The organism is Candidatus Pelagibacter sp. HIMB1746 (genome assembly GCF_052047555.1).
Classification (GTDB): domain Bacteria; phylum Pseudomonadota; class Alphaproteobacteria; order Pelagibacterales; family Pelagibacteraceae; genus Pelagibacter.
On sequence record NZ_JBNAJZ010000002.1, the window covers coordinates 172234 to 229662 of the forward strand.

At 28.1% G+C, this 57429-nt stretch carries 60 protein-coding genes (2 of these 60 cut by a window edge); 29 read left to right on the forward strand and 31 right to left on the reverse strand.

The features are described 5' to 3' along the window. Positions 1 to 541, reverse strand: the 5' portion of a protein-coding gene (locus ACTTBM_RS03600; protein WP_440634752.1) for a recombinase family protein. Its footprint begins 143 nt before the window's first position; only the first 541 of its 684 coding nucleotides appear in the window; its start codon is at positions 539 to 541; its stop codon lies beyond the left edge, outside the window. A gap of 103 nt (positions 542 to 644) precedes the next feature. Between ACTTBM_RS03600 and ACTTBM_RS03605 the strand changes: the two genes are divergently transcribed. From ACTTBM_RS03605 to ACTTBM_RS03630, 6 genes are all read left to right on the forward strand, one after another. Continuing rightward, positions 645 to 1322, forward strand: coding sequence for a hypothetical protein (locus ACTTBM_RS03605; protein ID WP_440634753.1), 678 nt, complete (start codon positions 645 to 647; stop codon positions 1320 to 1322). Positions 1323 to 1431: 109 nt separating this feature from the next. Next, positions 1432 to 1680, forward strand: a complete 249-nt coding sequence (locus ACTTBM_RS03610) for a hypothetical protein (RefSeq protein ID WP_440634754.1) — start codon at positions 1432 to 1434, stop codon at positions 1678 to 1680. A gap of 58 nt (positions 1681 to 1738) precedes the next feature. Next, a complete protein-coding gene (locus tag ACTTBM_RS03615; RefSeq protein ID WP_440634755.1) occupies positions 1739 to 2947 on the forward strand; it encodes a phage integrase SAM-like domain-containing protein in 1209 nt (402 codons plus the stop codon). A gap of 29 nt (positions 2948 to 2976) precedes the next feature. Next, the gene (locus ACTTBM_RS03620) at positions 2977 to 3966 is read left to right on the forward strand and encodes an HIT domain-containing protein (protein ID WP_440634756.1); all 990 of its coding nucleotides are present in this window, start codon (positions 2977 to 2979) and stop codon (positions 3964 to 3966) included. 110 nt (positions 3967 to 4076) lie between these two features. Next, the gene (locus ACTTBM_RS03625; protein WP_440634757.1) at positions 4077 to 5126 is read left to right on the forward strand and encodes a hypothetical protein; all 1050 of its coding nucleotides are present in this window, start codon (positions 4077 to 4079) and stop codon (positions 5124 to 5126) included. Between the two features lie 7 nt (positions 5127 to 5133). Beyond that, positions 5134 to 5556 carry a hypothetical protein gene (locus tag ACTTBM_RS03630; protein ID WP_440634758.1) on the forward strand — a complete coding sequence of 141 codons (423 nt, stop codon included), beginning with the start codon at positions 5134 to 5136 and terminating at the stop codon, positions 5554 to 5556. Between the two features lie 16 nt (positions 5557 to 5572). Here the strand turns inward: ACTTBM_RS03630 and ACTTBM_RS03635 are convergent, their stop codons facing one another. After that, positions 5573 to 6022, reverse strand: a complete 450-nt coding sequence (locus tag ACTTBM_RS03635; RefSeq protein WP_440634759.1) for a hypothetical protein — start codon at positions 6020 to 6022, stop codon at positions 5573 to 5575. A 438-nt stretch (positions 6023 to 6460) separates the two neighbouring features. Between ACTTBM_RS03635 and typA the strand changes: the two genes are divergently transcribed. After that, positions 6461 to 8287, forward strand: coding sequence for a translational GTPase TypA (gene typA / locus ACTTBM_RS03640; RefSeq protein WP_440634760.1), 1827 nt, complete (start codon positions 6461 to 6463; stop codon positions 8285 to 8287). On the opposite strand, the gene yczE is transcribed toward typA, so the two are convergent. Next, entirely contained in the window at positions 8284 to 8931 is a 648-nt protein-coding gene (gene yczE / locus ACTTBM_RS03645; RefSeq protein ID WP_440618987.1) for a membrane protein YczE, read from the reverse strand. The genes typA and yczE overlap by 4 nt on opposite strands. 44 nt (positions 8932 to 8975) lie before the next feature. Between yczE and ACTTBM_RS03650 the strand changes: the two genes are divergently transcribed. Then, entirely contained in the window at positions 8976 to 9656 is a 681-nt protein-coding gene (locus tag ACTTBM_RS03650) for a DUF6134 family protein (protein WP_440634761.1), read from the forward strand. A 2-nt stretch (positions 9657 to 9658) separates the two neighbouring features. On the opposite strand, the gene ACTTBM_RS03655 is transcribed toward ACTTBM_RS03650, so the two are convergent. From ACTTBM_RS03655 to ACTTBM_RS03665, 3 genes are read right to left on the reverse strand one after another with little or no spacing between them, the layout of a single operon-like run. After that, positions 9659 to 10630 carry an NAD(P)-binding protein gene (locus ACTTBM_RS03655; RefSeq protein WP_440634762.1) on the reverse strand — a complete coding sequence of 324 codons (972 nt, stop codon included), beginning with the start codon at positions 10628 to 10630 and terminating at the stop codon, positions 9659 to 9661. Beyond that, a complete protein-coding gene (locus tag ACTTBM_RS03660) occupies positions 10627 to 11943 on the reverse strand; it encodes a TldD/PmbA family protein (protein WP_440634763.1) in 1317 nt (438 codons plus the stop codon). Before ACTTBM_RS03660 ends, ACTTBM_RS03655 begins: the two co-directional genes overlap by 4 nt. 3 nt (positions 11944 to 11946) lie before the next feature. Beyond that, complete coding sequence (locus ACTTBM_RS03665; RefSeq protein WP_440634764.1) at positions 11947 to 13359, reverse strand: TldD/PmbA family protein; 1413 nt, start codon at positions 13357 to 13359, stop codon at positions 11947 to 11949. Positions 13360 to 13445: 86 nt separating this feature from the next. Here ACTTBM_RS03665 and ACTTBM_RS03670 point away from each other — a divergent pair, with 86 nt between their 5' ends. Then, positions 13446 to 13793 carry a DCC1-like thiol-disulfide oxidoreductase family protein gene (locus ACTTBM_RS03670; protein WP_440634765.1) on the forward strand — a complete coding sequence of 116 codons (348 nt, stop codon included), beginning with the start codon at positions 13446 to 13448 and terminating at the stop codon, positions 13791 to 13793. Here the strand turns inward: ACTTBM_RS03670 and ACTTBM_RS03675 are convergent. From ACTTBM_RS03675 to ACTTBM_RS03690, 4 genes are read right to left on the reverse strand one after another with little or no spacing between them, the layout of a single operon-like run. Next, entirely contained in the window at positions 13790 to 14083 is a 294-nt protein-coding gene (locus ACTTBM_RS03675) for a hypothetical protein (RefSeq protein ID WP_440634766.1), read from the reverse strand. The two genes, ACTTBM_RS03670 and ACTTBM_RS03675, sit on opposite strands and share 4 nt — an antisense overlap. 30 nt (positions 14084 to 14113) lie before the next feature. Next, entirely contained in the window at positions 14114 to 15310 is a 1197-nt protein-coding gene (locus ACTTBM_RS03680) for a hypothetical protein (protein WP_440634767.1), read from the reverse strand. A gap of 28 nt (positions 15311 to 15338) precedes the next feature. Next, on the reverse strand, positions 15339 to 16529 hold the full coding sequence (locus ACTTBM_RS03685; RefSeq protein ID WP_440634768.1) for a class I SAM-dependent methyltransferase: 1191 nt from the start codon (positions 16527 to 16529) through the stop codon (positions 15339 to 15341). A 1-nt stretch (position 16530) separates the two neighbouring features. After that, positions 16531 to 17415 (reverse strand): dihydrodipicolinate synthase family protein, encoded by an 885-nt coding sequence (locus tag ACTTBM_RS03690; protein ID WP_440634769.1) that lies wholly within the window; start codon positions 17413 to 17415, stop codon positions 16531 to 16533. 50 nt (positions 17416 to 17465) lie between these two features. Here ACTTBM_RS03690 and ACTTBM_RS03695 point away from each other — a divergent pair, with 50 nt between their 5' ends. Next, the gene (locus tag ACTTBM_RS03695) at positions 17466 to 18434 is read left to right on the forward strand and encodes a glycosyltransferase family 9 protein (protein ID WP_440634770.1); all 969 of its coding nucleotides are present in this window, start codon (positions 17466 to 17468) and stop codon (positions 18432 to 18434) included. Here the strand turns inward: ACTTBM_RS03695 and ACTTBM_RS03700 are convergent. Next, a complete protein-coding gene (locus tag ACTTBM_RS03700; protein ID WP_440634771.1) occupies positions 18427 to 18927 on the reverse strand; it encodes a J domain-containing protein in 501 nt (166 codons plus the stop codon). The genes ACTTBM_RS03695 and ACTTBM_RS03700 overlap by 8 nt on opposite strands. A 16-nt stretch (positions 18928 to 18943) precedes the next feature. Between ACTTBM_RS03700 and ACTTBM_RS03705 the strand changes: the two genes are divergently transcribed. Both ACTTBM_RS03705 and ACTTBM_RS03710 read left to right on the forward strand, forming a co-directional pair. Further along, positions 18944 to 21019 carry a S9 family peptidase gene (locus ACTTBM_RS03705; protein WP_440634772.1) on the forward strand — a complete coding sequence of 692 codons (2076 nt, stop codon included), beginning with the start codon at positions 18944 to 18946 and terminating at the stop codon, positions 21017 to 21019. Positions 21020 to 21120: 101 nt separating this feature from the next. Beyond that, a complete protein-coding gene (locus tag ACTTBM_RS03710; RefSeq protein ID WP_075506460.1) occupies positions 21121 to 21567 on the forward strand; it encodes an Hsp20 family protein in 447 nt (148 codons plus the stop codon). Positions 21568 to 21608: 41 nt separating this feature from the next. On the opposite strand, the gene ACTTBM_RS03715 is transcribed toward ACTTBM_RS03710, so the two are convergent. Further along, the gene (locus ACTTBM_RS03715; protein WP_440634773.1) at positions 21609 to 21914 is read right to left on the reverse strand and encodes a hypothetical protein; all 306 of its coding nucleotides are present in this window, start codon (positions 21912 to 21914) and stop codon (positions 21609 to 21611) included. 126 nt (positions 21915 to 22040) lie between these two features. Between ACTTBM_RS03715 and ACTTBM_RS03720 the strand changes: the two genes are divergently transcribed. Further along, complete coding sequence (locus ACTTBM_RS03720; protein WP_075506462.1) at positions 22041 to 23351, forward strand: NCS2 family permease; 1311 nt, start codon at positions 22041 to 22043, stop codon at positions 23349 to 23351. Between the two features lie 38 nt (positions 23352 to 23389). On the opposite strand, the gene ACTTBM_RS03725 is transcribed toward ACTTBM_RS03720, so the two are convergent. Continuing rightward, complete coding sequence (locus tag ACTTBM_RS03725) at positions 23390 to 23923, reverse strand: phosphoribosyltransferase (RefSeq protein WP_440634774.1); 534 nt, start codon at positions 23921 to 23923, stop codon at positions 23390 to 23392. A 28-nt stretch (positions 23924 to 23951) separates the two neighbouring features. Between ACTTBM_RS03725 and ACTTBM_RS03730 the strand changes: the two genes are divergently transcribed. Beyond that, on the forward strand, positions 23952 to 24248 hold the full coding sequence (locus tag ACTTBM_RS03730; protein ID WP_075506464.1) for a DUF1330 domain-containing protein: 297 nt from the start codon (positions 23952 to 23954) through the stop codon (positions 24246 to 24248). Here ACTTBM_RS03730 and ACTTBM_RS03735 read toward each other — a convergent pair. Beyond that, positions 24235 to 24870: a DNA-3-methyladenine glycosylase family protein gene (locus ACTTBM_RS03735; protein ID WP_440634775.1), complete on the reverse strand. Its 636-nt coding sequence runs from the start codon at positions 24868 to 24870 to the stop codon at positions 24235 to 24237. The two genes, ACTTBM_RS03730 and ACTTBM_RS03735, sit on opposite strands and share 14 nt — an antisense overlap. Positions 24871 to 24874: 4 nt before the next feature. Continuing rightward, a complete protein-coding gene (locus ACTTBM_RS03740) occupies positions 24875 to 25744 on the reverse strand; it encodes a DMT family transporter (protein ID WP_440634776.1) in 870 nt (289 codons plus the stop codon). Positions 25745 to 25777: 33 nt separating this feature from the next. Between ACTTBM_RS03740 and msrA the strand changes: the two genes are divergently transcribed. Genes msrA through ACTTBM_RS03760 form a run of 4 tightly spaced genes read left to right on the forward strand, consistent with a single transcriptional unit; the run spans position 25778 to position 31161 of the window. Beyond that, positions 25778 to 26221: a peptide-methionine (S)-S-oxide reductase MsrA gene (msrA, locus tag ACTTBM_RS03745; protein WP_440634777.1), complete on the forward strand. Its 444-nt coding sequence runs from the start codon at positions 25778 to 25780 to the stop codon at positions 26219 to 26221. Between the two features lies 1 nt (position 26222). Then, positions 26223 to 27035 carry a rhodanese-like domain-containing protein gene (locus ACTTBM_RS03750; protein WP_440634778.1) on the forward strand — a complete coding sequence of 271 codons (813 nt, stop codon included), beginning with the start codon at positions 26223 to 26225 and terminating at the stop codon, positions 27033 to 27035. A 3-nt stretch (positions 27036 to 27038) separates the two neighbouring features. Then, positions 27039 to 28034, forward strand: coding sequence for an efflux RND transporter periplasmic adaptor subunit (locus ACTTBM_RS03755; protein WP_440634779.1), 996 nt, complete (start codon positions 27039 to 27041; stop codon positions 28032 to 28034). A 4-nt stretch (positions 28035 to 28038) separates the two neighbouring features. Further along, entirely contained in the window at positions 28039 to 31161 is a 3123-nt protein-coding gene (locus ACTTBM_RS03760) for an efflux RND transporter permease subunit (protein ID WP_440634780.1), read from the forward strand. Here the strand turns inward: ACTTBM_RS03760 and ACTTBM_RS03765 are convergent. Together ACTTBM_RS03765 and ACTTBM_RS03770 are read right to left on the reverse strand one after the other, a co-directional pair. Continuing rightward, positions 31158 to 31757: a transglycosylase SLT domain-containing protein gene (locus ACTTBM_RS03765; RefSeq protein ID WP_440634781.1), complete on the reverse strand. Its 600-nt coding sequence runs from the start codon at positions 31755 to 31757 to the stop codon at positions 31158 to 31160. The two genes, ACTTBM_RS03760 and ACTTBM_RS03765, sit on opposite strands and share 4 nt — an antisense overlap. After that, positions 31744 to 32133: a hypothetical protein gene (locus ACTTBM_RS03770; RefSeq protein WP_440634782.1), complete on the reverse strand. Its 390-nt coding sequence runs from the start codon at positions 32131 to 32133 to the stop codon at positions 31744 to 31746. The genes ACTTBM_RS03765 and ACTTBM_RS03770 overlap by 14 nt, the downstream gene beginning before the upstream one ends. Positions 32134 to 32177: 44 nt before the next feature. Between ACTTBM_RS03770 and ACTTBM_RS03775 the strand changes: the two genes are divergently transcribed. Then, entirely contained in the window at positions 32178 to 32888 is a 711-nt protein-coding gene (locus ACTTBM_RS03775) for a 2,3-bisphosphoglycerate-dependent phosphoglycerate mutase (RefSeq protein ID WP_440634783.1), read from the forward strand. On the opposite strand, the gene ACTTBM_RS03780 is transcribed toward ACTTBM_RS03775, so the two are convergent. Genes ACTTBM_RS03780 through polA form a run of 7 tightly spaced genes read right to left on the reverse strand, consistent with a single transcriptional unit; the run spans position 32866 to position 41357 of the window. Then, positions 32866 to 33555: a sugar phosphate nucleotidyltransferase gene (locus ACTTBM_RS03780; protein WP_440634784.1), complete on the reverse strand. Its 690-nt coding sequence runs from the start codon at positions 33553 to 33555 to the stop codon at positions 32866 to 32868. The genes ACTTBM_RS03775 and ACTTBM_RS03780 overlap by 23 nt on opposite strands. Positions 33556 to 33558: 3 nt before the next feature. Further along, positions 33559 to 34500, reverse strand: coding sequence for a phosphotransferase (locus ACTTBM_RS03785; RefSeq protein ID WP_440634785.1), 942 nt, complete (start codon positions 34498 to 34500; stop codon positions 33559 to 33561). Positions 34501 to 34512: 12 nt separating this feature from the next. Further along, entirely contained in the window at positions 34513 to 34965 is a 453-nt protein-coding gene (tsaE, locus tag ACTTBM_RS03790; RefSeq protein ID WP_440634786.1) for a tRNA (adenosine(37)-N6)-threonylcarbamoyltransferase complex ATPase subunit type 1 TsaE, read from the reverse strand. Next, positions 34949 to 36235, reverse strand: a complete 1287-nt coding sequence (ahcY, locus tag ACTTBM_RS03795; protein ID WP_440634787.1) for an adenosylhomocysteinase — start codon at positions 36233 to 36235, stop codon at positions 34949 to 34951. The genes tsaE and ahcY overlap by 17 nt, the downstream gene beginning before the upstream one ends. 42 nt (positions 36236 to 36277) lie before the next feature. Then, positions 36278 to 37819, reverse strand: coding sequence for a sensor histidine kinase (locus tag ACTTBM_RS03800; protein WP_440634788.1), 1542 nt, complete (start codon positions 37817 to 37819; stop codon positions 36278 to 36280). Beyond that, entirely contained in the window at positions 37819 to 38526 is a 708-nt protein-coding gene (locus ACTTBM_RS03805) for a response regulator transcription factor (RefSeq protein ID WP_075506477.1), read from the reverse strand. Before ACTTBM_RS03805 ends, ACTTBM_RS03800 begins: the two co-directional genes overlap by 1 nt. A 56-nt stretch (positions 38527 to 38582) precedes the next feature. Beyond that, positions 38583 to 41357: a DNA polymerase I gene (polA, locus tag ACTTBM_RS03810; RefSeq protein ID WP_440634789.1), complete on the reverse strand. Its 2775-nt coding sequence runs from the start codon at positions 41355 to 41357 to the stop codon at positions 38583 to 38585. 111 nt (positions 41358 to 41468) lie between these two features. Here polA and ACTTBM_RS03815 point away from each other — a divergent pair, with 111 nt between their 5' ends. Next, positions 41469 to 42020 (forward strand): biotin transporter BioY, encoded by a 552-nt coding sequence (locus tag ACTTBM_RS03815; RefSeq protein WP_440634790.1) that lies wholly within the window; start codon positions 41469 to 41471, stop codon positions 42018 to 42020. On the opposite strand, the gene ACTTBM_RS03820 is transcribed toward ACTTBM_RS03815, so the two are convergent. Next, positions 42013 to 42576, reverse strand: a complete 564-nt coding sequence (locus ACTTBM_RS03820) for an ActR/PrrA/RegA family redox response regulator transcription factor (RefSeq protein ID WP_440634791.1) — start codon at positions 42574 to 42576, stop codon at positions 42013 to 42015. The genes ACTTBM_RS03815 and ACTTBM_RS03820 overlap by 8 nt on opposite strands. Before the next feature lie 165 nt (positions 42577 to 42741). On the opposite strand from ACTTBM_RS03820, the gene ACTTBM_RS03825 reads away from it, so the two are divergent. Genes ACTTBM_RS03825 through speB form a run of 3 tightly spaced genes read left to right on the forward strand, consistent with a single transcriptional unit; the run spans position 42742 to position 45847 of the window. Then, positions 42742 to 43926 (forward strand): type III PLP-dependent enzyme, encoded by a 1185-nt coding sequence (locus ACTTBM_RS03825; protein WP_440634792.1) that lies wholly within the window; start codon positions 42742 to 42744, stop codon positions 43924 to 43926. Next, complete coding sequence (locus ACTTBM_RS03830) at positions 43926 to 44969, forward strand: 1,9-bis(guanidino)-5-aza-nonane synthase (protein WP_440634793.1); 1044 nt, start codon at positions 43926 to 43928, stop codon at positions 44967 to 44969. Before ACTTBM_RS03825 ends, ACTTBM_RS03830 begins: the two co-directional genes overlap by 1 nt. A 2-nt stretch (positions 44970 to 44971) precedes the next feature. Continuing rightward, positions 44972 to 45847, forward strand: coding sequence for an agmatinase (gene speB, locus ACTTBM_RS03835; RefSeq protein ID WP_440634794.1), 876 nt, complete (start codon positions 44972 to 44974; stop codon positions 45845 to 45847). Here the strand turns inward: speB and ACTTBM_RS03840 are convergent. Genes ACTTBM_RS03840 through ACTTBM_RS03855 form a run of 4 tightly spaced genes read right to left on the reverse strand, consistent with a single transcriptional unit; the run spans position 45844 to position 49376 of the window. Beyond that, the gene (locus ACTTBM_RS03840; RefSeq protein WP_262589863.1) at positions 45844 to 46398 is read right to left on the reverse strand and encodes a queuosine precursor transporter; all 555 of its coding nucleotides are present in this window, start codon (positions 46396 to 46398) and stop codon (positions 45844 to 45846) included. The two genes, speB and ACTTBM_RS03840, sit on opposite strands and share 4 nt — an antisense overlap. Continuing rightward, positions 46398 to 46709 carry a 50S ribosomal protein L28 gene (gene rpmB, locus ACTTBM_RS03845; protein WP_075506505.1) on the reverse strand — a complete coding sequence of 104 codons (312 nt, stop codon included), beginning with the start codon at positions 46707 to 46709 and terminating at the stop codon, positions 46398 to 46400. Before rpmB ends, ACTTBM_RS03840 begins: the two co-directional genes overlap by 1 nt. Positions 46710 to 46761: 52 nt before the next feature. Continuing rightward, positions 46762 to 47814 carry a quinone-dependent dihydroorotate dehydrogenase gene (locus ACTTBM_RS03850; RefSeq protein ID WP_440634795.1) on the reverse strand — a complete coding sequence of 351 codons (1053 nt, stop codon included), beginning with the start codon at positions 47812 to 47814 and terminating at the stop codon, positions 46762 to 46764. Beyond that, positions 47814 to 49376: a lysine--tRNA ligase gene (locus ACTTBM_RS03855; RefSeq protein WP_440634796.1), complete on the reverse strand. Its 1563-nt coding sequence runs from the start codon at positions 49374 to 49376 to the stop codon at positions 47814 to 47816. The genes ACTTBM_RS03850 and ACTTBM_RS03855 overlap by 1 nt, the downstream gene beginning before the upstream one ends. A gap of 87 nt (positions 49377 to 49463) precedes the next feature. On the opposite strand from ACTTBM_RS03855, the gene ACTTBM_RS03860 reads away from it, so the two are divergent. From ACTTBM_RS03860 to ACTTBM_RS03870, 3 genes are read left to right on the forward strand one after another with little or no spacing between them, the layout of a single operon-like run. After that, positions 49464 to 50903: a TrkH family potassium uptake protein gene (locus tag ACTTBM_RS03860; RefSeq protein ID WP_440634797.1), complete on the forward strand. Its 1440-nt coding sequence runs from the start codon at positions 49464 to 49466 to the stop codon at positions 50901 to 50903. Positions 50904 to 50905: 2 nt separating this feature from the next. Next, on the forward strand, positions 50906 to 52282 hold the full coding sequence (locus tag ACTTBM_RS03865; RefSeq protein ID WP_440634798.1) for an AmpG family muropeptide MFS transporter: 1377 nt from the start codon (positions 50906 to 50908) through the stop codon (positions 52280 to 52282). Next, positions 52272 to 53015, forward strand: a complete 744-nt coding sequence (locus ACTTBM_RS03870) for a C40 family peptidase (RefSeq protein ID WP_440634799.1) — start codon at positions 52272 to 52274, stop codon at positions 53013 to 53015. Before ACTTBM_RS03865 ends, ACTTBM_RS03870 begins: the two co-directional genes overlap by 11 nt. Here the strand turns inward: ACTTBM_RS03870 and ACTTBM_RS03875 are convergent. Further along, a complete protein-coding gene (locus ACTTBM_RS03875) occupies positions 53012 to 53908 on the reverse strand; it encodes a prephenate dehydrogenase (protein WP_440634800.1) in 897 nt (298 codons plus the stop codon). The two genes, ACTTBM_RS03870 and ACTTBM_RS03875, sit on opposite strands and share 4 nt — an antisense overlap. After that, positions 53909 to 54991 (reverse strand): histidinol-phosphate transaminase, encoded by a 1083-nt coding sequence (gene hisC, locus ACTTBM_RS03880; RefSeq protein WP_440634801.1) that lies wholly within the window; start codon positions 54989 to 54991, stop codon positions 53909 to 53911. It lies immediately after the preceding gene. A gap of 192 nt (positions 54992 to 55183) precedes the next feature. Here hisC and metX point away from each other — a divergent pair, with 192 nt between their 5' ends. The 3 genes in view from metX to gloB are tightly spaced (each overlapping or abutting the next) and all read left to right on the forward strand, a layout consistent with a single transcriptional unit that may run on beyond the window. Continuing rightward, positions 55184 to 56314 (forward strand): homoserine O-acetyltransferase MetX, encoded by a 1131-nt coding sequence (gene metX, locus ACTTBM_RS03885; RefSeq protein ID WP_440634802.1) that lies wholly within the window; start codon positions 55184 to 55186, stop codon positions 56312 to 56314. Next, the gene (metW, locus tag ACTTBM_RS03890; RefSeq protein ID WP_440619042.1) at positions 56304 to 56900 is read left to right on the forward strand and encodes a methionine biosynthesis protein MetW; all 597 of its coding nucleotides are present in this window, start codon (positions 56304 to 56306) and stop codon (positions 56898 to 56900) included. Before metX ends, metW begins: the two co-directional genes overlap by 11 nt. Continuing rightward, positions 56901 to 57429: the 5' portion of a hydroxyacylglutathione hydrolase gene (gene gloB, locus ACTTBM_RS03895; RefSeq protein ID WP_440634803.1), read on the forward strand. The gene runs 191 nt beyond the window's last position; the window shows 529 of its 720 coding nt (coding positions 1–529); its start codon is at positions 56901 to 56903; the stop codon falls past the right edge of the window. It begins immediately after the preceding gene.

The window sequence follows — 57429 nt, forward strand, 5'->3', positions numbered from 1 at the left end:
GAATAATTGATTGTTCTTTTTCACAAGGAATTAGATAGCCATTATCATCAACATCATAACCAAACTTAGGTCTAAAACCTCCAGTGTACTTGTTTTCTTTGATCATTCTTTGTTTAGTCGCTTTAGATTTTTCACTTTGTTGTTTTGAATAAAACTCCGCAAATACAGATAACATTTTAATAAAAACAGAAGAGATAGAGTCAGATCCTGTAACCTCTCCTCCTACATCTACAAAATGTAATTTAATTTTCTTTCGTTTAAACTCTTCAACTAAAGTTAATAAATCTAAAGTATTTCGACTAAAACGATCTAAGTGAGAACAAATGATTTGATCATTATTCTTTAAAGATTTCCATAATTCATAACCTTGTGGTCTTCTTTTAAAAGGAACTGTTCCTGATATTTGTTCTGTGATCTCAATATCAACTTTAAGATTTTTGATATTACAATAAGATTTAACTTTAGATAATTGAGTGTCTATTGAACTTCCTTTTTCATAACTCTCAACATCACTATTTCTTCCATAAAAATATGTTGTCATATTTCCTCCTATTCGTTGTTAATTAACGCTAACAGGAAGTGGAAATACCTCAATATTTTCCATTAACATTTGAACAAAGTATTACAAATGTTAATATTCTTTAATGAAACAAGGAGAAGTTCAACCTTATAGAGTATGGTTTGATTATCTTAAGACATGCCTTTTAGATAAAAATTTAAATCAAAAGATAGATAAAAATTTATATAAATCTTGGGATCTCAAACAAATAAAAAATCTAACTTTTAATAATTGGTTTAAAACACATTCGCATCTATTTGAGTCTAAAGGTAATATTAAAGTAATTAATAAAATATCTAATTCTCAATCTATAACTCTTGAAATTCCATTAAACTTTAAAATCAAAGAAATTCAAAAAGAAATACCAAAAGTTCTTAAAGGAAAAGTTAACAAACCAACTTCAAGATTCATACTAACTCATGAACGAAAACACATTAAAACACCAGCATTAGACAGTTTTTTAATCACTTGGAAGATAAAACAAAAATTTAAAATGTATTCTAATGAAGAAATATGGGATCTGACTGATGAAGAAATTGAAAAAAGACAACAAAAAGTTTCTAAATTAGTAAAAGAAGGAAAATTAAGAAAAAGAAAACTACAAGGTGTTGGTTGGGGTAAAAGTAACTCTAAATTAAATACTAAATCAACAACTACAATAAACAATAAGTCTATTATTATTTCTCGTAACATTAATAAAGCATCAAAAATTTTGTTAAATGTTTGTAAGGGAAAATTTCCAGGCGAATATTCTGATAATTAATTACCTTTGATAAGTCACAATCAGGGGTAAATGAAGTAAACTTCTATTATGATATTATGTATTCATAGTTAAACTTAACAAAGAAAGGTAAAAAACTATGAAACACAAAATGAATAAAAGAAAATCACTAATAGAAATACTTGAATACAATATGAAAGATATTCTTCTGGCGAAAAACATTAATATTTTTGATTTTAGGGATTATCAATTTAAGGAAGATGTAGAATGGGTAGTTGACTACAAACAGGCAGAAAAAATGTTGAATAATATTAGGAATACGCAAAACCTTTTAGAAAACATGAATTCAAAATTAAAAGACAAATTTTATTTGTTATTAAAGAAAGAGGTATCCATTTGATTAACTCAAAAGTCCATTTAAGATTATCTAAATAATATGAAATGATGAAAGTATATTAATGGCCAAAATAGTTAAACAATCAGTTAAGAAGTTCCCACATAGTAGTTCTCTCAAAATATTTAAATTTGAGACAAGTAAATACTATTACTACTCTTTCTATGTGGGAACACACATCACTAAAAGTGGAAATAAAGAAGGAAGTCTAAGAACTTCAAATGTTAAAATCGCTATGAAAAAAGCGAAAGAAATTTTTAATGATTGGTTCATCAATCATCAAACAGAAACTAAAAGAGATAAGTTTGAAACATTCACTTCAAAGATCGCAGAACCTTATTTCAAATATAGAATAAGACGATACGCAGATCCTAATAAAAAAGAAAATCAAGGCGAAAGAGATAAACAAAAATACTATAATTATATGATCAAGTTCTTTGATCATCTCGATTATCGAAATAATGATTTAATGACAACTGCGGTTGAAGATTTAGTTGAAAATCTAAGACAAGATCAAAAGACAGAAAATACAATATCGAAATACTTAAATGTAGTCTCAAATATGTTTAATTATGCGATCAAGAACAATGTTGTTAAATCAAAACCAGATTTTCCAAGATTAAGAATAGTTAATCAATTAAGACCTTCTTATTTTAATAATGAACTCAATCAAATCTCTAAGAAACTTTATGATGAATACAAAAGAACCGAAGATCAATTCTATCTAGAGACTAAAGATTATATCAACTTAATTAGAAGCGCTGGTTTTAGACCGGGAATTGAACCTTTAAGAATAAAGAGATTTCAATATCGATTTATAAGTGACAAGAAACTTTCTAAAGAAAAGATATTAGTATTTTCAATTTTTAATACAAAAACTAAACCAAAACACCAGTTAGCGTGTCATCCTTATTTTACTAAAAATATCTTTCCTGAAATTGAAAATAGACATCCTAATTTAAGTTCAGAAGATTACTTGTTATTCCCTTTTCAAAAGAATAGAGAAAAACTTTATAATAAGATCGCAAAGACATTTACAAGAATATCTAAAGAACTAGGTCTTTATTACAGAAATGGCTCATCAAGACCCATCTATAGTATTAGACACACTTTTATTAAAAATAGATACGCAGAAAATCCTCAATCTTTAGAAGTGATCGCAAGACAATCTAATACTTCAACTAAGATGATACATAGAAATTACTTAGATGAAGATGATGTAATGATGATTGAAGAGTATCAAAAAATGTATTCAAAAAATAGTTTTAAATAATTAAATTAAAAGTTAAATTTATAATCTTTATGTCCAAGAAATACCTAAAATTAAAAAATTATATTTCTAAAAAAATGAGCATGTCTCATATCTATCAACCTATTATGTTAATCGAGATTTTGAAGGGTAATGGAAAAGCCAATGGTAGAGATATAGCAAAATCATTTCTAAGTTATGATGAACCTCAAATTGATTATTATAAAAAAATTACTACCCAAATGCCATTTAAGTATTTGTCTAAACATTTAAATGAAATCAAAAGAGATAAACAAAATTATTATTTCGAAGATTTTGATTTAGATGAAGATCAAACTAAAGACCTAATTAAACTTTGCTTCTCAAAGTTAAAAAAATACATTGAAAAAAGAGGTATAGAAAAAATATTTAAACATCGAAAACTAGCAAGTGGAGTAATTTCAGGAAGTATTAGATACAAGGTATTATTAAGAGCAAAGAGTAAATGTGAAAGTTGTGGAATTTCTAATAAAGAAAAAGCTCTCGAAGTTGACCACATCATTCCAAGAAGCAAAGGTGGAAAAGATGTGTTAAGTAATTTTCAAGCACTTTGTTACACCTGTAATGCCCAAAAAAGTAATAAAGATGATACAGATTTTAGAAAAATTCAAGAAAGTTACAATTATAGAAAAAAGGATTGTATATTTTGTGACATAACAAAACGAAAAATAATAAAATCAAATGAATTAGCAGTAGCAATTAAAGATAATTTTCCAGTTACTAAACACCATTGTTTAATAATTCCCAAAAGACATTGTTCAAATTATTTTGATCTTTATCAGCCAGAAATTAATGCGATCTCACAACTTATTCATCAAATAAAAGACGATCTAATAAAAAAAGATAAATCAATTGAAGGTTTCAATATTGGTAATAATTCTGGAGCAGTTGCGGGACAAACTATCTTTCATTGCCATATTCACCTAATTCCAAGAAGAAAAAATGATACAGACAACCCTAGAGGTGGAGTAAGAGGTGTGATAAAAGGTAAACAAAGTTATTAGTATGTTTTTTATTTGGCAGTTTCTTTCTGGAGCAATCTTGTTTGTAATACTATGTTTTGGATTGTTTTATATAGCAAAACTATTTTTTGGATTTTAAAAAAAATTATTTAATGGATGCTAAATCACTAAGAACACTCAACAAATATCAAAATGCTTTAAAAAAAAGATTTGCGGTAACAAAACAATCTATTGAAATAAGTTTAGATACTTTAGATATAGTTAACAACTTATACGAAGAAGAATACAAAGATTTAGAAAAAAGAAAAATATTTCGTTTTTTTTTTCCTCTAGATATGTTGGTTGATGTTGCTGAAAATATTGAGGCAAAAAGTAAAGTATTAAAATCTAATTATCTTGAAGCCTTAGAAAAAAATGATTTTATTACATCAGCTATTTTAATTAGATCTGATCTGGAGTTAACTTACTTCTATTTTTATCTAGTATCTAAATCATTAGATTATCTTGAAAAAAAAAATTGGAAAGATTTTATCAAATTACTTTTCAGATTAGATATGGGTAAGATTAAAAATTCTAGTTTAGATAATAGTCTAATTGATATGCTTAAAACAACCTATCCTGAGGAATTTGAAAATATAGATAAAAAAATTCATGTAAACGATGTTCTAAAATATTTAGAAAGTAAAGAACCAAACAAGTTTAAAGAAAAAGTTTTAAAGATTTTACAAGAGGGATCTTTAATTTTTCAGCAAGACGAAATCATGTCAAAACATAAATCTAAAGTTATGAATAAAGGGCATGTTCTCGAGGATATTGATTGGAAAGACTCAATCAAACATTATGGATCTATTAGTGAGATTGTTCATCCAACAGCATTTTTTTTAATTGATAAACTTTCTAGTTTTGATCTTTCAATTAATGATAATCCTAAATTTACTGAGTTAAATAAATTTCATTTTGACGGTGACTTAGCAGAAAAGATAGATGCGATAGCATCAAGCATGGGTCCACTCAATAACCTCACAACTCTAAAAGAAATTACTATAAATATTTATTTATTTTACTTGGAAAACTTTAATCAAAATAAAAAAGTGATTCATAATGCTTTGGGATTAAAATTGATTAAAGAAACAAATGATTTGATAGAAGTTGAGAATATAAAGACAAAAGATGTTTTAAGATTAGGTAAAATTAGGAAATAATTTTCTTATGGCAAATTTTATTGAAGAAATAATAGACAAAGCGATAATTAATAAATGGTGTATTATGCCTGATTGTACGACATGTGGCGCAAGTAAATTTAAAGCAAATTTAGTTATAGCTTCATCCAAAAAAACTGACTTGAATTTTAAAGAGAAAACTAAAATAGATTTTGAAGATAAAGAATATATAGCACCTGCTTTCCATCATCTAAAAAAAGATGAATTACAAAAAATTGTAGAAATTATTATTAATGAATTAACTAATTTAAATAAAACAGCTTTGAAAAGACACTTTTCAGTATCTGAAGGGCCATACGAAATAATAATTGATCAAATAAAAATGTCTGGAAAAGAAAATTTTGAAAAACTTAAATATTATTCTGTAGGAACACCATTTAGTCAATTTATTAATTTAGCAAATAATCCATAACTAAAAGTAATAAAGATTACTCATTCTCTTCTTTAAATGTATCTAAAACAATGTTTATGAAATCATTTTTAGCTTTTTCAATATTTTTGATTGAATAAATTTCTGTCTCTGTAGTACAAACTATTTCTGTTGATCTTCCATATAAACGCAGTTCCATAGTTAATCTAACATTATTGATATAAACAAGAACTATACTTTTAACTCGTTCTTTCATGGATATATCTTCCTGTAACATCCAATAATATCGATTATTTTTCGGATTAATTTTTTTAAATCGTGAGATTATTTTATCTAAATCAGTTTTAAACTCTTTGTTCTTTGCTATCTTATCATTCCAAATTTTGATAAATTTTTGATGAATTGAAGAATCTCTTTTATCAATTCTCTCTCTTCTTTGTTTCTTTTGAAGTCGATTTTCTACTATTTCATCTTCTAAATTTTTTAATTTTTTGTCTAAATTTTTCATTAATAAAGGAAATTTTAAGTTTAAATTTTAGTACAGATTTTAAAATTTTTAAGAACAACTTCCAAGGTATTTCCAATTTATACACATTTCTCAACGAAGTTTTCAACGAAGGTAATCTAAAAGATAAGTAATTACTTAATAATTTGAAAAAAGTAGAAGAATGTAATCCCACTGCTCTAAAACTAGAATTTAAAAGGCCATCACATGATGGCCTTTTTTTTATGCAGATTTAAATTATGTCAAAAAGATACAGTGGAAAGTCATTTAAGGATTCGAGTGTAAAAAAGAAACCCAAATTAAGTTTTAAAGAAAAAAGGAAACTTAAAAAAGATAAACAAAAAAAGCCTAATTAATCACAAGTTATTTAAATTAATCAAGCCAGTCATGAGTTTTTTTAAGTTTTAATATCAAATTAAATATGTATAAGAGCCACAATTTATGAGCAACAATATAAGAAACATCACAATTATAGCCCATGTCGACCATGGTAAAACTACTTTGATTGATAATTTAATGAAACAAAGTGGATCATTTAGAGAAAATGAAGTTGTTGATGAAAGATTAATGGACTCTGGGGAACTAGAAAAAGAAAGAGGAATTACAATTCTTGCAAAACCTGCATCTATTAACTGGAATAATTCAAGAATAAATATTATTGATACGCCTGGCCACAGAGATTTTGCAGCAGAAGTTGAAAGAGTTTTGAGCATGGCTGATGGAGCTCTTTTATTAATTGACTCTGCAGAAGGAGTGATGCCTCAAACAAAATTTGTTTTATCGAAAGCATTAAAACAAGGTTTAAAACCAATTGTAGTTATTAATAAATTGGATAAAGCAGATCAAAGAGCTAATGAGGTCTTAGATGAAACTTTTGATTTATTTGTAAGTTTAGATGCAAATGAAGAACAATTAGATTTTCCTGTTTTATATGCAAGTGGAAGATCTGGATGGGCTGATCATGAAGTAGATGGGCCAAGAGAAAATTTAAATCCTTTATTAGACTTAATTGTGGAGCACGTTAAACCGGCCAAATTAGATAAAACCAAACCTTTTGCAATGTTATCAACATTGCTTTATTCAGACAGTTTTTTAGGTAGAAGTCTAGTAGGTAGAATCACACAAGGGACAGCAAAAGCAAACCAACCAATCAAAGCTATTAATTTAAATGGTGAAAAAGTTGATGAAGGAAAATTAACAAAGATTTTTAGATATGAAGGAACTAAAAAAGTTCCAATTGATGTTGGAGAAGCAGGAGATATTGTCGTTGTAGCAGGATTAGAAAAAGCAAATGTAGCTGATACAATTTGTAATTTGGAAGTTAATGATCCTATACCAGCAACTCCGATTGATCCTCCAACAATGTCGATTACAATAACTGTTAATACTTCTCCATTAGCAGGTACAGAAGGTAAAAAACTTACAAGTACTCAAATTAGAGAAAGATTAGTTCAAGAAGCACAGAACAATGTAGGAATTACTTTTTCAGAAAATGATGGAAAAGATTCATTCGTTGTAAGTGGACGAGGTGAATTGATGCTGGAAATACTTCTTACTCAAATGAGAAGAGAAGGTTTTGAAATGACGGTAAGTCCACCAAAAGTTTTATATAAAACTGATAATCAAGGAAACAAACTTGAACCAATTGAAGAAATTACTATGGATTTAGATGAAGAACACTCTTCAAAAGTAATCGACTCAATGAATAGAAGAAAAGGTAAATTAATTGAACTAAAAGATACCGGTACAAATAAGAAAAGATTGATATTTCATGCACCTACGAGAGGTTTGATGGGATACACAAGTAGATTTCTAACTCTTACTAAAGGGGAAGGTGTAATTAATAGAATTTTCCATGACTACGGTCCTTTTGAAGGTGAAATGGAAGGTAGAAGAAATGGTGCATTAATTGCAATGGAACAAGGAAAAGCAGTAGCTTTTGCAATCTTCAATCTTCAAGCAAGAGGAGAAATGTTTGTTACCCATAATGATCCTGTTTATCCAGGTATGATTGTTGGATTATCACCAAAACCAGGTGATATGATTATAAATGTCATGAAAGGAAAAAAATTAACAAATATGAGAACACAAGGAACAGATGAAAACGTCGTTCTTACTCCTGTTAGAAAAATGTCAATAGCTGAACAACTAAGTATGCTTAACAGTGATGAAGCATTAGAAATTACACCTGATTCTTGTAGATTGAGAAAAGCAATTCTTGATCCTCATGAAAGAAAAAGAAGTGAGAAAACTAGCGCAGCAGCTTAGTTAAATATTTTTCCAACTAAAAATAATCCTAAAGCTACACAAGGTCCAATTCCAAAAGCAAATATAAGCGTTCCTATTCCAACGGTCCCACCTAAATACCAACCAACAATTACAACTGTAATTTCCAAAAAGGCTCTTACCAATGCTATAGGTAAATTTGTTATTTTTGTTAATCCTGTCATTAAACCATCTCGTGGACCTGGACCAAGATTAGCTACTAAATAAATACCACTACCAAGTCCTACTAAAATTACTGAAAGAACTGCTAATAAGTATTTTGTAAAAAGAGATGAAGGTGGCTGAAAATAATTTAGAGTGAAATCAATCATGGCAGCAATCACGATAATATTAAATATTGTTCCAAGACCTGGTTTTTGTTTTAAAAAAATCCATAAAAAAAGTACTCCTACACTTACAAAAAAAGTTGCTGCACCAATGGATAAACTAGAATTGAGTGAAATTCCTTCAGCTAATACTGACCAGGGTGAGTTTCCAGTTGTTGATAAAATTAACAAACCCTCTCCCAAACCAAAAATTGTTAAACCAAAAATTAAAAAAAATGATGTTGAAAATTTTGGCTTGAAGTTCAAACTTTCGTTTGAGCTCCAATTTACTTTTGGAATATTTTTTATAGATAGGAACATTAATTATTGATACTTTTAGATTAATTTTTATTTATATTATTATCATGAAAAAATTTTACACTATTATTATATTTTTTTTATTTACTTTTAACTCAAACGCACATGTTGGTCATTATAATAACTTCAAAAAAATTGAACTTGAAATCTTAAGAAATAATGAAGTTATAGGATACAATAATTATTCTTTTTCCAGGAAAGACAATGAAACAACTGTAAATAATAAATATAAATTTACAGTAAAACTACTTGGAGCAACTATTTTTGAAGTAGAAGGTTTTGGAGAAGAAAAATATTTAGGAGATAATTTAATTTCCTTTAAATCTAAAACACGTCAGAATAAAAAAGAAAAATTCGTAAATTTAATATTAAATAATCAAACTAATAAATTTGATATTCAAGGATCTTCTTTTTCTGGTGAAGCTTCTTTGAAAAATACAATTGGAAATTGGTGGAGCCATAAATTGTTACAGGCAGAGAGCCAAATTAGCCCTATTTCAGGAAGTATAAAAGAACAACTGGTTACGTTTATCGCTAAAGAAAAAATCACAATCAATGGGAAGGAATTTGATACTGATCATTTTAAACTCACTTCTAAAGATATGACTCTCCCAGAAGACAAAAGATTAAATTTTGATATATGGCTTGATAAAAAAACTTCGGTAATAGTTAAAGTTACCTATGAGAGAATGGGAAGTTGGGAGTATAGGATTAAAAATATTGAGTAATTTTATCTGCTTATTTTCTTAAAAAGATCATTAGCACTTATCCATCCTGCTTCTAATCTAGGTCCAACAAACCAATCGGCACAAACTCCTAAATTAATTTTTGAGTTCCAATAACTTTTAATTTTTAAAGGTTTTGAATTTGATGAATACATCCATCCATGATTTAAAGAAAAAAGGATTTTACTTTTTTTAATACCAGTAAGATCAAAAAATTTATTAATTAATATTTTTGAATTCAAATCTTTATTTTCTTTATTTTTCAAAATTTTTTTATTTGCCCACATTGCCGTACTTTGGAGTGTCCAAAATTCATAAATACTTTTAAATCTTAACTTACTATTTTCTCTAGCAGCCCAACCTAAAATTTGATTATCAAACAAAAAACTACTTATATTTTTTTTTGTTTTTTTCATTTTTATCATGACTGTAATATTTGCATCCATTTTTAATTTTTTTTTAATAAATGAATGATTAATAAATTTTTTTGCTAATTTAAGTAATTGAGGATGTGGGCACGTTAAAATAAGATTATCATAAAATTTATTGTCACCATCAGCAAAGGTAAGTTTCCATTTGTTTTTATTATAATCAATTTTTTTTAATTCTTTATGAAAATTACAATTAATTTTTTTTAATAAATACTTACTAATATCGTTATTACCTTGTCTACCAATTATTTTTTGATGATTTTTATTTTCTTTTATTTTTTTATTTTGAAAAATATGCTGACCCTTCCAATTTTTTAATATTTTTTTTGCTATGAGTTTTGTTGTAAATTTTTTAAACTCAGTACTCTTAGGGGAAATATATTGAACACCATGATCAAAGCCCACTTTTTTATCTAACCTTTTAAATGATGATCTCCCACCAGGACCTCTTGCTTTATCATAGAGATCTACAGAATGTTTTTTATTTAATAAATTTGAAATTGTAGCACCAGATATTCCTGATCCAATTACACAGTAAGTGCTCATTTACCTGCAACTGTCATTCCCTCTATCATCATAGTTGGTGAGTTGATAGAATATTCAAAATCTAAATCACTAGCTAAAGTTATATTTTTGAACATATCTTTAAAATTTCCTGCAATTGTTATTTCATTTACTGGAAATATAAATTCGCCATTTTCAATTAAGAAACCTGTTGCACCTACTGAATAATCTCCTGTAACCAAATTACTTCCATGGCCAATTGTTTCTGTTACATAAATGTGTTTTGAATTACTTTTTAATAAATCTTCGAAACTAATGTTCCCATTATCAAAATATAAATTTGTTGTACCACCAGATCTTCCATTTGATTTTAAGTTAAGTTTTTTCCCATTGTACGTATCGACTAGGTAATTTTTTAAGATGCCGTTTTGTACAAGATTTAAAGTATCTGATTTTACTCCCTCTGAATCAAAAATTTGAGATCCAACACCTTTATTTATATCTGGTTTATCAATAACGTTTATTGTTTCTGTAAATATTTGCTCATTAATTTTATCTTTAAGAAAAGATGTTCCTCTAGAAATCGCAGATGATGATATGGCTCCAGCAAAAGCTCCTAGCATTCCTTTAGCTATCCTTTTGTCAAATATGATGCTTATTTTTTCACTTCCAATTTTATTTGGGCTTAATTTTTTTATGGTTTGTTCAGAAGCTTTTTGACCAAGTTCTTTTGCACCCTTAATGTCTGATAAATGACGTTTGCTTGTAAATTCATAGTCTCTTTCCATGCTATTTTCATCTTTAGCAACAGTAACACAAGATGCACTAAATGAAGATGATTTGTATCCTTCACAAAATCCATCACTATTTGCTAAAATAAAGTTAGATTTATTTTCAGTAAAACTAGATTCTGTATTTATGATTTTTTCTTCTGAAGATGCAACGCTCTCAAGCTCTTTCAAATATTCAATTTTTTTTTCATTATCAAAGTGTGTTTCATCATATAAATTTAAATTTTTAATTTCCTTAGCTAAAAGATCTTTATCTGGTAAAGAATTAAATTCATCTTCAGGAGTATTTTTGGTTGTTTCAAAACATTTTTTTATTAATGTTTTAATATTATCATCTAATAAGTTTGACGAAGAAATTGATGACCTTTTTTTTCCCAAATAAGTCTCAATGCTTATTGCTAATCCATCAGATCTATTAGACTCGTCTAAAGTATTATTTCTAAAATTTACAGTTTCAGAAATTGAATGACCTACTGTTACGCTTGATCCAGTTGCACCTAACTTTTTAGCTAAATCTAAGCAATATGATGCTTTTGATCTTAAATATTCTTGATCCTTAACCATAATTTAAAGTTTTGTCCCACCAACTGTCATTTTGTCAATTAAGATTGAAGGTTGGGCAACTCCAACAGGAACACCTTGTCCAGCTTTACCACAAGTTCCTATACCAGGATCTAACATCATATCGTTTCCAACCATAGAAACCTCTTTTAAAATTGAAGGACCATCTCCTATTAATGTGGCTCCCTTTATCGGTGAACCAATCTTTCCGTTATTAATTTCATATGCCTCAGTACAATTAAATACAAATTTTCCAGATGTAATATCAACTTGTCCTCCTCCAAAACTTACTGCAAAAATTCCTTTGTTTACTGATTTGATCATTTCTTCTTGAGTTTGATTTCCACTCAACATCATTGTATTTCTCATTCTTGGCAAAACAACGTGTCTATAATTTTCTCTTCTTCCTGAGCCAGTCGATTTGGTTTTCATCAATCTAGCATTTAATCTATCTTGCATAAAATTCTTTAATATCCCATTTTCAATCAATACTGTTTTTTCTGTTGGTGTACCTTCATCATCAATAGTTAAGCTACCTCTTCTATTGTCAATTGTTCCATCATCAACAATCGTAACTCCCTCACTGGCAACTTTTTGGCCCATAAGATCATGAAATGCAGAAGTTTTTTTTCTATTAAAGTCTCCCTCTAAACCATGTCCAATAGCTTCATGTATTAAAATTGCTGGCCATCCAGGTCCTAAAACAACTTTCATTTCTCCTGCTGGAGCAGGTTTACTTTCTAAATTTACTGACGCAATTCTAAATGCTTCCTCACATACAGTTTTCCAATTGTCATTTTTTAGATATTCATCATAAGACTGTCTTCCACCTATTCCATAAACGCCAGTTTCTTTTCTTCCATTTTTTTCTAACATCACAGATACATTAAATCTAATTAATGGTCGGACATCAGTTAATACTTCACCACCTGATCTTATAATCTCGATAGATTTTTGTTCACCTGCAAAACTCGTGGTAACTTGTTTTACAGATTGATCTTTTTTTCTTAGATACTCATTTACTTTATTTAATACTTCTAATTTCGAATTTAATGTTTTTTGCTCTATGGGATTAATATCCTGATAAAATTTTTTATTAGATCTTGAAATATCTTGATTATAAGTACCTTTCATAGACTTCAGTGTAGATTTTAAATTTTCAGAAGATTTTTTTAATGAATCTTTTGATATTTCATTAGAGTGAGAATATGCAACAACCTCTCCCGTAATTGCTCTAAATCCAAAACCTAAATCTGAACTATAGTTTGAGCTTTTAATTTTATTATCATCTAATAAAATAGATTCAGATTTAGTATCCTCCAAATATAGCTCACCATCATCACAATTTTGTAATGTATCAGATACTATTGCATCGGCATCTTTTCTTGTTAAATCAGATTTGTCAAAAAAATTACTCACTCAGTTTAGATAGTGCTTTATTATTAATTTTCAACTAATCATTTGGCGCATTTACATGCTTAATTTTAAAGTTAATATAATTTTCCATGAAAGTTTATTTTAATAACTCTTGCAAAATTTGCAGATCAGAAATCAACATGTATAAAAAAGAAAATATTGAAGATATTGATTGGATAGATATTACGAATAACAAAGACGCAGAAAAAGAAACTTCCAAAAATGACAAAGAACTTTTAAGAAGATTGCACATTAAAGAAAACGATCAAGTAATTGAAGGTGCAGAAGCTTTCCTTTATGTTTGGAAGAGAATACCAAAATATAAATTTTTATATAGTTTTTTCAAACTTCCTATCATCTTTACAATTTTTAAATATGGATATGAAATAGTTGCGTATTTTTTGTATTTGAAAAATAAAAAACAATTAAAAAATTAATTAAGAAAAAATATCAAAATTTGACTCAATAAAGACATTGAGAGGATAAACATAATTAAAACTACTGAATACATAAGAGTAATAGTTTTATTTCTTTTTCTTCTTAATCTTACAAAATTTTTGTCATCCAAATCTGATATGTCTCTTTCTCCATCAACTTCATAATCATAACTCCATCTCCAAGTTGATTGTCCTAACCTTTCGTCTTGACTATTAAAATATCTGATCCAAGCAAGTATATAGCTTAACAGAACATACAAAATCACCATTGCAATTATTCCAAAAAACATAACTAATAATACTTAAATTAAATGTAATTATTAATTGTTATTTTTATCTCTTTTTCTTGCAATTAATTGGGTTAAAGAGTCCACCATCGTGTCCGAAGCTTTAAATATTTCATTATTTTTAAATTCGTGAGAGATATTTTTTTCAGGATTAGTTTTATCTTCAATAACTATACCTTCATCAGGAGAATTATTTTTAATATAGATTAATAATAACCATTCCTCATCAGGAGCCTCATCCCACTTAACAAATATTTCACCTGTTTCAAATCTTCTATCTATACATCGAAAAATAGACATGTGTCTTGTGATGTGTCTTTTATTCAATTGGAAAACTAAACTACTCGCACTTCTGTAAAAACTTTCAAGAGCAAACTCAATTTTTTGCCTTGCTAAAGTGTATTCTTTTTCTTTCTTTAGTAATGTTTCCCTATCTTCATCACCTTGAATTTTAACTCCTAAAGCCTCTACCCTCTCTCTTATTTTTTGATCCCTGATTATTCGATATTTTTCTTTTAACTTCTCAATTCTCTGTTGAAGTCCTGCGTAATCTTCTCTTTTTTCTTTTAATGATATTTTTTCTAATTTTTCTAATTCTTTAACTTCCCTTACTCTAAATTTTTCAATTTGTTTTTCTAATTTTAATTGTTGTAAAAATTTCTTTTGCTTTTCAGCTTGCTCAATTCTTAATAAAGCCTGCTCTTTTCGTAGGAATAATTTAATTTCTTTTGTTCTTTGTTTCTCTAACCTAATTTCTTCTTTTAATACTTGTTCATTTAGTTTTAGCTTTAATTCTTGTTCTTTTTGCTTCTCTTGCTGTAAGGCTAATTTTTCCTGTCTTTCTTGTTCCTGTTTTTCAAGTTTAATTCTTCTTTGCTCGTCTTTTTTAAGAACTTTATAATTATTAATTGTTTCAGATATTTTATCAAAAAATGCCTGAATATATTTTTCTATATTAATATTTATTCTGAATTTAAATTCAGGTTTAAGTGAATTTTGAAAATTAATTATTTTTAAAAGGAAACTTTTTTCTTTGGGCTTTTTGATAATTTTTTTTTTTGTTCTAACTTTTAAATTATTTTTTTTTTTAGTTTTAATTTTATTGCTTTTATTAATCTTAGGTTTTGTATTATTAGCTCTAGAAATTTTTTTAGATTTTTTTGATTTTAGATTGGGTTTTTTTTTACTTTTTTTAATAGATTTTTTTTTTCTTTTTTTTATTTTTTTCATTTAAAGGAATTTATTATTTATCAATAAATTATTGATAAATATAGTCTCTTGTAACAGGTGTTGAAGTATAGTTTTTAGTAAGTTGAAACTGATATACAACTTGATCTCCCCATTTAAAAGCCATTTCACAACCTGCTAAATAAAATTCCCACATTCTAAAAAAACGCTCATCAAACATATTAATAATTTTATCTTTGTTCTTTAGGCAATTTTCTTTCCAATTTCTTAATGTGTGAGAATAATGCATTCTTAATACCTCAATATCAGCAACGATTAAGCCAGCTTTTTCAATTGGAGTAGTTACTTCACTTAAACTGGGTGTATAACCACCTGGAAATATATATTTTGTTATCCACGGATGGGGGTCTCTTGGGGGATTTACTGATCCAATAGTATGAATTAATGAAACTCCATCATCTTTAAGAAGTTTTTCAACTTGTGAGAAAAACTTTTTGTAAAATTTTCTTCCAACATGTTCAAACATTCCAACACTTACAATTCTATCAAATTTTTCATCCAGCTCCCTATAATCCATCAATTTAAATGTTAATTGATTTTCTAAATTCAGTTCTTTAGCTTTTTGTTTACAATATTTAAATTGATTCTCAGATAATGTGATGCCAGTTACTTCACAATTAGCTGACTTTGCAATATCGACTGCTAAAGATCCCCACCCACATCCGATATCAAGGACTTTTTGATTTGGCTTTATATTTAATTTCTTAATTATGTGTTGAATTTTATTATTTTGAGCAGTCTCTAAAGTGTCGTTTTCATTTTTGAAATAAGCACATGAATATTGTCTTTTAGGATCTAAAAATAAATCATAAAGGTCGTCTTTGATATCATAGTGATGTGAAACATTCATTTTAGATTTTTTAATAAAATTAAAATTTGTTAGATATCTATACGATCCTCTCAATCTATTAATTAAGTAACTAAAAAAATTTAAATCTCCTCTACCAAAGTTCATTAAAGATAAATCTAAAAAATCTGTGAGACTTCCATTTTCAATTACTATTTCTCCATCTGTATAAGCTTCTCCAAAATAAAGATCTGGATGAAGTAAAAGTTTATAATGAAGTTTTTTATTTAATATTTTAACTTTTATAGGATTTTCATTTTCTGGATTTCCAATAATATAACTTTTAGAATTTGCATCGACTAAGATAAAGCCGTCTTTCTTAAAAACACTATTTAAGAACCTTGCTAATTGCATATTAAGCTGCCATTGATGATTTTAACGAAAAATCTAATTTCTCTAAATTATTAAAAAGATCAATTTCTTCTTTTTTATTAAGAATTCTTAGAGGAGGAAGTAAATTTTCATAAATACTGTCTTTATTCTTAAAAAAAGTATGCAAACCAGAAATTAAATTATATTTTTCAAACGTGCCTCTTACATCGCAAAGTTTAGAATTTATTTCTTGTTCTTTCCCATTTTTAAAATCATCATATACTTTTCTTGCCATTTGAGATGTTGCGTTGCATGTAGCAGTAATTATTCCTGAACAACCTAACTCAAGTCCCTTCAATAATTTAGATTCAGAACCTGGCATAACTGAAAAATTATCTAATTTTAAATTTTCAAAAAGATTATACGAACTATCTTTAACCCCAACTATTTGTTCAGGAAAATTTTTAACAAGCTTTTCTACACACTCAACAGAGAATCTATATCCAGAAAGTTTTTCAAAATTATATAAAATAATTTGAGCTTTTGGAACGGACTCTACTATTTTTGAATAAAACTTAAATACATCCTCGTCACTATATTTATAAAATGCTGGTGGCATAATAAGAAATTTTTCAAAATTTAGTGATATGGCAACTTTCATTAAATTTATTATTTCACCTAAAGAGTTCAATCCAGTTCCAATAATGCATTTATCTTTATATTTTTTTGTTGATAGTTTATTTAGAAAATTGATCTTTTCTGCAACAGAAATTAATTGAGCTTGCCCAGTACTTCCAAATATTGCAGCTCCATGACAGCCATTATTAATAGTAAATTCTACATGTGCTATAGTTTTATCAACATTAAGAGTAAGATCCTCATTCAACAATGACAAGGTAGCAGCATAAACTCCATTTATTTTACTCATGTTAAAAATTTATATAAAAAATATAATTAGTAAAGTTTATAAATAAAAATATGAAAATATTAGCAGTTCAGAACAGAATGGGAATTGGTGATAGTATAATGTTTTTGCCTTTTATAGAGGCAATTTCTAAAAAATTTAATACTCCAGTAAGCTTACTTGTACAGGAAAATTCAAAATGTAGAGAGTATTTAAATCAAACGAACTACATAGATGAAATTATTATCCTAAAGAAAAATAATAATATTAAAAATTTAAAACATAATGGATTTTTTGGAAGCCTAAGGCTAGTGAATGAATTAAAAAAATATAATTTTAATAAGGCTTTTATTTTTAACTCATCATTAAGATTTGCTTTAATAGCAAAATTATCTGGTATTAACGAAATTCATCAATTTCCTTTATTTCAGAAAAAAGAACAAAATATGATAAAGGCCTCGAACAAATTAATTTTTGATACAATTGGTATCCAAGTAAAAAATAATCCAAATATTCATCTTTATGAATCAAGTCTTTTAGAAGCTGAAAAAAAATATAATTTTTCTAAAAATGATCTTAATATACTTTTAGGTGTAGGTGGATCAGGACCAACGAAAAGAATTCCAGCCAAAACTTTTTTAAAAGTAATGAAAGAAATTTCTAAGCAAAAAAAATGTAAATTTTTTTTAGCCACGGGTAAAAATGACGAAGAACAAAAAATTTTAAATGAAATTAAAATTTCAGATCTCAAAAATTATTGCCAGTCTTTAGATAATTTATCTATTAACGAATGTTTGCCGATTATTAAAAATTGTGATCTATCAATATGTAATGACTCAAGCTTCAGTCATCTTTCTTCAGCGCTTGGTGTAGAAACGATAACTTTAATGGCAGACACTCCAATAATTTATGGAAATTATAGTTCTAAAATGCATCCAATATTACCTGATGGAGTTAATGAAGTAACTCACGGAACTTTAGGAAAAGATAAAATTAATCCTCAAAAAATACTTGATAAATTAAATTCAATCATAGTTAAGTAATATCATTTAATACTATTTCTTTAGCTTCATTTACTAAAGTAGATAACCTAGAAGTCTCAGGTGAAATATCTGGATGAATTTTTTTTTGTATTTTAATGTAGGCTTTATTTACATCCTCTTTAGTTAAACTTTTTGAAGGATTTAAATTAAGTATACGATACGCTTCTTCAGTAGACATTGTATTTAAATTTGATGCAGTGTTATTAAATGAAAATCTCCCTGAATTTCTTAAAGTTTGTATTAATCTGTACAACGAAATTAACTGAAAAATTGACATTCCTTTCAATTTTAAAAGAGCAAGACTCGCGAGAGTAAATGGTAAAGTAAGTAAAAATTTACCTCCGATTGCAAACAAAACTGCAAAGATGATTAAAACTATGAATAAGAATACTCTTAAACCTTTTGATATTTTTTTTGACGCAACTTGAGTAAAAAGCCTTAATAAAAAATATAAACCAACTACAATTAATAATGTATAAATTATAAAATTCATATATTTCCAGTTAAAAATGAAAGTACCATATCTAAAAAAAAAACCAGAGCTAAAATCTTGTCACAATATAGAGTGGGAAGATAACTATAGCTGGATACATCAAGAAAATATTTTAGAAGTCTTGCAAGACAAAACTAAACTTCTTCCAGAGGTGAAAGAATATTTAGAAGATGAAAATAGGTATACTGAGTATCATCTAAAAAATACGAAAAATACTCAAAGAATATTATTCGATGAAATTAAAGGTAGAATAAAATTAGATGATGAAAGCTTACCATTTAAAGATCATTCATATGAATATTGGACAAAAACTACCACCAAAGGAAATTACTCTATAAAATTAAGAAAAAAAATTGGTTCGTCAGAAATTGAAGAAATTTGGAATGGAGATAAAGAAAAAGAAAAATTAAATGTTGAATATTTTGGTGTTGGAGATTTAGAGGTTAGTAACAATGATCAATATCTTGGATACTCACTAGATACCAAAGGTTCTGAGTATTATACAATTTATGTAAGAAATATTAAAAATAATAAAATAATTTCAAAAAAAATCAAAGAAACATCAGGAAGTATAATTTTTAGCTTAGATGATAAGTATCTTTTTTATTCAAAGTTAGATGAAAATCATAGAGCTAGAAAAATTTATAGACATAAAATTGGAGATTTTGAAAGTGAAGATGAACTAATCTTTGAGGAAAAAAGTGAAGCTTTCACTGTTAGTATTGGATTAAGTTCTGATGAAAAATATTATTTTATAAACACTTCAGATCACAATACTTCGGAGCAATATTACTTTAATGTAAATGAAGCAAAACCAAATCCAAAATTAATAATTAAACGCGAAAAAGGAATTCTTTACTCTGTAAATTCATGGAATGGAAAATTTTATAATCATACAAATAAAAATGCAGAGGACTTTAAAATAGATATTTCAGAAACTTTAGAAAATCAGAATTGGGAGACATTTATTCCTGCAAAAAAAGAAGTGTTAATTGGTGGACTTTCATTTTTAAATAACTGGATAATTAGATCCGAAACGTCAGATGCTTTGGACAAATTGTTTGTTATTGATACTTCAACAAATAATGAAGAAGAACTAATTTTTTCTGACGAAAAAGTGTGTGTTCCTGGTGTTTCATTAACTCAAAGAAATAGAGACACAGATGAGGTTTATGTTTCATATTCTTCACCCAAAACACCTTCGAGAGTTTACAAATACAATTTAAAAACTAAATCTAAAATACTTGTAAAAGAACAAGAAATACCATCAGGCCATAATATAGATGATTATATAGTTGAGAGAATAGAGTTTAAATCCCATGATGGAAGGATGGTTCCACTAACGATTACAAGACACAAAAATACAAAAATAGACGGGACAGCAAATTTGTTACTATACGGATACGGATCGTATGGTAGTTCCATGAGTCCAGGTTTTTCCTCAACAAGACTAAGCTTAATAAATAGAAATATTATTTGGGCCACTGCACACATTAGAGGTGGAATGGAAAAAGGAATGAAATGGTGGAAAGAAGGAAAGTTAACTAATAAAAAAAATACGTTTGAAGATTATATTTATGCTGCAAAATATTTGATAGAAAACAACTACACCTCAAAAGGAAAAATAATCGGAATGGGTGGATCTGCTGGTGGTTTATTAATGGGAGCTGTTGTTAATCAAGCTCCTGAATTATTTTTAGGTATAATTATGGCTGTTCCTTTTGTTGATTCATTAACTACAAATCTCGATCATTCTTTACCTCTCACAGTTGGTGAATTTGATGAATTTGGTAATGCTAAAGAAAACAAAGAGCACTTTGATTATATATTTTCATATGCTCCATATAATAATATAAAAAAAATGGATTATCCTCATATGCTAATAACAACTAGTTTAAGTGATAACAGAGTTTTGTTTGATGAGCCTGCAAAATTTACAGCTAAACTTAGAGACTATAAAACTGATAATAATTTATTACTTCTCAAAACAGAAATGAATGCAGGTCATGGAGGTAAATCTGGTAGAGATGGAGCGATAGAAGAAATTGCACTCGACTACGCATTTGCATTAAAAATTTCGGAAAAAATTTAATTTTTCAGATATTGAAATATTTTTAATCGTACCTAAATGTATTCTGTAAGTCGCCTGATGGGGCTTACGTAAAATAAACTTGCTTAAAAAAGGAGGATATTATGACGAGTAAGGATCTATCTATATTTAACTCACTAAGACCTTTTTCAATTGGCTTTGACGATATGTTTGAGCAATTCGAAAGCATGTTGGGCAATGGAGGTTTGACAATGCAATCAAACTATCCCCCATACAATATCAGAAAAACTGGTAAGGATAATTATGCAATTGAAGTTGCATTAGCTGGTTTTAATAAAAATGATGTTGAGGTTGAGTTTGAAGATAATTTATTAACGGTAAGAACAAAACAAGTTAATAAATCTGAAAACAATGAAGTTAATGGAGAAATAATTCATAAAGGTATTTCTCAAAGACAATTTGCAAGATCATTCACTATTGCTGATGATGTTAAAGTTAATGGTGCTGAACTTAAAGATGGTCTTTTAACAATATCTTGTGAAAGAATTATCCCAGAACACAAAAAGAAAAAACTTATAGAAATTAAATAAGTTTACCCTTACTTGCGAGGATTTATCCTCGCAGGTAAAATCTAAAAACATCCATTAGAAGCAAATCCAATTACTATCTTATCTGGATTAATCTCAAATCTTCTCTCACATGGAAAGCCATACTTCTTGGTATTATAAATAAAAATGAAATTACCTTTTTCATTTTCAAAATCTTCATCAGGTTTTCCAAGTTCCATTTGTAATTTACTTGCTGATTGACCAATAAATTCACTCAACTTTTTATTTTCTTTTTCTATAACAGCATCAGTTTTTTGCTTTACTGTTTGACACCCTGAAACAAATATAAAGATAAAAAACGTAATAAATAAAATTCGCAAATTTTTCATATAACAACACTATCATTACAAATATGGCATAAATATAAACTTGTGGGTTGAATTTTGTGAATAAAATGGACTTATTCAAAGTATTATTCAATAGAATCAAATAATTATCAGACATTAGGAGGACAAATGCTTGATAATTATTTTAATTATAAAAAACACAAAACAGATTTTAAAACAGAAGTCATAGCGGGAACAACAACGTTCTTAACAATGGCTTATATAATGTTTTTAAATCCATTTATCTTATCGGGAGAATTCGCCGGACCCGAAAAAGGTTTCTTTGATTTTGGCGCAGTATATACAGCTACTATTTTAGCAACAGCTTTAGCATGTTTTATTATGGCTTTTTATGGAAAAACTTGGCCAATAGGACTTGCACCCGGAATGGGTATTAACGCATTCGTTGCATTCGGTGTATGTGCGGGAATGGGGTACACACCTCAAGAAGCACTTGGTGCTGTATTGGTAGCAGGTGTGTTATTCTTAATAATATCTTTAACGCCCATAAGAGCATGGCTAATTAATTCTATTCCAAAAAGTTTAAAATTAGGAATTGGTGCAGGTATAGGGTTATTTTTAGCGATTATCGGATTACAAATTATGGAAGTAGTTGTAGATGATCCTGTTACTTTAGTTAAGTTAGGTAATCTTGGAGATCCATTAGTTCTTTTAGGATGTGCAACTTTTATAGCAATCATTGTTTTAGAAAAAATGAATGTAAAAGGTAACATCATCATAGGGATATTGGTATTTAGTATCATTGCTTGGGCTGCTGGACTTGCTAAATTTAATGGTTTAGCTAGCTCACCTCCTCCAATGACATATCTTTTTGATTTTGATCTGTCTGCCGCAATGACTGCTAGTATGTCTACAGTAATCTTTACTTTATTGTTTATCGACTTCTTTGATACGGCTGGAACTTTAACTTCTGTTGCAAACGTTGCGGGTAAAGTTGGTAAAGATGGAAAAGTTCAAGATATCAATAAAGCAATGTTATCTGACAGTGTTGGAACAGTTGCAGGTGCAATGATGGGGACTACTACTGTAACAAGTTATGTTGAGTCTGGTGCCGGTGTAAAAGCAGGCGGTAAAACAGGAATGACATCTCTTGTAATAGGTATTTTGTTTTTAGCATGTATCTTTTTTGCTCCTTTAGCAACTAGTTTACCTAAACAAATTGATGGTGCAGCTCTACTTTTTGTGTCTGTTCTTTTTGTAAGAAATATTACAGATATTGAGTGGAACGACATTTCTGAGTCTGCTCCTGCAATACTTGCAATGATAGCAATGCCGTTAACATACAGTATTAGTAATGGAATTGCCCTAGCATTTGTTTCTTACGCATTAATTAAAATATTTACTGGAAAGTTTTCAAGCACTTCTCCAGCAATATGGGTAGTTGCAATACTTAGTGTTGTAAGTTTTGCTGTAAGTTAAATAAGATGTTAACAGGGCTAGTTTACTAGCCCTGTTAACTAATTTCTTTTAATTAATTCTTCGATAGATAATTCCTCGTAATGTTCAGTTGGCTGAACAATCCATGGGTCAGAATCTAGTCTTACTGGACAGAAATCTGGTTCGAAAGTTGATGATTTCTTTTTCCAAAGACAAGCAGTTTTAACTTCTTTTATAAAATCTTTTGTTTGAGGATAATTTTTTAACCACTCAATACTCTTATTTAAAGTTAAACCAGTATCAGAAAGATCATCTATCAATAAAACCTTACTAAAATCCTCGTTATTAGCTAATGAGCTTATTTCTCTAGCAAACATAAGTTCACCTTGCTTATCTTCCATTCCTTCGCCTGAATAACTTTGAATAACAATGTAGGCTATTGGCAATTTTAAAATCCTCGATAAGATATCAAGGATCGGTGCAGCACCTCTCATAATACCAATTAAAACCGTGGGTTTGTATTCCTTGTGAATTTGTATTGCCAGTTTCTCAACAATTTTTATATATTCATCAAAAGAGATTATGAGTTTGTCGGCCATGAAGTTTAGTATCATAAGTAAAAAAATTTAAAAAGGAGAAATGATGAAGGTTTACTGGATTGCTTTGTATAAAAAGATAGATAGCCAAGAAAATATTAAAAAATATGGAGCTAAAGTTACAGATATAATCAAAAGTTATGGGGGTGTACCATTAGTAAGAGGAGGAAAATTTAATACTTTAGAGGGAGAAACTTACCCAAGAACAGTAATTTGGGAATTTCCTAGTTATGAAAAAGCTATGGAGTGTCATGACTCTAAAGAATATCAAGAAGGTTGGGCGCTCGCAAAAGATACTACCGAAAGAAACTTACAGATAGTCGAGGCTTTTAATATTGAATAGGTTCAGGATCTATACTTCTCCAAAGATACCATGTAGCTACAGAACAATATGGGGAAAATCTTTTTTGCAACAAGTTTACATAGCTTTCTGGTGGAAGATATTTTTTATTATAATTTTTTGAAATAGCTCTTAGAAGTCCTATATCTTGCAAAGGCCATATATTAGGACGATTATAAGTAAATAATAAAATCATTTCAGCAGACCATCTACCTATTTGTCTTAGTTTAGATAAATAAATAATTGCCTCTTCATCAGACATACTTGGAATAACTTTAGGATTAAATGTTTTGTTTAATACTTGTTCTGCTAAACTTTTTATACCCTTTACTTTTTGTCTGCTTAATCCACAGCTCTTTAATTGAGAGCTTGATAATTTATTCACTGTTTTTGCATTAATTTTGTTTTTACACTTTTTTTTAAACTTTAAAAAAACTGAGTTAGCGGCAGCTACACTAATTTGTTGACCAATTATACTTTTACAAAGAGAAAAGAAAACATCTCGCCTTGATGTAAGAACAGTTTCTGATGGTGACTTATATTTTTTAATCAAAGAAGACATAGTTTTATCTTTTTTTGATAAATACTTTTTTGCTTTATTCCAATATGATGGGGTTTTACTCATGACGTTAAACAGATAGTTTTTTTTTCAAATACATTTCTCTTCTAAATATAATTATAGATGAAACAATAACCAATAAAGCACCTAACAAAGTTTTAGAAGTTGGTATTTCATTCCAAATAAAATATCCAAATATAATTGCGAAAACTAATCCAAGATATTTTAAGGGAGAAACCAAACTAACTTCTGAATATTTATAAGATTGTGATAGCCATAAATTTGCAAGACCACCTAATATACCAACCATTGATAGCAAAAATAAATCAAGTAAACTTGGCAAGATCCATCCCTGATAAAACGATAAAAAACTTAGAAGCATTATCGAGAATGAAAAGAAAAAACTAATCAACCAAGCAGGTTCGGTTGATGATAATTTTCTTATAGCAATTGCTACATAGGAAAGACCTAAACAAAAGATAATTGGATACATATAATACACATTTAAAGCACTAAAACCTGGCTCAGTAATAAATATTATTCCTAAAAATCCAACTAACACTGCCATCCATCTATATAATCCAACTTTTTCATTTAATAAAAAAATTGAAAAAATTGTAATAAAAATCGGTGCGGCAAAGGAAATACTTACAACGGTTGCCAAAGGTAAATTTCTAAGTGCAACAAATATAGAAACTAAAGCTATAAGTCCCGCTAAGCATCTTTTAAAATGAAGCACAGGTCGCGTTGTTTTATAGAAATCAAAATAACGATCTTTAGGGATAAGGAATAAAATTGGGATTATTCCACAAAAGCCTCTAAAAAACAAAACTTGCCCAACTGGATAATCATCAGACCATTTAACAATTAAATCCATTAGCGAGAAAGCGCATACAGATATAAACATATAAAAAAAGCCCAATTGATTTTTTGATAACATGTGATTAACTTAGATTAATTAAGGTATTTATCAATGGAAATAGCAATTTTAGGTTTAGGATGTTTTTGGGGACCAGAAATAAAGTTCAGCAAACTTGATGGTGTTGCAAAGACAGAAGTGGGATATTGTGGAGGTAACTCTGACAAAACAAATTATAAAGAAGTTTGTTCTGGTGCAACCAATCATGCTGAAGTAGTTAAATTAGAATTTGATCCAAATATAATTTCTTATGAAAATATTCTTGAACATTTTTTTAAATTTCATGACCCCACTACCTTAAATTCTCAAGGGCCTGACTTTGGTACTCAGTATAGAAGTGAAATTTTTTATACAAACGATGATCAAAAAAATATTGCTGAAAAGATGGTAAAAAAAGAAAATATTAAACTATCTGGCAAAGTAGTAACAAAAATTTCATTAACTAAAAACTATTGTGTTGCAGAAGAGTATCACCAAAAGTATCTAGAAAAAAGATAGTATGTCATTAGTTGATACAGATTGGCTAGAGAAAAATCTCAACAAAGTTAAGATAGTTGATTGTTCTTGGCATATGCCTGCTGAAAATAGAAATGCTCAGGATGAATTTAATAAAGAACATATTCCAAATGCTATTTTTTTTGATTTAGATAAAAACTCAAAACAAGACACTGACCTTCCCCATATGCTTCCAAGCTTAGTTGCTTGGAATGAAATAATTTCAGACTTAGGAATTTCAAATGATGATCAAATAGTAATTTATGATAATTCAAATGTCATAAGTTCATGCAGAGGTTGGTATAATTTCATTTATTTTGGTCATGATCCAAAATTGGTTAATGTTCTCGATGGTGGTTTTAAAAAATGGAAAAGCGAAAATAAAGAAACATCAAATATTTCAGCAAATATAAATAAATCTAATTATGAGGGTAATGAATTAACTAAACTTGTAAAAAATAAAGTCTTAATTGATAAAAATATTTCTAGAAAAGAATTCAAAGTAGTAGATGCACGGAGTAAAGAAAGATTTGAAGGTAAAGCTCCAGATCCAAGAAAAAATGTAAGAAGTGGTTCTATTCCAAATTCGGTATGTTTACCTTTTGTAGAGGTAATAAATGAAAATAAGACTTTTAAAAATAAAGAGGATTTAAATAAATTATTTCAAGAACTATCAAAAAATTTTGAGGAAAATTTAGTTTTTTCTTGTGGATCCGGTGTGACTGCTTGTATTTTAGCGCTTGCATATTCTTTAGTTAATACTAAATATCTCCCAACCATTTATGATGGATCTTGGTCAGAATATGGAAAAATTTAAATTATGAAAACATCAACTAAAATCACGAGTATAGTCGTCATCTTCTTTTTAATTATTGCCATAGTGATTATTGGTAGAACAATGATTGGAAATCATTTTAAGAAAAAATTTAGTAAAAGACCTCCTCCTGGAATAATAGTAACCACAACACAAGAGAGAACTTTTGAAAATGTTATAAGTACATACGGAACAGCTGCACCAGTTAAAACTCAGTCATTTAAGGTTGAAAAGTATGAGATATTAAAGCCAATAGATTTTAATAGAAAAGTTAAAAAAGGCGAAGTTGTTGCTAATCTTAAGAATAGAAAAATTATTGCTCAATTTGATGGGGTTATTGGGAAAAGAGAATTCTCTGAAGATTTAGAGGTATCAAAATCTTCTCTATTAATTAATTTAGAAGATGCTAGCTCACTATATTGTGATGTGGATATACCAGAAATTTTTGTTCCATTTATAAAAGTTGGTTTACCTGTTGATATAAAGTTTTCAGGATACAAAAATAAAATTTACAAAGGTGAGGTTGACTCTTTTGCAAGCAGAATAAGTCAAGACACCAGATCATTAGCCACAAGAATAAAAATGGATAATAAATCTGGAGAAATTTTACCAGGTTCATTTTTGGAAATTTCAATTAAATACAATGTTAGAGATGGTTTAAGTGCACCCGATACAAGCACAATAGTCGAAGGTGAAAATATATTTATTTATAAAGTGGATGAGAAAAATAAAGTAATGAAAACAAATGTTACTGTAGGTGATAGATATTTAGGATTTGTAGAGATTTTAGATGGATTAAATAAAGGAGATAAAATTGTTGCTGAGGGTACAAAAAAAGTTAGACCAAATTTAACGATTAGACCTATAGAAAAAGGTGCAAAGAAAAAACAAGGAAATTCTGGTTGGGGTAAAAAAAAGGGATCCAAAAAAGCTGAAGAAAAAAAAGGTAAATTTGATTGGTTAAAAAATATTTTTAAAAAATCTGAAAAAGAAAAAAAATAATTAAATGTATATAACCGAAGTTAGTATTAAACGACCAGTTGTTGCTTGGGTAATGTCTTTAATTCTAATTATTTTTGGAATATTTGTTTTTGCGGAGCTACCAGTTCGAGAACTTCCAGATGGAATACAGCCTCCAGTAGTCCAAGTTCAAACAGATTATAAGTCAGCATCAGCAGAAATTGTTGATGAAGAAATAACTCAAAAACTTGAAGACGTAATAGGTGGTGCAGAAGGTATTAAAAACATAGACTCTAGTTCTTTGAATGGACGAAGCAGAATTAATATACAATTTAATACAGATATTGATTTAGACGATGCAGCGAATGATATTAGAGAAAGAGTTGCTCGTGTTGTTGACAATTTACCTAGCGAGTCTAATCCACCCCAAATTCTAAAACAAGCAGCAGGTTTCACAACTACAATGTGGGTAGCACTAACATCTCCTACATGGGATGATCTTGATCTTGGAGATTATGCCGAAAGATATCTGATAGATGCTTTTTCAAGTGTTCCAAATGTTGGAAGGATCTTAGTTGGTGGACTAAGAGAGCTTAGTGTAAGAGTTTGGATAGATCCTATCAAATTAGCAGCCAATAACCTTACAATTCAAGAGGTTGAAAGAGCTTTAAGAAATGAAAATCTTAATATTCCTGCTGGTACATTAGAGGCAAATAATAAAGATTTAACTTTAAATATAGATAAGTCTTATTCAAACATAGATACTATAAAGCAACTTCCTCTAAGAAAAAATAAAGACAAAGTAGTAATACTTTCTGATGTTGCAAATATAGAATTTGGACCTGTTTCAGAGAAAACTTTATTCAAAGCACAAAGTAAAAATGCACTCAACCTAAAAACTGTAGGAATTGGCATATACGCTAAAAGTGGTGCTTCAACAGTAGAGTTATCAAACCAAATTAAAGCCAAAATAAAAGAACTGAATAAATCACTTCCGGATGGACTAAGTTTGGAGATAGCATTTAATAGAGCAACATATATTGGTGCTGCAATCGAAGAAGTATATAAAAGTTTGATTATTGCTTTTATTTTAGTAGTTTTAATTATTTATCTTTTTCTTGGAAATCTTAAAGCAGTAATTGTACCAGCTGTAGCTCTTCCTGTTAGTTTAATTGGTTCATTTCTTGGATTATATATTTTTGATCTCTCAATAAATATTTTTGTATTATTAAGTTTTATTTTAGCAATAGGAATAATTACTGATGATTCTGTGATTATGACAGATGCTATTTATACTAGAATAGAAAACGGTGAAACACCGCTAGTTGCTGCTTATAAAGGTTCTAAGCAAATTACTTTTGCTATTATTGCAACTACTTTGATTTTAATTGCGGTATTCTTACCACTAATTTTTATAAAAGGAATATCTGGAACATTGTTTAAAGAAACTGCAATAGCATTATCTTTTTCAATTGTAGTATCATCCTTTGTTGCATTAACTCTGTCACCAATGCTTGGAAGTAAGTTTTTAAATAAAAAAGAAAAAGTTAATTTCCTAGTTAAAAAATTTAATAATAAATTTAAATCTTTTACTGAATTTTATGTTAATTCACTTAAGTACTGGATAAATAGACAAAAAACTATTTCGATATTTATAATTTTTATCATTGCAGCTTCTGCTTATCTTTTTAATTTTTCAAAAAAAGAATTGTTGCCTATGGAGGATAGAGGTTCTTATTTAATAATAGGTTCAACAGATGAAGGTAGTTCATTTGAATATACCCAAGAAAAGGCTCAGATAATTGAAGGAAGAATATTAAGATTATTACAAGCAGAAGATAGCCCATATGAAAGACTAATTATGAGAGTTCCTGGATTTGGAAGATCCGCAACGTCTTACAACACTTTTATAATAATTGCTTTACTTGATGAATGGAAAAATAGAGAAAAAAATAGTCAAACTGTATTAAGAGAAGCTATTGGACAAGTGGTTTCGGTTCCAGAAACTTTTGCATTTCCAATATCTCCCCAAGGAATAAGAGTTTCAAACTACAACAAACCAGTACAGATGGTTATTTATGGGACAAGCTATGAAGAATTAGAAGATATTCAAAATAGTGTTTTAAGAGAATTAAGAAAAAATAGAAATATGTTCAGAATTGAGAGTGATTACACAAAAAACAAACCTGAAGTTAAATTAATCACAAACAAAAATCGAGCTAATGACCTAGGTGTATCTACGGAAAATATAGGTAGAACTCTTGAAACACTATATGGAGGCAAGAGAGTTACTTCTTTCAGCAAAGAAGGAAGAGAATACCCAATAATCTTACAACAATATTTAGCAGATAGACGTGATCAAGACGGATTATCGAAAATATTTGTAAGATCTGAAACAACTGGAAAATTAGTTTCAATAGCTAGTCTTGTGGAATTTGAGGAAAAAGGAACTGCAGAGGCATTGCCAAGATATAATCGACAAAGAGCTGTTACAATTTCAGCTGCACTATCAGATAATTACACACTAACTGAAGCTGTTAAATATCTAGAAGATGTAATGATAAAAGTTGCGCCTCAAAACCAAATTACTTGGAAAGGAAAATCAGAAGAATTGAAAGAAACTACAAATGAAATTTATTTAATTTTTGCTTTAGCTTTGTTAACTGCTTATTTAGTAATGGCAGCAACATTTAACTCTTTTGTACACCCTTTCATAATTATTTTGACAGTTCCTTTGGCTGTGTTTGGTGGTTTAGTATTTATTCTATTTTTAAATAGTTCAGTAAATATATTCTCACAAATTGCCCTGATTATTCTTATTGGTATTTCTACGAAGAATAGTATTTTAATTGTTGATTACGCAAACCAAATAAGAACAACAGGTGTTAAAATTCAAGAAGCAGTGTTGAAAGCCTGTAAGCTAAGAATTAGACCTATTATAATGACATCACTAAGTACTATGATTGCTATGATACCTTTGGTTATCGGAAATATAGGTCCTGGTGCTGGAGAAGGATCAAGATTGGCAGTTGGGGCAACTATTTTAGGTGGAATGATTATATCAACATTCTTTACTCTATATGTAACTCCTACAATGTATTTAGCATTAGCAAAAAATACTAAGCGTATTGATGCAGTAGATATAGAGCTAAAAAAACAATTAAATTAAAAAATAATATACTTACTTGTAGTTAATTTATTTTTACAATCTGATAATTGTTTTTTATAAATATCAGACTGTTTCTCAACTCTTTTAGCTAATTTGATAACCTTGTTATTTTTTTTATAATTTTTGTAATTCCCCCACCCCTCATGGTATGCAACATATTGTCTAAAAGCATCTTTCTTTGAAACTTTTAAAATTTTCTCAGTTTTGTTTGTATACCAACCAATAAAATCTACACTGTCTTTAAATCTTGTTCTTGTTGCAAATTTATTTCCTGTTTCTTCTTTATATTGTTTCCAAGTACCTTTGACTGCTTGCGAATATCCAAAAGAACTGGAAGGTCTTTTGTAAGGGATAACTTTAAATATTTTTTGTCTTGGAGGTTTTGCCAACCAATCAAAGCTAGATTCCATCTTAATTATAGCTAGTTGTAAATACACTGGTGTACCCCACTTTGCTTCTGTTTTTTTTGCGTGCTTATACCACAAATATCTTTCATTAAATATTGAGCAACCATCAGATACATTTTTTGGGATTGAAGAACAACCACTTAAAAATAAAATAAATATAAATATATAAATACTTCTAATATTTTTCATTTTTTTTTAAAAAAAAGCTTATGATTACAACTATAACAACACCAATTAAATTTCCAAATAAATCAGAAAATTGAAAACTTCTTTCTGGAATTACTAAATGTAGAAATTCTAAAATTATAGAAAGTAAAATCAAATAAATACTTATTATTTTAAATTGTTTTATTTTATTAAAAGTAAAAAATCCCACTACAGAAAGTATTAAAAAAGCATACAAATGGTTTGTTGAAATCCAAAAATCTGGGGTAATTTGTGGTTGTTTTTTAATATCCCCATACAAAAAAAATCCCAATATACTTCCAGGGAATAAATACAGAAAAATTATTACAAAGTTAAAAAAATAAAAAATGAACTTATATCTTGAAAATATATTAATCATTGATGTAAAAGTTTTATTATCAAATAAATCTAAAAAATAAACAAATGAGTTATTTAATCTTAGTAAGACACGGTCAAAGTGTTTGGAATCTAGAAAAAAAATTCACTGGTTGGGTAGATGTTGATTTAACAGATAATGGTAAATCAGAAGCAAAAAAAGCGGGTGAATTAATTAATAAAAATAATCTAAAAATAGATCTATATTTCTCTTCTGTTCAATTAAGAGCCAAAAATACGCTTAAAATTATCCAAAATGAATTAAAGGATGATAAAAATCCTACTCAAGCATGGGAACTAAACGAAAGACATTATGGTGCACTTACTGGTCTTAATAAAGACGAAATGAAGATAAAATTGGGGGAAGATAAGGTACATCAGTTTAGAAGGTCTTGGGATTTAAGACCTGATCCTCTAGAAAAACAAAATCCATATCATCCATGTAATATAGAAATTTATAAAAATATTCCTGAAGATAAAATACCTAGTACAGAGTCTCTAAAAGACACTTATGAGAGAGTAATAGATTTTTACAAAAAGAAAATTGAAATCATAAATGATAAAAATATTTTAATATCTGCACATGGAAATTCAATTAGAGCTCTTTGTAAGTACCTATTTAATTTGGATAATAATGTAATTTCAAAATTAGAAATACCAACAGGTAATCCTTTGCTCATTGAAGTAAATGTAGATAGAAAAGTTTTAAGTGCTAAATATTTAGACTCTGATAGGGCTAAAGATCTTTTAGTTTTTTGAAGATTTCCAAGTTAGTTAAATGATAAAAATTTTGTTTGCTTTCATATCCATTTAAATCTTTGGTATCAATCAATTTGTTCCAAATTTTAGAAATTGAAAACTTTTCATTAGTTTCATTTTTAAACAATTTTTTACTTAATATCTGACAGCCGATGTAAATATAATTTTTATCTAATTCCTTAGTAATAATATTATTTTCTAAATTGAAATCGCCCTTTAAATTTTTATCAAAACTTAAATTTTTGTTTACTAATAGAAGAATATTTTTTAGTTTTTCACTAAAATAGAACTCTTCCATTTTATTAATTTCATCAAAATACTCTTTTGTCCAAACAGTATCAGGATTAAAAACAATAAAATCATCTTCATTAGAATGCTTGATTAAATTTAAAATACCACCCCCAGTATCTAGAATTTCATTTCCATCCTCTATAATTTCAATATCAATATCAAAATTGTTATCTTTAAAAAATTTTAGAAAATGATCTTTTAAATAGAATGAATTTATTAAAATTTTTTTAATTCCCAAACTTTTAATCAATTGGATACATTTTTCTAACATTGTTACATTATTTAACTCTAATAATGGTTTGGGTGTATCTAATGTTATTGGGTTTAATCTTTTTCCATATCCTGCACATAATATTAAAGCTGTATTTATTTTCATAATTTAATTAATAAATTCTGGAAAATTATTTTTTAATAATAGTTTTAAATCCTTAAAAATCTTATTCTGTTTTAATCTGTAATCTATCATTTCCCATGCATAAGGGATTAATTGAATATATTTTTTTTTATTATCTCTATAAGCAAGTCTTGTGAAAATTCCAATGATTTTTAAATTTCTTAGAACTGATAGTATTTCAAAGTCTTGTTTAAATTTAATTAAATTAATTTTTTTATTGGTTTTTATGTAATAATCAAAAATCTTTTTTTTTAATTTTTTATTAGTTTTTAATCTAACATCATCTATCAATGATGCTAAATCATAAGCTTTATTTCCAATAAGAGCGTCTTGATTGTCAATTAAGCTAATTTGATTTTTAAAATACATTAAATTTGAAACATGAAAATCCCTATGTACAAAAGTAATGTTTTTATTATTAAGTTTAGATAATAATTTATTTATCTCGTTTTTAAATTTTTTTTTGAATAAAGATTTATTTGTATTTAATTTTTTTTCAACATACCAGTCACTAAAAAGTTTTGCTTCATTATATAAAATTTTATTTTTATATAATTCAAGTTTGTAATTTTGATTTAAAAAGTTTTTTATTTTTTTAGTTTTTATACTTTGTAATTTATTCAGTATGTGAATAATATTTTTAAAAAATAAATACTTATTTCTTTTTTTATTTTTTAAAATTTTAAATAACGAAACATTTCCAAAATCCTGAATTTCAATGAAGTTTTTTTTATAATCATGGCTAATCAGATTTGGTGCAGAAATTCTATTTTTTATTAAAATTTTGTTGACCGCATCATAAATTAATAAATTTTTCTTTTTTTCTTTTTTTGCGTAAACAACTATAGAGTTATTTTTTTTACTTCTATAAAAAGTTCTAAATGATGCATCACCTTTAATTTTTTGCAAATCTTTTGAATTTTTCATTCTATTATATTCTTAATCGATGCCTGTGATTTCAACACTTCTATTATTTAGCTCATTTTCATAGTTAAATCTTAATACAATAACTTTTTCCTGAATATCTTTAACTAACTCTGGCCACTCAATAAAAGTAATTAAATTATCATTTTTTTCAAATATGTTTAGATCATTAGTATCTCTTTTATTTTTAATCCTAAATAAATCGTAATGTTTTATCTTCTTAGAACCTACTTGATATTCATTTAATAAATTGAATGTTGGACTTGAAACTTCTGTAATAGGAAGATCTGAACTTTTTTGAAATTCATTAACCAAATATTTTATAAATGTAGTTTTACCCACACCCATTTCACCGTATAAAAATATAATTTCTCCACCTTGTAAAAAATTTTTAAAACTTTCTGCTAAAACTTTTGTTGTTTCTTCTGAACTTATATCGATCTTGCTATTTTTAATAGCGATAGGCATCTGGTTTGAATGGGCCTTCTGTTCCAACACTTATGTAATCTGCTTGTTCTTTTGATAATTTTGTTAATTTAGCCCCAACTTTTTTCAAATGTAATGTTGCAACTTTTTCATCTAAGTGCTTGGGTAAAACATAAACTTTATTTTCATAATTTTTATGGTTATGCCAAAGTTCTATTTGAGCAATTACTTGATTGGTAAAAGATGCGCTCATTACGAAACTTGGATGTCCAGTTGCACAACCTAAATTAACCAATCTTCCCTCGGCTAAAAGGATAATTCTCTTTCCACTTGGTAATTCGATTTCGTGTACTTGGGGCTTAACTTCTGTCCATTTGTAATTTTTCAATGCCTCAACTTGTATTTCATTATCAAAGTGTCCAATATTACATAAGATTGCTCTATCTTTCATATCTCTCATATGATCAGCTGTAACTATATCTTTATTTCCAGTTGCTGTAACAACTATGTCTGCTCTACTAATAGCTTCTTCCATCAAAACTACTTCATAACCCTCCATTGCTGCCTGAAGTGCACAAATAGGATCTGCTTCAGTAACAAGAACTCTAGCACCACTTTGTCTTAAAGATGCAGCACTTCCTTTTCCAACATCGCCAAAACCAGCAACTATTGCAATTTTACCTGACATCATAACATCAGTAGCTCTTCTGATACCGTCAACTAAACTTTCTCTACATCCATATAGATTATCAAATTTAGATTTTGTTACAGAGTCATTAACGTTTATTGCAGGAACTAATAGAGAATTATCTTTCTCCATTTTATTTAATGCTTTAATTCCAGTTGTAGTCTCCTCTGAAACACCTTTTATATCTTTCATTAAATCTTTGTATTCATTGTGCATGATGGCAGTTAAATCTCCCCCATCATCTAATAACATATTAGGTTTCCAATCAGGTTTTCCAACTATTGTTTGTTTAATACACCATAAGTACTCTTCTTCTGTTTCACCTTTCCATGCATAAACAGGAATGCCAGCTTTTGCTATTGCTGCTGCTGCATGGTCTTGTGTAGAAAATATATTACAAGATGACCATCTTACTTCCGCTCCAAGGTCTACTAATGTCTCTATTAGCACTGCTGTTTGAATAGTCATATGAAGACATCCAATAATTCTAGCACCTTTTAATGGTTTTACTTTTGAATACTCTTCTCTTAATGCCATTAAACCAGGCATTTCACTTTCTGCGATAGAAATTTCTTTTCTTCCAAATTCAGCTTGGGAAATATCTTTTACTTTAAAATCATCCATAGCGAGCTTTATACAGTTAAGTTCTATTTTATCAACTAAAGATTATAAACTAGGAAATTGTATTTCTATCGATGCTCCTTGCTTATCGAGCCTGTTGGATGCTTCAATTTTTCCATCATGAAGATCAACTAAATTTTTTACAATATTTAAACCTAATCCTGAATGCTCACCAAAATTTTCTGGTCTATTACTGTAAAAGCGATTAAAAATTTTTGAAGTATCTTTCTCTTTAAATCCTTGTCCTTCATCTAAAATTTTAATAATAACTTTTTTTTCTAATCCATTTGAAACATTCACGATTACCTCACTACCATCTTCACTAAATGAAATAGAATTATCCAATAAATTAGCAACGATTTGTTCAATCCTATTTTCTATTCCATTAATTAGATACTCTGACTTTCCATCATTTTGATAGTTTATACTTATATTTTTCTTGAATTTATAAATGTTGTTATAATCATCAACAACAGATTGGATAATTGGTTGTATATCTAGTTTTTTCATTTGCTCTTTACTAAGGGCAACTTCATCTTTCAACATTTGTGAATAATCTGTAATTAATCTTTCAATTCTTTGTACGTCATGAGTAAGAATATCTAAAAGCTTAGTTCTTTGATTTATATCTTTTGTATCTTTTAAAATTTCTGATGCACTTTTTAAAGATGCTAGTGGATTTCTTATTTCATGAACTAAATCTGTTGAGAAATTTTCTGCATGAGAAATTCGTTTTTGCAATTCATTAGTCATATCCTCCATTGAATTAGATAATAATCCTAATTCGTCATTTCTATTCTTCAAATTTTCAATTCCTGTTTTGCCAGGGTTTTTTTCTTTTACTCTGATTGTATATCCAACTAGGTTTTGAATTGGTTTAATAAAATATCTGCTAAGTACAAAAGAAAAAATTAAAATTACAAAACCAACTGATATAGCTGTTCTAATTACAAATGCTCTTCTCTCGTCTATAGCTGTCTTAATCTCATTGGCGTTCTCTGAGATAACTATAAAACCTAAATTATTTTCATCACTTTTTACATTTTTAACTGTTGTAACTTTAAATTGATTTAAATTATCTTCTGTAAAAGTATAATAATTTCCATAGTTATCTGAATTATTATACCTTTCTAATAAATCTTTGAATGAAGCCTTTGTTTCATTATTTTGAGAAGAATTATTTTCTTTATTTTCATCTTCATTGACTTCTTCACTCAAACTTTCAAATTCAATTTTATCTAATCGTGTTGAAAAAGATCGTGGATCAAGATCTAAAGTATCAGTATCACCAATTAATTCTAATTTATTATCAAAGAAAATGACTCTGTCTAAATTTTGAAAAATAAATCTTGTAGAAAATAAAAATTTTCTAATGTCATTTTCCTGAAATTTTATATTCAATCTTTTAATATTATCAGTCGTATTATTAATAATATTAATATGATCTTCAGATTTTTTTTTTAATAAACTTGGTTCAATATTAGTAAGATAAATAAGTGTAAATAAACCAATAATTGTAAATATTACAAAGTTTATAAATAGAAATTTTTTAAGAATAGAAAGAGTCTTTAAGTATTTACTAAACATCAGCTAACATTCCATCTATATCCACTACCATATCTAGTTTCAATAGCTGAAAAATCAGGATCTACTTTTTTGAATTTTTTTCTTATTCTTTTGACGTGACTATCAATAGTTCTATCTTCAATATCTGTATCTTCTCTGTAAGCAATGTCCATTAGTTGGGCTCTTTCTTTAATAATCCCAGGTCTTTTTGCCAATTCTTTAACAATCAAAAATTCAGTAGTTGTTAATTTATCTGGCAATTGTTTGCCATTCCACTCACACTCAAGCTGAGATGGATCAAGTTTTAATCTACCATGTGATATTAAGCTTTTATTTTCCTCTAATGTATTATTTGAGTCTTTTTTTCTTAATTGAACTCTTATTCTTTCAATCAAAACTTTAATTGAAAATCCTCCAGATTTTTTTACAAAATCATCTGCACCTAATTTTAATCCTAGCAACTCATCAATTTCATCATCTTTGGATGTTAAAAATATTACCGGAAGAGAAGTTTTTTTTCTTAATTTTTTAAGTAATTCTTCGCCATCCATTTTAGGCATTTTAATATCAATAACTGCTAAGTCAGGTGGCATTCTAGTAAGACCAATTAATGCGCTCTCTCCATCAATGTATGTTTGAACTTTGAAACCCTCTTTTTCTAAAGCAATACTAAGACTAGTTAGTATGTTTCTGTCATCATCAATTAGAGCTATAGTTTGTTTTTGCATTTTTATTTTTAAATATAAAAATATTAAATTGTTCTAAATTAGGCAATTGAATATAATTAGTGAAGCATTCCCCAATTATCACCAACATTTACATCAACTGTTAAAGGGGTAGAAAAGGAATGATAATCACTTTGAGTAACACTGGTCATCTCATTCTGTATTAATTTGACCATTGCCTTTTCCTCTTTTTTTGGAACTTCAAAAATTAGCTCATCATGTATTTGGAGAAGCATTTTTGATTTCAAATTTTTTTCTTCATTTAATTTTTTGTCTAGTCTAATCATTGCTAATCTCATAACTTCAGATGCTGACCCTTGTATTGGAGCATTAATTGCAGCTCTCTCCTGAAAATTTCTTACATTAAAATTTTTATCATTTATTCCATTAAAATGAGATCTTCTTCCAAATATATTATTTACATAGCCACTTTTTCGGCAAAACTTAATTGTACTATCCATATAAATTTTAATTTCAGGAAATTTAGCAAAATAAGCATTAAGAAATTCTTCTGCTTCATAATTAGAAACATTTATTTGTTTTGCTAAACCATACTGGGAAATACCATAAATTATTCCAAAGTTTATTGCCTTGGCTTTTCTTCTGTGATCTTGATTTACCTTTTTAATATCAATATTAAATATTTGGCTAGCTGTTAAAGAGTGAATATCCTCGTTATTGTTAAAAGCTTTTTTAAGTTCTTTAACATCTGCAAGATCTGCTAAAATTCTCATCTCAATTTGATTATAATCTGCGGATATTAATAGATGATCTTTTTTAGCCTTAAACGCTTTTCTTATATCTTTTCCATCTTCAGATTTAATTGGAATATTTTGCAAATTTGGATCACTTGAAGCTAATCTGCCTGTTGTTGTTGCTGCCAATAAAAAAGATGTGTGAACCCTCTTTGTATTTGGATTAATATGCTCTGGCAAAGCGTCGGAGTAAGTATTTTTTAATTTTGAAACCTGTCTCCAATCTAATACTAATTTTGGAAATTCATGACCTTTGAAGGCTAAATCTTCTAAAACACTTGCGCTTGTTGCAAAACTTCCTTTTTTTGTTTTTTTTGTTCCTGCAATCTTAAGATCATTATAAATTATTTCTCCCAATTGTTTTGGTGAGGCAATGTTAAATTCTTTCTTGGAAATTTTAAAAACTTCTTTTTCAATTTTATTAATTTTCTTATCAAATTTAGATGAAAGAGAATTTAAAAATTTACTATCTACTTCAACACCTTCGATTTCCATGAATGCAAGTATTTTAATTAGTGGTTTTTCAAAAATCTCATAGACATTAAATAATTTTTCAGATTTTAAACTTTTGATAAATTTTTTATATAACCTGAAAGTAACGTCTGCATCTTCTGCTGCGTAATTTTTTGCTGTTTCTAATTCTACTTCACTAAAATTTATTTCTTTTTTGCCAGTACCAACAATTTCTTTAAATGAAATTGTTTTATGTCCAAGATGGATATCTGAAAGGGTGTCCATGTTATGTCTGTTCTTTCCAGCATCTAATACATAAGACATAAGCATGGTATCTTCCATTGATGAAAGTGAAATGCCAAGTTTGTAAAAAACTATAAAATCAAATTTAATATTTTGACCAATTTTTTTAACACTTGGGTCCTCTAATAAGTTTTTTAATTTATTGATAACACTCTTTTTATTTAAACAATCCTGAGATTTATGACCAACTGGAATGTAACAAGCTTTTCCAATTTTTGAACAAAGTGAAATTCCAACTAAATCAGCCTGATGAGGGTCTAACGAACTTGTCTCTGTATCGACAGCAACTTCCCCCGCTTCCTCTGCTTCTTCTATCCACTCATCAATTTCATCAATATCTGTAATTAGATGATAGTCTTTATTATTTATTGGTTTTTGTTTTTCAGTAGATTTTAAATTATTTTCAGATCCAGATAATTTTGGTTCACCATAAGCTGAAATTGCAGAACTTAATAATCTGTTAAATTCCATTTCTCTTAAAAATTTATACAGTTTATCTTTATCAACCTCTTTGAGTTTAAATTCTGTTAAGTTTTTATTTACTGGAGACTTGTTGTCTAGAGTTACAAGTTTTTTACTAATTAAAGCTTTATCTTTATTCTCTATTAAAGTTTCTCTTCTTTTGTTTTGTTTAATCTCATGGGCAGAGTCTAATAATTTTTCTAGAGTGCCATACTTATTAATTAATTCTGCGGCTGTTTTCACTCCTATTCCTGGAACACCAGGTACGTTGTCACTACTATCGCCTGCTAAAGATTGAACATCTATAACTTTTGAAGCATCAACACCAAACTTTTTAATTACATCTTCCTCAGTGATAAATTTATTTTTCATAGGATCAAAAATTCGAACACCTTTTTTATAAAGTTGCATTAAATCTTTGTCAGATGAAACGATTGTAACTTTAGCCCCTTTTTTAAGAATTTGATCAACATATGTGGCTATTAGATCGTCAGCTTCATAGTTTGGTAAATCCACAGAAGGTAAATTAAATGCTAAAACTGATTTTCTAATATACTCAAACTGAGGTGCTAAATCATCAGGGGCTTCAGATCGATTTGCTTTATAATCGCTATAAATTTCATTTCTAAAAGTCTTTCTAGCTGAGTCGAAAATTACTGCAAAATGAGTTGGTTTCTGTAAATTTTGATCAGATTTTGAATCCTCTAATAATTTAAACAACATGCTACAAAATCCACTTACAGCACCTGTAGGCAGTCCATCACTTTTTCTGGTTAATGGTGGTAAAGCATAATAAGCTCTAAAAATATAACCAGAGCCATCAATTAAATAAAAATGATCTGTTTTTTGTATTTTATTCATGAGGATTAATAAATATTACATTGCTAACAATTTCTGTATATAAAAAAATAAAATTAAATCTTAAGGCTAATATAGCTAGATTATTTTTTATATTTTGAGTATTATTTTAGTATGGAACTTACAAAAAACTTAACACAAACAAAAATCATAAAATCTTTGTTAGCTGTAATTCTAGGTTCAATTGCTTTAACTATCTCTGCAAAAATTAAAATTCCATTTTATCCAGTTCCAATGACAATGCAGACATTTGTTGTGTTATTCTTAGGTGTAAGCTTAGGTTATAAAATTGGTTTAGCTTCTGTAGGTTTATATTTATTAGAGGGTATTGCAGGATTACCTGTTTTTTCAAACTCTCCAGAAAAAGGAATTGGAATTGTTTATTTTACTGGCCCAACGATGGGTTATTTAATTGGTTTTTTAACTGCTTGTTATTTAGCTTCAAAAATTAATACAAAAGATAGTTTTATAAATATTTTAACTAAACTAGTTATTGCAACATCTACAATCTATATTTTGGGTTTAATATGGCTAGGAACTCTGATTGGTTGGGATAAACCAATATTCTCACTAGGTGCAAAACCTTTTTTATTAGCAGAATTATTTAAAATTATTATTTTAGCTTTAGTTACTAAACAAATAATTAAAATTAGAAATATTATCTAGGAGATCTTTTAGATAGAATTCTTTGAAGAGTTCTTCTATGCATCTTCAATCTTCGAGCTGTTTCGGAAACATTCCTATTACATAATTCAAATACTCTATGGATATGTTCCCATTTAACTCTATCAGCTGACATTGGATTTTCTGGTGGTGCTGCTTTTTTAGCTGGATCTGCCAACAATGCTTTTTCTACATCTTCTGCATCTGCTGGTTTTGCTAAATAATCAATTGCACCTTCTTTAATTGCTGCAACTGCAGTGGGAATATTTCCGTAACCAGTGAGCATTATAATTCGACTATCGTTATTAGAAGACTGGATTTCCTTAACGACCTCAAGACCATTACCATCTCCAAGTCTTAAATCTACAACCGCAAAACCTGGTTTTTTACTTTTTACAGACTCAATGCCTTTTTTAACACTCTCAGCTTGCAAAACTTCAAAACCCTTTTTTTCCATAGCTCTCGCCAATCTTTCTCTGAAGGGATTGTCGTCATCAGCTATTAATAAGGACTTGTTTTCAAAATCTGCTAGGTTTTGTAATTTGGCTTCGTTTTTCATCACAGATATATGGGTTCTAATTCTAATATTACAATATATGTAATTTGTGCAAATCAGCCTTGAATTATTTGCTTTACAACGCCCATTTTTACTTTATATGCCTCAAATTATTAAAGTTTTATTAAAAACTTTTTTTTATTAAATTTTTTTTTGGAGGCATATGAAATGCAAAAATTTAAGTCAGTTGAAGAGCTTATAAATCAGCTGAAACCTGAAAAGCCTGTTTATTGTATTAGGAAGAAATCCATAGAGTCTTCGGTTAAATTTTTCTTAGATAAATTCCCTGGAAAAATATTATATGCAGTCAAAACAAACCCACATCCTGAAGTTATTCAAACTATTTTAAATAATGGTGTAAACCAATTTGATGTTGCCTCGATAGAGGAAATTAAGGCCATAAGAAAAATAACTCAAAATGCAAAATGTTCTTACATGCATACAGTAAAAAGTAGAGAAAGTATAAAAGAGGCCTATTTTAATTATGGTGTAAAAACTTTCTCATTAGATACAAAAGAAGAGTTAATTAAAATTATTGAAAGCACAAATAATGCAAAAGATTTAGAATTATTTGTAAGAGTTGCTGTTTCAAATGAGCATGCTGAAATTGATTTATCTAAAAAATTTGGAGCACTAACATCTGAAGCTGTGGGATTGCTAAGATTAGTAAAACAATATGCAAAAAAAATTGGATTAAGTTTCCATGTTGGATCACAGTGTATGCACCCAATTTCATACGCCAAAGGTATAAATGAGATTGGGAATATAATTAAAAAAACAAAAATAATACCTGATACAATAAATGTTGGTGGTGGATTTCCAACAATTTATCCAGATTTAATTCCTCAATCATTAGATGAATACTTCAATGAAATTAAAAAAAGTTTATCTAATTTAAAATTAGAGAAGTTGCCGGAGATAATTTGTGAACCAGGAAGAGCATTGGTTGCAGAAAGTGGTTCAACAATTGTTAAAGTTAATTTAAGAAAAAAACAAAAACTTTATATAAACGATGGAACATATGGAACCTTATTTGATGCAGGGACACCTAACATAGTTTATCCATCTAAAATGATTAAAGAAAATTCAAATAAAATAATTTCAAAAAAAATGACTGCTTTTGATTTCTTTGGTCCTACTTGCGATAGCATGGATTATATGAAAGGACCTTTTGTATTACCAAATAATATTAAGGAAAATGATTACATAGAACTTGGTCAACTTGGAGCATATGGATTAACTTTTAGAACACAATTTAATGGTTACTATTCAGATGAAATTTATGAAGTTGAAGATAAACCGATAATGTCAATGTATGAAAAAGACGTTAACAGCGCTCATATGGTTGCTTAATGTCAGACCAAAAAAATCCAGGACATAACAGTAAAAGAGATTTTTTAAAAAATCCTGTCGAACATATAGATATTACTTCATTTGACTCTAGAACAATTATTTCTTCAATGGAGAAAATGTCATTTGTATCTAGAGAAACTGCAAATGCAGCGAACATTTACAACGAAATGCTTAAAGATAAGGAATGTACAATTTTTCTTACTTTAGCAGGATCAACATCTGCAGCAGGATGTATGAATATTTATAAAGATCTTGTTAAATATAATATGGTTGATGCAATTGTAGCAACAGGGGCATCAATTGTAGATATGGATTTTTTTGAAGCTCTTGGATTTAAACATTATCAAGGATCTCAATTTCAAGATGATACTGAATTAAGAGACAACTATATTGATAGAATTTACGACACATATATCGACGAAGAAGAGCTTCAAATGTGTGATAAAATTATTTGCGAAATAGCAGATACTTTAGAACCAAGAAGTTATACTTCGAGAGAGTTTATTTTAGAAATGGGAAAATATTTAAAAAAAAATTCAAAAAAGAAAGACTCTTTAATTGAAACATCTTACGATAATAATGTTCCAATTTTTTGTCCAGCTTTCACAGATTCAAGCGCAGGTTTTGGTCTTGTAATGCATCAAGAAAAAAATCCAAAAAAACATATGACTATAGACTCAGTTAGAGAATTTAGAGAACTAACTGAAATTAAAATCAAATCAAAAGGTTCTGGTTTATTTATGATTGGTGGAGGAGTTCCTAAAAATTTTATTCAAGATACTGTTATTTGTGCTGAGCTTCTTGGTAAAAATGTAGATATGCATAAGTATGCTGTACAAATTACAGTTGCTGATAGTAGAGATGGTGCATGTAGTAGTTCTACTTTAAAAGAAGCAAGTTCTTGGGGTAAAGTGGATATCACTAAAGAACAAATGGTATTTGCTGAAGCAACAAGTGTATTGCCATTAATAGCTAGCGATGCTTACCACAAAGGTGAGTGGAAAAATAGAGAACGAAAAAACTTCTCAAAATTATTTATATAAAATTGAAATATTTATCAAACAAACATGGTTTCTTAGGAATTGATAATACATTCAACTTCAAAGAAAAAGTAGTAGTCGTTCCATTTGGACTTGAAAAAACAGTTAGTTATGGTGGTGGAACAAAAAATGGACCAAAAGAAATTATCAAAGCTTCTCACCAAGTTGAACTTTATGATGAGGAACTAAATTGTGAACCTTACAAAAAAATAGGTATCAAGACATTAAAACCATTTAAAATTGATAAAAATATCAAAGTAGCATTAAATAAAATTTCTAAAATCAATGGGGAAATTTTAGATAAAAAACTATTTCCAATGACTTTTGGTGGTGAACATTCAATTACACCAGGATGCATTGTTCCTTTTACAAAGAAATATAAAAATATTTGTCTTTTACATTTTGATGCACACGCAGATTTACGTGAAAGTTATAATGGTGAAAAATTTTCACACGCATCAGCAATAAGAAGGTGTTTAGATTATAAAAATGTGTCTTTAATTTCTTTTGGAATTAGAAATATATCAGAAAGTGAGATTCCATTTTTGAAAAAAAATTCAAATAGAATAGATATCTTCTGGGCAAAAGATAAAAAAAAATGGAATTTAAATAAATTTAAAAAATTAATAAAAAATAAGACTGTTTACTTAACGTTTGATGTAGATGGATTAGATTCAAGTATTATGCCTGCTACCGGAACACCTGAACCAGGTGGATTGTTGTGGGACGAGACATTAGAGATAATTAGAATTGCAGCAAAAAATTCAAATATAGTTGGAGCTGACATTAATGAACTTTCTCCAATTAAAGGATTTAACTCCTATAATTTTCTTGTTGCTAAATTAGCTTATAAAATTTTGTCTTATAAATTTTTGTATTAGACTTTAATTGGCTTAAATATTTTTAATAACATTCTAAATGGTATTAACATTATTAGTGCTACCAATAACTTAACACCTAAATCACCTAAGGACAAAGTTACCCAAGGAACTCCTGTTCCATAAAATGATATTGAGAAAAATAAAAAAGTATCAATAGTTGAACCTATTAATGATGAAGTTAGAGGTGCAACAAACCACTGTTTTTTTCTTAAACGATCAAATATTTGAATATCTAGCAATTGGGCTGTAAGGAAAGCAATTCCAGATCCAACTGCAATTCTTATAGAAATTAAATCTTCGAAGTTTGTTGAGAAAAATAGAGTAAAAATAATTCCTATAAAAAAACCAAAATAAACTATTTTTCTCGCAATTATTTTTCCATAAGATCTATTTGCTAAATCAGTTATCAAAAAAGCCACAGGATAACTAAAAGCTCCATAAGTAAGAATTTCATTTAATCCATAATAATTTATTGGAAATTGAACAAGATAGTTTGAGGATAAAACAACCACACCCATCATTAAAGATAGGCTGATAAAAAATTTATTCATTAAGCAGATTTAGCTACTGGCTTTTTTTTATATGGCGATTTTAATAAAATAACTTTTTTAAGTTTTTTTAATCTTGGTGAAATATTTTTATTTTTTACAGTTTTTAAGAACTCGTCAAAACTACCTTTTTTATCAACTGATCTTACTCCTGAATTACTAACAGTTAGTTTCAAACTTCTTCCAGCAAGCTCACTTGTAAATTTTACTTTTTTTAAATTAGGTAAAAATCTTCTTTTAGTCTTATTGTTAGCATGACTAACGTTATGACCTTTCATAGGAATTTTACCAGTTAGTTCGCATTTTTTTGACATAATTTCAGTGCTTATATAAGGGGAGATATTAAGGGCGTCAAGTTTATTAAAATTAAGAAAGAGTTTTATTTCCAACGATTTCTGAAATATTTTTCACTCCATCTCTAAGAAGTAATTCTTTTAGCTCTTTTTTAATGTTTGCAGCAATGTTGGGTCCCTGAAATACCATACCGGTATATAGCTGAATATAGTCTGCCCCTGACAAAAATTTATCATGTGCAGACTTCCCAGAGTCTATACCACCTACCCCAATTATTTTAATTCTACCATTTAACAATTTAAAGAATTGATTAATGAGTAAATTTGATTTTTGTTCAATCGGCTTTCCTGATAAGCCTCCTTTTTGATGACGTTGAATATTTTTTAAATCATCCCTGGTACTTTCTGATGTATTTGAAATAATTATTGCAGATATTTCATTTTCTAAAAGGATTTCTGATATTAACTCAATTTGGTTTAAATCAATGTCTGGAGAAATTTTAACTACGATTGGAATGTCAGTTTTCAATTCATTTTTCTTATCTTTAATTGATTTTAATAATTCTTTTAATTTATTTCCATCATGAAAATTTCTTAAATTTTCAGTATTAGGAGAAGAAATATTTATTGTAATATAATCAGCAACTTCATAAAATTTTTCTAATCCAATTAAATAATCATTCAATCGATTATCAGAGTCTTTATTTGGTCCAACATTTACTCCAAGTATTCCAATTTTTTTATTTGATTTTATTCTATTTAAAATAGTTTCAGATCCTTGATTGTTAAATCCCAATCTATTAATTAACGCTTGATCTTCAACTAATCTAAATACTCTTGGCTTTTCATTGCCATATTGTTTTAAAGGAGTAACAGTTCCAACTTCAACAAAACCAAATCCCAATTTAAACAAAGGATTGTAAACTTCTGCATTTTTGTCAAAACCAGCCGCTATCCCTATTGGATTACTTAAATCTTTGCCAAATATTTGTGTTTTAAAAATCGGATCATTTTTATTTTCATCAAATACATTTGATACTAAATTAAATTTTAAAGATTGAATTGCTAGAGTATGTGCTTTTTCTGGATCTAATTTGAAAATTAAAGATCTTAAATTTGAATACATTATTTGAGTTTACTCATTATAAGGTCTTTTGTTTCATTAACACCAAAAAAACTTATAAAAAATCCCATTCTTGGTCCATTTTCATCACCAAAAACCACCTCATAAATAAGTTTAAACCAATCTCTTAAATTTTCGGAATAACCATTTTCTTTTCCAGTAGAATAAATCAAAGTTTGAATTTCCTCTGGTGGCATCTGATCATTACATTTTTCTAAAGTTGAAATTAAAGCCACAAGAGCTTTTTTTTCATCTTCAGAAGGTGTTTTGTATTTTTTTTGAGACTTAATTACATCATTAAAATATTTAATTGCGTAACCTACCAATCCATCAAAAATAGGAAAATTAGTCTCTTGAATATTTGGTTTGTATTTTTTTACAAATTTCCATAACAAATCTTTACTATCTGCATTACTTGTTTCTACTAAGTTCAATAACATTGAAAAACTCATAATCATATCTTCTTTTGGAATACTCCCATTGTGGACATGCCACACTGGATTCATTACTAATTGCTGCTCAGTCTGCTTTTTAGATTTTTCAATATTATCCAAATATTCATCTACTGCTTTTGGAACTATTTCTTTATAAAGTTTTTTAGCTCTTTTTGGATTTTGATACATATATAGAGATAAACTTTCTGGTGAAGCATACTTCAACCATTGATCAATAGTTATTCCATTACCTTTGGATTTTGAAATTTTCTCACCCTTTTCATCTAGAAAAAGTTCATATGCAAATCCTGATGGATTCTTTTTACCCAATAAATTAATGATTTTTGTAGATAAAATTGCACTTTCAATCAAATCCTTGCCATACATTTCAAAATCAATGTCTAAAGCAAACCATCTCATTGCCCAATCTACTTTCCACTGTAATTTACAATTACCATCTAAAATACTACTCTCTAATTTTTTACCTTTATTATCAAATATTATTTTAGAATTAGACTGATCAATTTCTATTACAGGTATCTCCAAAACATGACCAGTATCAGGACATACTGGTAAAAAAGGACTGTATGTTTTTTGTCTTTCTTTCCCAAGTGTTGGTAAAATAATATTCATTATTCCTTCATAATTTTCTAAAATAATTTTCAAAGTAGGATTAAAAAAACCTGCCTTGTACAAAGATGTGGAACTTTTAAAATTATATTTAAAATTAAAACTGTTTAAAAAATCCTTTAGCATTTCATTATTATGTTCTCCAAAACTATTAAATTTTTGGAAAGGATCAGGTACTTGCGTTAAAGGTTTGTGAAGGTTTTGTTGCAACAATTCTTGGTTAGGAACATTATCTGGAACTTTTCTTAAGCCATCCATGTCATCTGAAAATGTAATAATTTCTGTTGGTAAATCTGTGAGTTGATTAAGTGCATTAACCATCATTGAAGTTCGTGCAACTTCTCCGAAAGTTCCTATATGAGGTAATCCACTTGGACCATATCCTGTTTGGAGAGTAATCTTACCTTTTTTTTCAATAAAAACTTTTCTTTCACGAAGCATTTTTTTAGCTTCAACAAAAGGCCAGGCACTTGTCTTTTCTAGGACATCTTTTTTAATCATGAATTGCTCTTTTTAACCTTAAACTAGTGATTATATTAATTCTTATAGAGTTGAAATTTATTTACCATAAAATATTGTTCTTTCAAAATGTCTAATTACAAAACTGTTTTTTTTACGCTTGGAATTCTGCAAATAATATTGGGTGTATCAATGTTCATCCCAATTATAGTACAATTCTTTTACTCAGAGATAGACTCATCTTTCTTTGGCTCATCTATTGTAACCATAATCTTTGGAACTTTATTTTTTTTATCAAATTTAGATCACGATAAAAAACTTAATCTACAACAAGCTTTCTTATTAACTTCCCTATCTTGGATTAGTATTGCAGTATTTGGATCTTTACCGTTTGTATTCTCTAGTATTGAACTTTCAATTACAGACTCTTTTTTTGAAAGTATGTCAGGAATTACTACAACTGGATCTACAATAATCTCAGATTTAGAGAACGCACCAAAGGGTCTTCTTTTATGGAGAGCTATTTTACAATGGCTAGGTGGAATTGGAATAATTGTAATGGCGATTACTTTAATGCCTATAATGAATGTTGGAGGTATGCAATTATTTAAAATTTCAAGTAATGACTCTTCAGAAAAAATACTCCCTAAGTCAAAAGAAATAGCACTTAGATTAATTTATATTTACTCAGGATTAACAGGCCTTTGTGCAATCACTTATTGGATATTTGGTATGGGTAAATTTGACAGCTTAACCCACTCAATGACTACAATTGCTACTGGAGGCTTTTCTAACTACAACGAGTCAATTGGATACTTTAATAGTTTATCAATTGAGATTTCATCAATGTTTTTTATTATATTGGGGAGTATTCCTTTTATTGCTTACATTAAATTTATAAGTGGAAACAAAAAAATTTTTTTAAATGATATTCAAATCAAAACCTTTTTAAAAATTATAATATTCACTGTTATAATTTTATCTATTTACTTATTATTTTCTAACCAAGAAAACTTTAGTTTAAGATCAATATTTTTTAATACTATATCAATCCTGAGTGGTACTGGTTATGTAAACGCAGAATTTGATAAATGGGGCAGTTTTCCTATAACCCTGTTTCTTGCACTGATGTTTATAGGTGGATGCGCGGGTTCTACAGCTTGTGGTGTAAAAATATTTAGAATTCAAATTCTTTATCTATTTATTCTAAACCAATTAAAAAAAATAATTTATCCTAAAGGGGTATTTGTAATTAAGTATGATCAAAGTGCAGTTGATGAAAAGTTTATAGCTTCAATTATTTCATTTATTTATTTTTATATCGTAATATTTTTTATTCTTACTGCATTGTTATCATTAACTGGTTTAGATTTTATTACAGCTATCTCGGGTGCCGCTACTTCTATTTCAAATGTTGGACCTGGTCTTGGTCAAATAATTGGCCCCAATGGAGATTTTTCTTCATTACCAGATCTTTCTAAATGGATTTTAACAGTTGGTATGATTTTGGGTAGACTTGAGCTATTTGCAATATTAGTGTTATTTTTACCATCATTTTGGAAAAATTAATTATGTCTGAAATAAAAAAAACATCCTGGTTAGAGTCAATTTCAGTTTACAAAGATATTCGGATGTTAAGAATTTTATTACTTGGTGCAATCAGTGGATTTCCATGGGTCTTGATTGCTAGTAGTTTAAGTCTTTGGTTAAAAGAAGAAGGATTAAGTAGATCTACTATTGGATGGGCAGGACTTATTTTTGGGGTTTATGCTTTTAATTATCTTTGGGCACCAATTATAGATAGAATTCAAATTCCTTTCCTAACTAAAAAATTAGGTCACCGAAGAGGTTGGATTGTTTTAATGCAATTAGTAATTCTATTAAGTTTACTAGTTTGGAGTATTATAAATCCTACAGAAAATTTAGCGTTGATAATTACAGTTGGATTAATCATCGCTATAGCATCAGCAACTCAAGATATAACGGTAGATGCATTAAGAATTGAACAAATTAATGAAAATGAGGGAAAATCAATGGCAGCAGGTGCTGCAATGGCTGTAGTTGGTTGGTGGACAGGTTACAAATTAGGTGGTGTAGTTGCTTTATTTACTGCAGAGTTTTTTGAAAATATTGGTATCCAAGATTACTGGCAAGCAACTTTTTTAATATTAGGTGTTCTAATTATTTTAATGAATATTGCTCTGATGTTTGTTCATGAGCCAGTAGAAACTGACAGACAATCAAAGCAAAAGGAAACTGATAATTTAATTAAAGGTAAACTAGGATCTAACAATATTATCACAACTTTTGTTGCTTATATAACTGGAACAATTGGTGGGCCCATTATTAGCTTCTTTAAAAAAAATGGTTTTGCCATAGCTGCAGGAATTTTAGGGTTTGTCTTTTTGTTTAAAATTGGAGAAGCATTCATGGGTAGAATGTCGATTGTATTTTATAAAGAAATAGGCTTTTCAAAAGGACAAATAGCAATCTATTCAAAAGGATTGGGTTGGATCACAACTGTCGTATTTACTTTAATTGGTGGCGTAATGGCCATGAGGGCTGGAACTATAAAAACTATGTTCTTTGCAGGAGGTTTAATGGCGGTTACAAATCTGTTATTTGCTGTCTTAGCATGGACTGGTAAATCTGAACTATTATTTGCAATAGCAGTTATTGCTGACGATATTACTGCAGCTTTTGCAACTGTTGCATTTGTAGCATTTATATCTTTACTGGTTGATCGAACATATACAGCAACACAATACGCATTACTTGCGTCTATAGGGACTGCTGGGAGGACAACTTTAGCATCATCATCAGGAGCTTTAGTAGATTGGTTAAACGGCGATTGGGGAACATTTTTTGTCTTAACAACTATTATGGTTATTCCTTCACTAATATGCCTATGGATGATAAAAAATAAAATTAAAATTGGTGCAAAATAAATTTTATTTTACAGGTAGTTTTTCTAATATTTATAAGAAATCCTCTAAATTTTCAGAAGTAACCTCACAAATATTGTATGGAGAAAAATTTAAAATTTTATCTAAAACTAAAAATTGGATAAAAATAAAATCTAGTTTTGATAATTATACTGGGTACATTCAAAATAAAAATTATTCAAAAGAATTTAAAGCTAATTATAAAGTAAGTAGCTTAAAAGCAAATATCTATAAAAAACCAAATTTAAAAACTAATACTTTTCTGTCTTTTGGATCAAAGTTGTCAGTTAAAGAAACTAACAAAAATTTTGCCAGAATTGATAAAAATAAATGGATTAAAAAAAAAGATATAAAAAAAATAAATTATAAAGAAAACAACTTTATTAAAATCTTTAAACAATTTTTGAACATAAAATATATCTGGGGTGGAAAAAGTTACGGGGGAATAGATTGTTCAGCCCTATTACAAATATTTTACTATTATAATAATAAGTTTTTTCCTCGAGATACCAAAGATCAAATTAAATATTTAAAAGGAAACATAAAAAGAAATTATCAAAAGGGAGATATCATTTTTTGGAAAGGGCATGTCGCAATGTGTTTAAATTCCAAGCAATTAATACATGCATATGGACCTGAAAAGAAAGTATTGATCATGCCTATAATTAAGACAATTAGAAGAATTGAAAATACAGCTAAACTTAAAGTTAAAAAAATAGCTAAAATTAAAATTTAACTTCTTCCAAAATCTGGCTTATTAATATCTTGTTTGAGTTTGATTATTTTTGATCTGACTTTTTTAGTTTCAATAAGCTTGTTAATAATAGATTTATTATTTTTGGAATTAATATCAGATTTAAATGATTTCAAATTTTTAATAAATAAATCAATAGCATTTGAAATATTTTTATTGTTGTTGAAAAAAATATCTCGCCACATAATCTCATTAGAAGCTGCTATTCTTGAGAAATCTCTTAGTCCTCCTGCACTATATTTAATTAAATCATAGCTTTGTTTTTTCTCAAAATCTTGAGCTGACTTAACTAAATTATATGCAATTAAGTGAGGCAAATGACTAGTTATTGAAAAAATTTTATCATGTTTTTCTGGTGACATGATTGTTACTTTTGATCCAATCTTCTCCCAAAAATTTTTCAAAAAATTTAAATTTTTTTTAATTGTATTTTTTTCTTTAATTAAAATACACCATCTGCCCTCGAACATGTTGCTCTTTCCGTGCTGTGGTCCACTTACTTCAGAACCAGCAATTGGATGACTGGAAGTCCATGCAATTCCTTTTTTTAAAAATTTTTTTATTATTTTTGATGATTCAATTTTTGAAGAACCAACATCAGTAATTAATGTGTTGGGTGAAATATAATTATTTATTTTCATAATTATATTTTTGTATTCACTCATAGGTGTACAAAAAATAATAAAATTAGATTTTGTTACAGCTTCTTTTAATGAACTAACTACTTTTCCGGGTAATTTAAGATTTTTAATTCTTGATATATTCTTTTTTGACTTTTCATAAATATATATCTTATCTGCAAGTTTATTTTTGTGTATAGATCTTAAAACTGAAGATCCAAGTAAACCACACCCTATGATTAAAATATTTTTCATTTAATTAAAAATCTTTCTCACTGCATTCATGAATATTAAATTTTCTCTAGATGAGCCAATAGTTAATCTCAATTTGTTTTTAATATGATAACCATCTTCAGTAGATCTTAATATAATTCCTTTATTTTTTAATTTTTGGTAAAGAAAATTTGCTGAATATTTACAGTCATCAAAATTTAATAGTAAAAAATTTGCTGATACAGCGTTTGAAAAAATATTAAATTTTTCGAGAAATTTTTTTAATCTATTCGCATAATTTAAATTATGTCTAATAGACTTCTGAATAAATTGCTTATCCTTCAAAGACTCTGCAGCCGCTACTTGAGCCAAACCATTTACATTAAAAGGTGGTTTAATAACATTTAACGCTCTAATTATTTGTTTTGATCCATATCCCCAGCCAATTCTTAATGAGGCCAAACCAAACATTTTAGAAAATGTTCTCAATATAAATACATTATCTTTATTTTTAAATAATTCTAAACCAGAGCTGTAATCATCATTTTTCATATATTCTGAGTACGCATCGTCAATTACTAATAAAATATTTCTATTCAATTTTCTTCTAAGTTCTAATGTCTCTTTTTTAGTTAAATATGTTCCTGTTGGATTATTTGGATTTGCAATAAAAACTATTTTGGTTTTCTTAGATACTTTTTTCAATATTTCTTCAATTGAAACTTTAAAATTATTTTCTTTTGCAAATACAACTTTTGCACCGACAATTTTTGCATAAATCCTGTACATTAAAAAACTATATTGAGGAACAATCACTTCATCCTTTGGATGTAGATATAATTGACATAACATTTGAATTACCTCGTCAGAACCTGCTCCACATATTATTTTATCAAAATTGCATTTATACGCTTTAGATATTGCCATTTTAAGATTGTTAGACTTTCCATCTGGATATTTATCTAATACTAAATTTTTTTGAGATATTGCTTTTTTTGCTAACGGGCTCATCCCTAAAGCAGACTCATTAGCTGACAATTTAATGACTTTTTTAATTTTGTTAATTTTAGATTTGCCAGGCTTATAAGCTTCTATGTTAAATTTTTTAAATTTAGGCGTGCTCATTTTTTTTATTTTTATGAGCTCTTTATAGATAAAAAAACAAATATTTATAGAGAATATGATCTTATTTTAAAAAATTGACATAAATTACAAGTTCTTGTACAAAATTTATGCGCTGATTTAACTGAATTGCGAGCGCTTAAAAAAAACCGCTAAAATAGTTTTTTTTCTCACAATTCATCTAAAGGCTTTAAAATGAATACAGAAAAAAATATTAAGACATTAATTATAAAAAAACCTCTTAAATTAGATTGCGGTAAAACTATAAACAATTTTCCAATTGCATTCGAAACTTATGGATCTTTAAATGAGAATAAAGACAATGCTATATTAGTATTTCATGCACTAACTGGGGATCAATTTGTAACTGGTTTAAATCCTGTTACTAAAAAAGATGGTTGGTGGAGTTTTGCTGTAGGCCCAGACAAAGCAATAGATACCAATAAATATTTTGTTATTTGTTCAAATGTAATTGGAGGGTGTATGGGATCTTATGGACCAAGCCATAAAGATCCTGAAACACAGAAAACTTTTGGAACTGATTTTCCAGTTATTACAATTAATGACATGGTGAATGCACAATATAATTTACTTGAACACTTTGGAATTGATAAACTATTTGCAATTACCGGAGGTTCTATGGGAGGTATGCAAGTTCTTCAATTTATCACCAACTTTCCTGATAAAGCTAAAACGGTTATACCCATTGCTACAACTTCAAGTCATTCGGCACAGAATATTGCTTTCAATGAACTAGGAAGACAGGCAATCACTGCTGACAGCAATTGGAAGGATGGAAATTATGAAGCTAATAACACAAACCCAGGTAAAGGGCTTGCTGTTGCAAGAATGGCAGCTCATATAACTTATCTCTCTAAAAAAGGTTTGCAGGAAAAGTTTGGAAGAAAATTGCAAGAAAGAGAAGATTTGAAGTTTGGTTTTGATGCGGATTTTCAAATTGAGAGTTATTTGAGATACCAAGGATCTGTATTTGTAGATAGATTTGATGCAAACAGCTACCTCTACATAACTAGGGCTATGGATTATTTTGATTTAGTTAAACAATTTAATGGAAATTTGTCTGATGCATTTAAAAATACAAAAGCTAAATTTTTTGTTATTTCTTTTACTTCTGATTGGCTTTATCCAACCCAAGAAAATAAAGATATTGTTATAGCTTTAAATTCTATTGGAGCAGATGTTGGTTTTGTAGAAATTGTATCTGATAAAGGTCACGACTCTTTTTTATTAGATGTTCCTGATTTTTTAAACGCACTAAAGAATTTCTTAGACAAATCTTATACAGAGTTAAACAATGAAAAATGAATTTAAAGTAATATCAGATTTAATTGAAGATAATAAAAAAGTTCTAGATGTAGGTTGTGCAGATGGAACCTTGATGCAATTTTTAAAAGAAAATAAAAATATAAATGTAAGAGGACTAGAAATTTCTAAGGAAAAAGTACAAGAATGTATTGCAAAAGGATTAACTGTAATAGAAGGTAATGCAGAGAAAGACTTAAAACAATTTCCTGATAAATCGTTTGACTATGTAGTATTGAGTCAAACACTCCAAGCATTTTTGAGCCCTGAACTTGTTTTAGATGAACTTTTAAGAGTTGGAAAAAAAGCAATTGTAACGATACCAAATTTTGGTAATTGGCAAGTTAGATTGCATCTACTATTTAAGGGGACAATGCCAATAACAAAATCTTTACCAGAACAATGGCACAGTACACCTAATTTGCATATGTGCACAATCAAAGATTTTGTAAATTTTATAAAATTTAAAGAAATTAAAATGATAAAAACTTTAGCTTTAAATAGCAACAACACTTCAAATATAACAACTAATAATTTAGGAACTAAAAATTTATTTGCTGACCTTGGAATATTTTTAATAGAAAAATAAATGAAAGTTGAAATTATACCCTGCCTTCAAGATAATTATAGTTATTTAATTATAGATGAAGATAAACTGGAAGCTTGTGTTGTTGATCCAAGTGAAGCTAAACCAATAATCAATTACTTAAGAGATAAAAATATTAATTTAAAATACATCTTAAATACTCATCATCATTATGATCATATTGGAGGTAATACTGAATTAAAAAAAAAATTTGGATCTGTTGTTTTAGGATTTAATGGAGATGCAAAAAGAATACCAGAGATTGATATCTTGTTAAAAGACAATGAAATTTGGAATAGTGGAAATTTCAAAGCTAAAATTATTCACATCCCTGGACACACAACGGGACATATTTGTTTTTATTTTTTTGAAGAAAACTTACTATTCACCGGAGATACTCTCTTCTCACTTGGATGTGGTAGAATTTTTGAAGGTACATACGAACAAATGTATAACTCTTTAAATAAATTAAAATCTTTACCTAAAGAAACAAAAATCTATTGTGGCCATGAATATACTTTAAACAATTCAA

Bases quoted from the DNA above. Each gene is read 5' to 3' on its own strand.
- ACTTBM_RS03605 (WP_440634753.1), top strand. From the start codon at position 645: ATGAAACAAGGAGAAGTTCAACCTTATAGAGTATGGTTTGATTATCTT.
- ACTTBM_RS03610 (WP_440634754.1), top strand. From the start codon at position 1,432: ATGAATAAAAGAAAATCACTAATAGAAATACTTGAATACAATATGAAA.
- ACTTBM_RS03615 (WP_440634755.1), top strand. From the start codon at position 1,739: ATGGCCAAAATAGTTAAACAATCAGTTAAGAAGTTCCCACATAGTAGT.
- ACTTBM_RS03620 (WP_440634756.1), top strand. From the start codon at position 2,977: ATGTCCAAGAAATACCTAAAATTAAAAAATTATATTTCTAAAAAAATG.
- ACTTBM_RS03625 (WP_440634757.1), top strand. From the start codon at position 4,077: ATGGATGCTAAATCACTAAGAACACTCAACAAATATCAAAATGCTTTA.
- ACTTBM_RS03630 (WP_440634758.1), top strand. From the start codon at position 5,134: ATGGCAAATTTTATTGAAGAAATAATAGACAAAGCGATAATTAATAAA.
- ACTTBM_RS03635 (WP_440634759.1), bottom strand. From the start codon at position 6,022: ATGAAAAATTTAGACAAAAAATTAAAAAATTTAGAAGATGAAATAGTA.
- typA (WP_440634760.1), top strand. From the start codon at position 6,461: ATGAGCAACAATATAAGAAACATCACAATTATAGCCCATGTCGACCAT.
- yczE (WP_440618987.1), bottom strand. From the start codon at position 8,931: ATGTTCCTATCTATAAAAAATATTCCAAAAGTAAATTGGAGCTCAAAC.
- ACTTBM_RS03650 (WP_440634761.1), top strand. From the start codon at position 8,976: ATGAAAAAATTTTACACTATTATTATATTTTTTTTATTTACTTTTAAC.
- ACTTBM_RS03655 (WP_440634762.1), bottom strand. From the start codon at position 10,630: ATGAGCACTTACTGTGTAATTGGATCAGGAATATCTGGTGCTACAATT.
- ACTTBM_RS03660 (WP_440634763.1), bottom strand. From the start codon at position 11,943: ATGGTTAAGGATCAAGAATATTTAAGATCAAAAGCATCATATTGCTTA.
- ACTTBM_RS03670 (WP_440634765.1), top strand. From the start codon at position 13,446: ATGAAAGTTTATTTTAATAACTCTTGCAAAATTTGCAGATCAGAAATC.
- ACTTBM_RS03675 (WP_440634766.1), bottom strand. From the start codon at position 14,083: ATGTTTTTTGGAATAATTGCAATGGTGATTTTGTATGTTCTGTTAAGC.
- ACTTBM_RS03680 (WP_440634767.1), bottom strand. From the start codon at position 15,310: ATGAAAAAAATAAAAAAAAGAAAAAAAAAATCTATTAAAAAAAGTAAA.
- ACTTBM_RS03685 (WP_440634768.1), bottom strand. From the start codon at position 16,529: ATGCAATTAGCAAGGTTCTTAAATAGTGTTTTTAAGAAAGACGGCTTT.
- ACTTBM_RS03690 (WP_440634769.1), bottom strand. From the start codon at position 17,415: ATGAGTAAAATAAATGGAGTTTATGCTGCTACCTTGTCATTGTTGAAT.
- ACTTBM_RS03695 (WP_440634770.1), top strand. From the start codon at position 17,466: ATGAAAATATTAGCAGTTCAGAACAGAATGGGAATTGGTGATAGTATA.
- ACTTBM_RS03700 (WP_440634771.1), bottom strand. From the start codon at position 18,927: ATGAATTTTATAATTTATACATTATTAATTGTAGTTGGTTTATATTTT.
- ACTTBM_RS03705 (WP_440634772.1), top strand. From the start codon at position 18,944: ATGAAAGTACCATATCTAAAAAAAAAACCAGAGCTAAAATCTTGTCAC.
- ACTTBM_RS03710 (WP_075506460.1), top strand. From the start codon at position 21,121: ATGACGAGTAAGGATCTATCTATATTTAACTCACTAAGACCTTTTTCA.
- ACTTBM_RS03715 (WP_440634773.1), bottom strand. From the start codon at position 21,914: ATGAAAAATTTGCGAATTTTATTTATTACGTTTTTTATCTTTATATTT.
- ACTTBM_RS03720 (WP_075506462.1), top strand. From the start codon at position 22,041: ATGCTTGATAATTATTTTAATTATAAAAAACACAAAACAGATTTTAAA.
- ACTTBM_RS03725 (WP_440634774.1), bottom strand. From the start codon at position 23,923: ATGATACTAAACTTCATGGCCGACAAACTCATAATCTCTTTTGATGAA.
- ACTTBM_RS03730 (WP_075506464.1), top strand. From the start codon at position 23,952: ATGAAGGTTTACTGGATTGCTTTGTATAAAAAGATAGATAGCCAAGAA.
- ACTTBM_RS03735 (WP_440634775.1), bottom strand. From the start codon at position 24,870: ATGAGTAAAACCCCATCATATTGGAATAAAGCAAAAAAGTATTTATCA.
- ACTTBM_RS03740 (WP_440634776.1), bottom strand. From the start codon at position 25,744: ATGTTATCAAAAAATCAATTGGGCTTTTTTTATATGTTTATATCTGTA.
- msrA (WP_440634777.1), top strand. From the start codon at position 25,778: ATGGAAATAGCAATTTTAGGTTTAGGATGTTTTTGGGGACCAGAAATA.
- ACTTBM_RS03750 (WP_440634778.1), top strand. From the start codon at position 26,223: ATGTCATTAGTTGATACAGATTGGCTAGAGAAAAATCTCAACAAAGTT.
- ACTTBM_RS03755 (WP_440634779.1), top strand. From the start codon at position 27,039: ATGAAAACATCAACTAAAATCACGAGTATAGTCGTCATCTTCTTTTTA.
- ACTTBM_RS03760 (WP_440634780.1), top strand. From the start codon at position 28,039: ATGTATATAACCGAAGTTAGTATTAAACGACCAGTTGTTGCTTGGGTA.
- ACTTBM_RS03765 (WP_440634781.1), bottom strand. From the start codon at position 31,757: ATGAAAAATATTAGAAGTATTTATATATTTATATTTATTTTATTTTTA.
- ACTTBM_RS03770 (WP_440634782.1), bottom strand. From the start codon at position 32,133: ATGATTAATATATTTTCAAGATATAAGTTCATTTTTTATTTTTTTAAC.
- ACTTBM_RS03775 (WP_440634783.1), top strand. From the start codon at position 32,178: ATGAGTTATTTAATCTTAGTAAGACACGGTCAAAGTGTTTGGAATCTA.
- ACTTBM_RS03780 (WP_440634784.1), bottom strand. From the start codon at position 33,555: ATGAAAATAAATACAGCTTTAATATTATGTGCAGGATATGGAAAAAGA.
- ACTTBM_RS03785 (WP_440634785.1), bottom strand. From the start codon at position 34,500: ATGAAAAATTCAAAAGATTTGCAAAAAATTAAAGGTGATGCATCATTT.
- tsaE (WP_440634786.1), bottom strand. From the start codon at position 34,965: ATGCCTATCGCTATTAAAAATAGCAAGATCGATATAAGTTCAGAAGAA.
- ahcY (WP_440634787.1), bottom strand. From the start codon at position 36,235: ATGGATGATTTTAAAGTAAAAGATATTTCCCAAGCTGAATTTGGAAGA.
- ACTTBM_RS03800 (WP_440634788.1), bottom strand. From the start codon at position 37,819: ATGTTTAGTAAATACTTAAAGACTCTTTCTATTCTTAAAAAATTTCTA.
- ACTTBM_RS03805 (WP_075506477.1), bottom strand. From the start codon at position 38,526: ATGCAAAAACAAACTATAGCTCTAATTGATGATGACAGAAACATACTA.
- polA (WP_440634789.1), bottom strand. From the start codon at position 41,357: ATGAATAAAATACAAAAAACAGATCATTTTTATTTAATTGATGGCTCT.
- ACTTBM_RS03815 (WP_440634790.1), top strand. From the start codon at position 41,469: ATGGAACTTACAAAAAACTTAACACAAACAAAAATCATAAAATCTTTG.
- ACTTBM_RS03820 (WP_440634791.1), bottom strand. From the start codon at position 42,576: ATGAAAAACGAAGCCAAATTACAAAACCTAGCAGATTTTGAAAACAAG.
- ACTTBM_RS03825 (WP_440634792.1), top strand. From the start codon at position 42,742: ATGCAAAAATTTAAGTCAGTTGAAGAGCTTATAAATCAGCTGAAACCT.
- ACTTBM_RS03830 (WP_440634793.1), top strand. From the start codon at position 43,926: ATGTCAGACCAAAAAAATCCAGGACATAACAGTAAAAGAGATTTTTTA.
- ACTTBM_RS03840 (WP_262589863.1), bottom strand. From the start codon at position 46,398: ATGAATAAATTTTTTATCAGCCTATCTTTAATGATGGGTGTGGTTGTT.
- rpmB (WP_075506505.1), bottom strand. From the start codon at position 46,709: ATGTCAAAAAAATGCGAACTAACTGGTAAAATTCCTATGAAAGGTCAT.
- ACTTBM_RS03850 (WP_440634795.1), bottom strand. From the start codon at position 47,814: ATGTATTCAAATTTAAGATCTTTAATTTTCAAATTAGATCCAGAAAAA.
- ACTTBM_RS03855 (WP_440634796.1), bottom strand. From the start codon at position 49,376: ATGATTAAAAAAGATGTCCTAGAAAAGACAAGTGCCTGGCCTTTTGTT.
- ACTTBM_RS03860 (WP_440634797.1), top strand. From the start codon at position 49,464: ATGTCTAATTACAAAACTGTTTTTTTTACGCTTGGAATTCTGCAAATA.
- ACTTBM_RS03865 (WP_440634798.1), top strand. From the start codon at position 50,906: ATGTCTGAAATAAAAAAAACATCCTGGTTAGAGTCAATTTCAGTTTAC.
- ACTTBM_RS03875 (WP_440634800.1), bottom strand. From the start codon at position 53,908: ATGAAAAATATTTTAATCATAGGGTGTGGTTTACTTGGATCTTCAGTT.
- hisC (WP_440634801.1), bottom strand. From the start codon at position 54,991: ATGAGCACGCCTAAATTTAAAAAATTTAACATAGAAGCTTATAAGCCT.
- metX (WP_440634802.1), top strand. From the start codon at position 55,184: ATGAATACAGAAAAAAATATTAAGACATTAATTATAAAAAAACCTCTT.
- metW (WP_440619042.1), top strand. From the start codon at position 56,304: ATGAAAAATGAATTTAAAGTAATATCAGATTTAATTGAAGATAATAAA.